The 56,400-nt window shown below is 62.2% G+C and carries 55 protein-coding genes (2 of these 55 running past the window's edge); 20 read left to right on the top strand and 35 right to left on the bottom strand.

Going from position 1 to position 56,400, the window contains the following annotated elements; all coding sequences use genetic code 11:
* The 4 genes from paaZ to ACETPF_RS03440 all read left to right on the top strand — a co-directional run.
* Positions 1-1,175, top strand: the 3' portion of a protein-coding gene (paaZ, locus tag ACETPF_RS03455) for a phenylacetic acid degradation bifunctional protein PaaZ (RefSeq protein WP_373932860.1). Its footprint begins 853 nt before the window's first position; 1,175 of the gene's 2,028 nt are visible here — the last part of the coding sequence; its start codon lies off the left edge, out of view; its stop codon occupies positions 1,173-1,175.
* On the top strand, positions 1,175-2,482 hold the full coding sequence (locus tag ACETPF_RS03450) for an AMP-binding protein (RefSeq protein ID WP_373932858.1): 1,308 nt from the start codon (positions 1,175-1,177) through the stop codon (positions 2,480-2,482). Before paaZ ends, ACETPF_RS03450 begins: the two co-directional genes overlap by 1 nt.
* Positions 2,483-2,533: 51 nt before the next feature.
* The gene (locus ACETPF_RS03445; protein ID WP_373932857.1) at positions 2,534-3,118 is read left to right on the top strand and encodes a TetR/AcrR family transcriptional regulator; all 585 of its coding nucleotides are present in this window, start codon (positions 2,534-2,536) and stop codon (positions 3,116-3,118) included.
* 130 nt (positions 3,119-3,248) lie between these two features.
* Complete coding sequence (locus ACETPF_RS03440; RefSeq protein WP_373932856.1) at positions 3,249-3,617, top strand: hypothetical protein; 369 nt, start codon at positions 3,249-3,251, stop codon at positions 3,615-3,617.
* 60 nt (positions 3,618-3,677) lie between these two features.
* Here the strand turns inward: ACETPF_RS03440 and ACETPF_RS03435 are convergent, their stop codons facing one another.
* Positions 3,678-4,160 (bottom strand): Lrp/AsnC family transcriptional regulator, encoded by a 483-nt coding sequence (locus ACETPF_RS03435; RefSeq protein WP_373932855.1) that lies wholly within the window; start codon positions 4,158-4,160, stop codon positions 3,678-3,680.
* 111 nt (positions 4,161-4,271) lie between these two features.
* On the opposite strand from ACETPF_RS03435, the gene ACETPF_RS03430 reads away from it, so the two are divergent.
* From ACETPF_RS03430 to lpdA, 7 genes are read left to right on the top strand one after another with little or no spacing between them, the layout of a single operon-like run.
* Positions 4,272-5,474: an amino acid aminotransferase gene (locus ACETPF_RS03430; protein WP_373933065.1), complete on the top strand. Its 1,203-nt coding sequence runs from the start codon at positions 4,272-4,274 to the stop codon at positions 5,472-5,474.
* Between the two features lie 15 nt (positions 5,475-5,489).
* Positions 5,490-7,571 (top strand): alpha-ketoacid dehydrogenase subunit alpha/beta, encoded by a 2,082-nt coding sequence (locus ACETPF_RS03425; protein ID WP_373932854.1) that lies wholly within the window; start codon positions 5,490-5,492, stop codon positions 7,569-7,571.
* A gap of 5 nt (positions 7,572-7,576) precedes the next feature.
* A complete protein-coding gene (locus ACETPF_RS03420) occupies positions 7,577-8,827 on the top strand; it encodes a dihydrolipoamide acetyltransferase family protein (RefSeq protein ID WP_373932853.1) in 1,251 nt (416 codons plus the stop codon).
* Positions 8,820-9,146: an EthD family reductase gene (locus ACETPF_RS03415; RefSeq protein WP_373932852.1), complete on the top strand. Its 327-nt coding sequence runs from the start codon at positions 8,820-8,822 to the stop codon at positions 9,144-9,146. Before ACETPF_RS03420 ends, ACETPF_RS03415 begins: the two co-directional genes overlap by 8 nt.
* Positions 9,147-9,196: 50 nt before the next feature.
* Positions 9,197-9,532 (top strand): acyl-CoA thioesterase, encoded by a 336-nt coding sequence (locus ACETPF_RS03410; RefSeq protein ID WP_373933064.1) that lies wholly within the window; start codon positions 9,197-9,199, stop codon positions 9,530-9,532.
* A gap of 3 nt (positions 9,533-9,535) precedes the next feature.
* Entirely contained in the window at positions 9,536-10,180 is a 645-nt protein-coding gene (locus ACETPF_RS03405) for a phenylacetic acid degradation protein PaaY (protein ID WP_373932851.1), read from the top strand.
* Positions 10,173-11,564 carry a dihydrolipoyl dehydrogenase gene (gene lpdA, locus ACETPF_RS03400; RefSeq protein ID WP_373932850.1) on the top strand — a complete coding sequence of 464 codons (1,392 nt, stop codon included), beginning with the start codon at positions 10,173-10,175 and terminating at the stop codon, positions 11,562-11,564. The genes ACETPF_RS03405 and lpdA overlap by 8 nt, the downstream gene beginning before the upstream one ends.
* Positions 11,565-11,584: 20 nt before the next feature.
* Here the strand turns inward: lpdA and ACETPF_RS03395 are convergent, their stop codons facing one another.
* The 3 genes from ACETPF_RS03395 to ACETPF_RS03385 form a co-directional block, all read right to left on the bottom strand.
* A complete protein-coding gene (locus ACETPF_RS03395; RefSeq protein ID WP_373932849.1) occupies positions 11,585-12,082 on the bottom strand; it encodes a hypothetical protein in 498 nt (165 codons plus the stop codon).
* Between the two features lie 44 nt (positions 12,083-12,126).
* Complete coding sequence (locus tag ACETPF_RS03390; RefSeq protein ID WP_373932848.1) at positions 12,127-12,495, bottom strand: RidA family protein; 369 nt, start codon at positions 12,493-12,495, stop codon at positions 12,127-12,129.
* 128 nt (positions 12,496-12,623) lie between these two features.
* A complete protein-coding gene (locus ACETPF_RS03385; RefSeq protein ID WP_373932847.1) occupies positions 12,624-13,613 on the bottom strand; it encodes a LysR substrate-binding domain-containing protein in 990 nt (329 codons plus the stop codon).
* A gap of 284 nt (positions 13,614-13,897) precedes the next feature.
* Between ACETPF_RS03385 and ACETPF_RS03380 the strand changes: the two genes are divergently transcribed.
* The 3 genes from ACETPF_RS03380 to ACETPF_RS03370 are packed head-to-tail and all read left to right on the top strand — an operon-like array spanning position 13,898 to position 16,724.
* Positions 13,898-14,209, top strand: a complete 312-nt coding sequence (locus tag ACETPF_RS03380) for a (2Fe-2S)-binding protein (protein ID WP_373932846.1) — start codon at positions 13,898-13,900, stop codon at positions 14,207-14,209.
* The gene (locus ACETPF_RS03375; RefSeq protein WP_373932845.1) at positions 14,209-15,567 is read left to right on the top strand and encodes an FAD-dependent oxidoreductase; all 1,359 of its coding nucleotides are present in this window, start codon (positions 14,209-14,211) and stop codon (positions 15,565-15,567) included. Before ACETPF_RS03380 ends, ACETPF_RS03375 begins: the two co-directional genes overlap by 1 nt.
* The gene (locus tag ACETPF_RS03370) at positions 15,564-16,724 is read left to right on the top strand and encodes an NAD(P)/FAD-dependent oxidoreductase (RefSeq protein ID WP_373932844.1); all 1,161 of its coding nucleotides are present in this window, start codon (positions 15,564-15,566) and stop codon (positions 16,722-16,724) included. Before ACETPF_RS03375 ends, ACETPF_RS03370 begins: the two co-directional genes overlap by 4 nt.
* Positions 16,725-16,828: 104 nt before the next feature.
* Here the strand turns inward: ACETPF_RS03370 and ACETPF_RS03365 are convergent, their stop codons facing one another.
* From ACETPF_RS03365 to ACETPF_RS03335, 7 genes are all read right to left on the bottom strand, one after another.
* Positions 16,829-18,199, bottom strand: coding sequence for an MFS transporter (locus ACETPF_RS03365; protein ID WP_373932843.1), 1,371 nt, complete (start codon positions 18,197-18,199; stop codon positions 16,829-16,831).
* A gap of 54 nt (positions 18,200-18,253) precedes the next feature.
* Positions 18,254-20,011 (bottom strand): hydantoinase B/oxoprolinase family protein, encoded by a 1,758-nt coding sequence (locus ACETPF_RS03360; RefSeq protein WP_373932842.1) that lies wholly within the window; start codon positions 20,009-20,011, stop codon positions 18,254-18,256.
* Between the two features lie 12 nt (positions 20,012-20,023).
* Positions 20,024-22,063, bottom strand: coding sequence for a hydantoinase/oxoprolinase family protein (locus ACETPF_RS03355; protein ID WP_373932841.1), 2,040 nt, complete (start codon positions 22,061-22,063; stop codon positions 20,024-20,026).
* A gap of 66 nt (positions 22,064-22,129) precedes the next feature.
* Positions 22,130-22,564 carry a hypothetical protein gene (locus ACETPF_RS03350; RefSeq protein WP_373932840.1) on the bottom strand — a complete coding sequence of 145 codons (435 nt, stop codon included), beginning with the start codon at positions 22,562-22,564 and terminating at the stop codon, positions 22,130-22,132.
* A 311-nt stretch (positions 22,565-22,875) separates the two neighbouring features.
* Complete coding sequence (locus tag ACETPF_RS03345; RefSeq protein ID WP_373933063.1) at positions 22,876-23,544, bottom strand: cysteine hydrolase family protein; 669 nt, start codon at positions 23,542-23,544, stop codon at positions 22,876-22,878.
* A 78-nt stretch (positions 23,545-23,622) separates the two neighbouring features.
* The gene (locus tag ACETPF_RS03340) at positions 23,623-24,348 is read right to left on the bottom strand and encodes an alpha/beta fold hydrolase (protein WP_373932839.1); all 726 of its coding nucleotides are present in this window, start codon (positions 24,346-24,348) and stop codon (positions 23,623-23,625) included.
* Positions 24,349-24,419: 71 nt separating this feature from the next.
* Positions 24,420-26,681, bottom strand: a complete 2,262-nt coding sequence (locus tag ACETPF_RS03335; protein ID WP_373932838.1) for a TonB-dependent receptor — start codon at positions 26,679-26,681, stop codon at positions 24,420-24,422.
* Positions 26,682-27,113: 432 nt separating this feature from the next.
* Here ACETPF_RS03335 and ACETPF_RS03330 point away from each other — a divergent pair, with 432 nt between their 5' ends.
* The 4 genes from ACETPF_RS03330 to ACETPF_RS03315 all read left to right on the top strand — a co-directional run bounded on the left by ACETPF_RS03330 (position 27,114) and on the right by ACETPF_RS03315 (position 32,549).
* Complete coding sequence (locus ACETPF_RS03330; protein WP_373932837.1) at positions 27,114-29,015, top strand: CocE/NonD family hydrolase; 1,902 nt, start codon at positions 27,114-27,116, stop codon at positions 29,013-29,015.
* A gap of 202 nt (positions 29,016-29,217) precedes the next feature.
* Complete coding sequence (locus tag ACETPF_RS03325; protein ID WP_373932836.1) at positions 29,218-30,264, top strand: alpha/beta hydrolase; 1,047 nt, start codon at positions 29,218-29,220, stop codon at positions 30,262-30,264.
* A gap of 101 nt (positions 30,265-30,365) precedes the next feature.
* Positions 30,366-31,427 (top strand): alpha/beta hydrolase family protein, encoded by a 1,062-nt coding sequence (locus tag ACETPF_RS03320; protein WP_373932835.1) that lies wholly within the window; start codon positions 30,366-30,368, stop codon positions 31,425-31,427.
* 144 nt (positions 31,428-31,571) lie between these two features.
* The gene (locus ACETPF_RS03315) at positions 31,572-32,549 is read left to right on the top strand and encodes a LysR family transcriptional regulator (RefSeq protein WP_373932834.1); all 978 of its coding nucleotides are present in this window, start codon (positions 31,572-31,574) and stop codon (positions 32,547-32,549) included.
* Here ACETPF_RS03315 and ACETPF_RS03310 read toward each other — a convergent pair.
* The 12 genes from ACETPF_RS03310 to ACETPF_RS03255 form a co-directional block, all read right to left on the bottom strand.
* A complete protein-coding gene (locus tag ACETPF_RS03310; RefSeq protein ID WP_373932833.1) occupies positions 32,524-32,745 on the bottom strand; it encodes a helix-turn-helix domain-containing protein in 222 nt (73 codons plus the stop codon). The genes ACETPF_RS03315 and ACETPF_RS03310 overlap by 26 nt on opposite strands.
* Positions 32,746-33,009: 264 nt before the next feature.
* A complete protein-coding gene (locus ACETPF_RS03305) occupies positions 33,010-34,215 on the bottom strand; it encodes a TraB/TrbI/VirB10 family type IV secretion system protein (protein WP_373932832.1) in 1,206 nt (401 codons plus the stop codon).
* Positions 34,212-35,060, bottom strand: a complete 849-nt coding sequence (gene trbG / locus ACETPF_RS03300) for a P-type conjugative transfer protein TrbG (RefSeq protein WP_373932831.1) — start codon at positions 35,058-35,060, stop codon at positions 34,212-34,214. Before trbG ends, ACETPF_RS03305 begins: the two co-directional genes overlap by 4 nt.
* Positions 35,057-35,746 (bottom strand): conjugal transfer protein TrbF, encoded by a 690-nt coding sequence (trbF, locus tag ACETPF_RS03295; protein ID WP_373932830.1) that lies wholly within the window; start codon positions 35,744-35,746, stop codon positions 35,057-35,059. Before trbF ends, trbG begins: the two co-directional genes overlap by 4 nt.
* The gene (trbL, locus tag ACETPF_RS03290) at positions 35,743-37,044 is read right to left on the bottom strand and encodes a P-type conjugative transfer protein TrbL (RefSeq protein WP_373932829.1); all 1,302 of its coding nucleotides are present in this window, start codon (positions 37,042-37,044) and stop codon (positions 35,743-35,745) included. Before trbL ends, trbF begins: the two co-directional genes overlap by 4 nt.
* Before the next feature lie 3 nt (positions 37,045-37,047).
* The gene (gene trbK-alt / locus ACETPF_RS03285; RefSeq protein WP_373932828.1) at positions 37,048-37,416 is read right to left on the bottom strand and encodes a putative entry exclusion protein TrbK-alt; all 369 of its coding nucleotides are present in this window, start codon (positions 37,414-37,416) and stop codon (positions 37,048-37,050) included.
* Positions 37,409-38,155: a P-type conjugative transfer protein TrbJ gene (gene trbJ, locus ACETPF_RS03280; RefSeq protein WP_373932827.1), complete on the bottom strand. Its 747-nt coding sequence runs from the start codon at positions 38,153-38,155 to the stop codon at positions 37,409-37,411. Before trbJ ends, trbK-alt begins: the two co-directional genes overlap by 8 nt.
* Positions 38,152-40,605, bottom strand: coding sequence for a conjugal transfer protein TrbE (gene trbE, locus ACETPF_RS03275; RefSeq protein WP_373932826.1), 2,454 nt, complete (start codon positions 40,603-40,605; stop codon positions 38,152-38,154). Before trbE ends, trbJ begins: the two co-directional genes overlap by 4 nt.
* A gap of 5 nt (positions 40,606-40,610) precedes the next feature.
* Entirely contained in the window at positions 40,611-40,874 is a 264-nt protein-coding gene (locus ACETPF_RS03270) for a VirB3 family type IV secretion system protein (protein WP_373932825.1), read from the bottom strand.
* On the bottom strand, positions 40,874-41,245 hold the full coding sequence (locus tag ACETPF_RS03265) for a TrbC/VirB2 family type IV secretion system protein (RefSeq protein ID WP_373932824.1): 372 nt from the start codon (positions 41,243-41,245) through the stop codon (positions 40,874-40,876). Before ACETPF_RS03265 ends, ACETPF_RS03270 begins: the two co-directional genes overlap by 1 nt.
* The gene (trbB, locus tag ACETPF_RS03260) at positions 41,242-42,171 is read right to left on the bottom strand and encodes a P-type conjugative transfer ATPase TrbB (protein WP_373933062.1); all 930 of its coding nucleotides are present in this window, start codon (positions 42,169-42,171) and stop codon (positions 41,242-41,244) included. The genes ACETPF_RS03265 and trbB overlap by 4 nt, the downstream gene beginning before the upstream one ends.
* A gap of 302 nt (positions 42,172-42,473) precedes the next feature.
* Entirely contained in the window at positions 42,474-42,932 is a 459-nt protein-coding gene (locus tag ACETPF_RS03255) for an Lrp/AsnC family transcriptional regulator (RefSeq protein ID WP_373932823.1), read from the bottom strand.
* 116 nt (positions 42,933-43,048) lie between these two features.
* Between ACETPF_RS03255 and ACETPF_RS03250 the strand changes: the two genes are divergently transcribed.
* A complete protein-coding gene (locus tag ACETPF_RS03250) occupies positions 43,049-44,326 on the top strand; it encodes a cystathionine gamma-synthase family protein (RefSeq protein ID WP_373932822.1) in 1,278 nt (425 codons plus the stop codon).
* A gap of 317 nt (positions 44,327-44,643) precedes the next feature.
* On the opposite strand, the gene ACETPF_RS03245 is transcribed toward ACETPF_RS03250, so the two are convergent.
* The 9 genes from ACETPF_RS03245 to ACETPF_RS03205 form a co-directional block, all read right to left on the bottom strand.
* Positions 44,644-45,243, bottom strand: a complete 600-nt coding sequence (locus tag ACETPF_RS03245) for an alpha-ketoglutarate-dependent dioxygenase AlkB (RefSeq protein ID WP_373933061.1) — start codon at positions 45,241-45,243, stop codon at positions 44,644-44,646.
* Positions 45,240-45,656: a thermonuclease family protein gene (locus ACETPF_RS03240; RefSeq protein ID WP_373932821.1), complete on the bottom strand. Its 417-nt coding sequence runs from the start codon at positions 45,654-45,656 to the stop codon at positions 45,240-45,242. Before ACETPF_RS03240 ends, ACETPF_RS03245 begins: the two co-directional genes overlap by 4 nt.
* A 10-nt stretch (positions 45,657-45,666) precedes the next feature.
* Positions 45,667-45,930 (bottom strand): DksA/TraR family C4-type zinc finger protein, encoded by a 264-nt coding sequence (locus tag ACETPF_RS03235; RefSeq protein WP_373932820.1) that lies wholly within the window; start codon positions 45,928-45,930, stop codon positions 45,667-45,669.
* 57 nt (positions 45,931-45,987) lie between these two features.
* Complete coding sequence (locus ACETPF_RS03230; RefSeq protein WP_373932819.1) at positions 45,988-46,278, bottom strand: hypothetical protein; 291 nt, start codon at positions 46,276-46,278, stop codon at positions 45,988-45,990.
* Positions 46,265-49,525: an error-prone DNA polymerase gene (locus ACETPF_RS03225; protein WP_373933060.1), complete on the bottom strand. Its 3,261-nt coding sequence runs from the start codon at positions 49,523-49,525 to the stop codon at positions 46,265-46,267. Before ACETPF_RS03225 ends, ACETPF_RS03230 begins: the two co-directional genes overlap by 14 nt.
* Positions 49,522-51,327, bottom strand: a complete 1,806-nt coding sequence (locus tag ACETPF_RS03220; RefSeq protein ID WP_373932818.1) for a DUF6504 family protein — start codon at positions 51,325-51,327, stop codon at positions 49,522-49,524. Before ACETPF_RS03220 ends, ACETPF_RS03225 begins: the two co-directional genes overlap by 4 nt.
* Positions 51,245-52,021 (bottom strand): ImuA family protein, encoded by a 777-nt coding sequence (locus tag ACETPF_RS03215; RefSeq protein WP_373932817.1) that lies wholly within the window; start codon positions 52,019-52,021, stop codon positions 51,245-51,247. The genes ACETPF_RS03220 and ACETPF_RS03215 overlap by 83 nt, the downstream gene beginning before the upstream one ends.
* 88 nt (positions 52,022-52,109) lie before the next feature.
* The gene (locus ACETPF_RS03210; protein WP_373932816.1) at positions 52,110-52,352 is read right to left on the bottom strand and encodes a DUF6582 domain-containing protein; all 243 of its coding nucleotides are present in this window, start codon (positions 52,350-52,352) and stop codon (positions 52,110-52,112) included.
* A gap of 82 nt (positions 52,353-52,434) precedes the next feature.
* Positions 52,435-53,022, bottom strand: coding sequence for an SOS response-associated peptidase family protein (locus tag ACETPF_RS03205; RefSeq protein ID WP_373932815.1), 588 nt, complete (start codon positions 53,020-53,022; stop codon positions 52,435-52,437).
* A gap of 59 nt (positions 53,023-53,081) precedes the next feature.
* Between ACETPF_RS03205 and ACETPF_RS03200 the strand changes: the two genes are divergently transcribed.
* Positions 53,082-53,627 (top strand): SOS response-associated peptidase family protein, encoded by a 546-nt coding sequence (locus ACETPF_RS03200; RefSeq protein WP_373932814.1) that lies wholly within the window; start codon positions 53,082-53,084, stop codon positions 53,625-53,627.
* Here ACETPF_RS03200 and ACETPF_RS03195 read toward each other — a convergent pair.
* The 3 genes in view from ACETPF_RS03195 to ACETPF_RS03185 are tightly spaced (at most 25 nt apart) and all read right to left on the bottom strand, a layout consistent with a single transcriptional unit that may run on beyond the window.
* A complete protein-coding gene (locus tag ACETPF_RS03195) occupies positions 53,624-54,175 on the bottom strand; it encodes a hypothetical protein (protein ID WP_373932813.1) in 552 nt (183 codons plus the stop codon). The two genes, ACETPF_RS03200 and ACETPF_RS03195, sit on opposite strands and share 4 nt — an antisense overlap.
* 25 nt (positions 54,176-54,200) lie before the next feature.
* Positions 54,201-55,277, bottom strand: a complete 1,077-nt coding sequence (locus ACETPF_RS03190; RefSeq protein WP_373932812.1) for a PIN domain-containing protein — start codon at positions 55,275-55,277, stop codon at positions 54,201-54,203.
* Positions 55,274-56,400: the 3' portion of a hypothetical protein gene (locus tag ACETPF_RS03185; protein WP_373932811.1), read on the bottom strand. Its footprint extends 634 nt past the window's final position; 1,127 of the gene's 1,761 nt are visible here — the last part of the coding sequence; its start codon lies off the right edge, out of view; the stop codon is at positions 55,274-55,276. The genes ACETPF_RS03190 and ACETPF_RS03185 overlap by 4 nt, the downstream gene beginning before the upstream one ends.

Below are 56,400 nucleotides of genomic sequence, written 5' to 3'. Positions count from 1 at the left end.
TGCGCGAGATGACGGTTAAGGCCGGCCAGAAATGCACCGCCATCCGCCGTGCATTCGTTCCGGCGGCCTATCTCAATGCCGCAGAGGAGGCACTCAAAGCGCGGCTGGCGAAGGTCGTCGTCGGCGATCCACAGGCTGAGGGCGTAACGATGGGCGCACTCGCCAGTGCAAGCCAATTGGACGATGTTCGCGCAAAGGCGCGCACGCTTGCCACCCAGGCCCAACTTACCTTCGGAGACATCGACACTGTGGCGGTGACCGGAGGATCGTCGGCCGATGGCGCCTTCATCTCGCCTTTGCTGTTCCGCGCCGATGATCCGTGGAGCGCGGACCTCGTTCACGATGTCGAGGCCTTCGGCCCTGTTTCAACGCTGATGCCCTACAAGGATTTGAACGACGCAATAGCGCTCGCCAACCGGGGCAAAGGCAGCCTCGCGCTCTCTTTCTTCACCTATGACCCGCAGGTCGCCCGCGAGTTGGTGCTGGGCGCCGGAGCCTTTCATGGCCGCATTGTCCTCATCGACCGCGATTGCGCAAAGGAGTCGACCGGTCATGGCTCGCCTCTGCCAATGCTGATCCACGGGGGGCCGGGCCGCGCCGGTGGCGGCGAGGAAATGGGAGGCATCCGCGGCGTAAAGCATTATATGCAGCGCTCGGCGCTGCAGGGCAGCCCGCGAACCTTGTCGACGATCGTCGGGCAGTGGCTGCCCGGCGCGCCGCAGCCCGAGGCGACGATCCATCCGTTCCGCCAGCGGTTCGGCGAACTTGCGATCGGCTACACGCTGCGGACCGCGCCCCGGACGGTGACGCTCGAGGAAATCGAGCATTTCGCGCATTTCACCGGCGACACCTTCTATGCGCACATGGACGAAGAAGCGGCTGCGGCGAATCCGTTCTTTCCCGGCAGGGTAGCGCATGGATATTTGTTGCTCTCCTTTGCCGCCGGCTTGTTCGTCGATCCCGCTCCCGGCCCCGTCCTGGCAAATTACGGCCTCGAGGGCTTGCGCTTCGTGAAGCCGGTGTCGCCCGGTGAGTCGATCAAGGTCTCGCTCACCGTTAAGTCGAAGACCCAGCGCAACGACGAATATGGCGAGGTGCGCTGGGCGGTGTCGATCACCGACTCTGCCGACGAACTTTGCGCCACCTACGACCTGCTGACGATGAACGCTCTCTGATGGCAATGCAGGTGTCGGACGTCGATTACGGCCCCCCGACACCCGCCACGCTTCGCGCTGCCCAAATCGATCGTCTGCGCTGGACCGTCGCTCACGCGTACGAGAATTCCGTTCACTATCGCCGCGCCTTCGACGGGCTCGGCCTGAAGCCTGACGATGTGCGCTCACCGGCCGATCTCGCGCGCGTGCCTTTCACGACTAAGGCCGACCTCAGGAATCATTATCCCTTCGGGATGTTCGCCGTTCCTATGGAAAAGGTGGCGCGGGTTCATGCCTCTTCAGGCACCACCGGCAAGCCCACGGTGGTGGGTTACACCGCTGAGGATCTTCGGACCTGGGCCTCGCTCGTTGCCCGTTCGATTCATGCCGGCGGTGGCCGTCCAGGCATGAAGATCCATATCGCCTACGGCTATGGTCTCTTCACCGGCGGGCTCGGTGCCCATTATGGCGCCGAGGCGCTCGGATGTACGGTGATCCCAATGTCGGGCGGCCAGACAGAAAAGCAGGTGCGCCTTATCCAGGATTTCGCACCCGACATCATCATGGTCACGCCGAGCTACATGCTCGCGCTGCTCGACGAATATCGCCGCCAGGGGATCGATCCCCCCACATCCTCGCTCCGCTACGGGATATTCGGAGCCGAGCCGTGGACCGATGCGATGCGCGGCGAGATCGAGCGTGCATTCGCCATCCAGGCCAGCGATATTTACGGTCTTTCCGAGCTGATGGGCCCTGGCGTCGCGGCCGAATTTGCCGGCGGAGGCAGCGGACCGACGATCTGGGAAGATCATTTCTATCCGGAGATCATCGACCCGGAAACCGGCGAGCTGCTCGCCGATGGGGAGGAAGGAGAACTTGTACTGACGTCCCTGACGCGCCGGGCGCTGCCGATTCTGCGCTACCGCACGCGTGATCTGACACGTCTTCTCCCCGGCGACCGGACGCCGATGCGACGAATTGCAAAGATCGCCACCCGATCCGACGACATGCTCATCATTCGTGGCGTCAACGTCTTTCCCAGTCAGATAGAGGAGATCTTGCTGGGATATCCCGCGCTCAGCCCGCACTTCATGGTCAGGGTCTCGCGCCCAAACCGCATGGACGAGGCGGTGATCGAAGTCGAACCCCGCATTGGCGCTCTCCCCGAAGAAGCCGCCCGTCAGGCCCTGCTCCTGGGCGACAGGATCAAGGAACTGATTGGGATCAGTGTCGATGTCTCGATCCTTGAGACAGGATCGCTCTCGCGCTCTTCCGGTAAGGCTGTACGCGTGTCTGACCTGCGCGAGGGCTCAGACCTGTTGATCTGAGGTGAGGGAATGATACTCGAGAGGTAACTGGATCACATTTGAAAGAGCATGATGGCAAGGACGCAGGCCGCCGACTACGAGCAACGCCGCGAAGCGATCGTCGAAAAGGCCGCCGCGCTGTTTGCCAAGAAGGGATTTCTCGGCACGTCGATATCCGAGCTGGCGAAAGCCTGCGCCATGTCGAAGTCGCTCCTCTACCATTATTACGGATCGAAAGAGGAGGTCCTGAACGCCGTTATGCTTTCACACATCGACCAGCTCGTGGCCGATGTTGAAGCTGTCGTCGGCGAGAAACTTGCGCCCAAGGAGAAGCTGGACGCGCTGATCCACGCCTTCATGAAGCATTATGTAGGCGCGGCCGACCGTCAGAAGGTTCTGCTCAACGAATTGGAGAATCTGCCAGCGACAGAGCGCGACGTCGTCGTCGCAAAGCAGAGGATGATCATCGGCACCGTGCAGCGGCTGGTCGGCGAGATTTTCGCGAGCGATAGCGCGGCCGAGGCGCGGGTCAGGACCATGCTCGTTTTCGGCATGATCAACTGGACGCACACCTGGTTCAATGAGAAGGGGCCTGTCTCAGCCGACCGGCTCGCCAGCATGGTCGTTGATATGACCTTCGCCGCGAGCAAATCCTGATCACTTTCGGCATGCCGCACCGACTGGCGGCAAAGCATTTATTGTCTGACCGGACGGTCAGTCTATTCAGCAAGGTTTCTCGGTGCTATTTGCTTAGCCCAAGGGCAAGTGAACCCTGCGAGGGCAAGGGATGGCATTCGAGGTTGAGGCTGATCCGGAAAGGAACCGCATTACCGTCACTTTGACGGGGTTTGCCACTATCGATGACGTGAGGCGCTTCGAACAGGACTTGCAACGCGCGCACGACCTGCTGCCCCAACAGCGCGGCCCTCACCAGCTCCTCTACGATGTCTCCGCCGCAAAGATTCAATCGCAGGACGTGGTGCAGGCCCTTCGTGACCTTGCCGCCCAATCGCCGACGAAGGCCGCATTTGCGCTCGTCAATGCTAGCGCGCTCGCCGGCCGCCAACTGGACCGGATCTTCACTGGGATCGACGTGCGTCGCAGCAAGGATCGGCACGATGCCGAAATCTGGCTTGATGCACAGGTTGCCCACTGAGCGATGGAGCAGGACATAGCTCCCCGTCGGATCGCTGACGCGCCTGCCCCTCGATGGGGATCAGACAGGAACCGCTGTCGTCGACTTTACCCGCTTCAGCGCAAAGTGCGAGGCGGAGGTCGCGACGCTGTCCTGAACAAGCAACTCCCGCATCAGGAACTCTTCATACTCGCGGACATCGCGGACGATAACGCGCACGAGATAATCCCATTCGCCCGACATCGAATAGCATTCCATAACCTTGTCGTGGCCGAGGGCGAACTCCTCGAAATGCGCGCGGGCATCAGTCGCGTGCGACTTCATCCGCACCTGGCAGATCACGTCCAGCCCTTTCCCGACCTTGACCGGGTCGACCAGACGAACCGTTTCGCGGAGCACTCCATCGTCTTCGAGCGCCTTCAAACGGCGCCAGCAGGAGGCTGGTGAGGTGGCCACCCGCTCCGCGAGATCGGCCTGGCTGATGTCACCATGGCGCTGCACCGTCCGCAAGATCCTCCGGTCGAGCTGATCCAGTTTCCGCGTCTGATAATTATCATCCATCATTTGTGCCATCCTCGAGGACTTTCAATCACGTTATAGCAAAATTGCGAGTCAATTGAAAAGCATTTAGCAGAACAATGATATAAATGATTCCCTCGAAAGAGGGTGTTCACCATGCAAGACGATCAAGTCCTCGAACGTGCCGACGGAGAGATATTCGGCGCGCTCGCTCTTCAGCCTGCCGACGCGCTTCTCGCGCTAATCGGCGCGTTCCGGAGCGATCCTCGGGCTGGAAAAATTGACGTTGGTGTCGGCGTCTATCGCGACCTCGCGGGCCACACGCCGGTGTTGCGCGCGGTCAAGGAAGCCGAACGGCGCCTGCTCGAGCAGCAACAAAGCAAGGCTTATCTCGGGCCGGAAGGAGATATCGGTTATTTCGAAGCCTTGAAGCCGATCATCTTCGGGGACCGGGCATTTGATGCTCGCCTATCGGGTCTGCAGACTCCTGGCGGAACTGGAGCGCTGCGCGTTGCCGCCGAACTCCTCGCTCGTGGGCGGCCCGGCGCGCGCATTTGGGTCGGCAATCCCACATGGCCGAACCATCTGCCGATCCTGAAGGCGGCGGGCCTCAAGATCGCCGCCTACGATCACTATGATGTAACCAGTCAACGGTTGACGATCGACCAGACGCTGGACGCCCTAAAGGGCGCGGCTCCGGGCGATGTCGCTTTGCTGCACGGCTGCTGCCACAATCCTACAGGCGCTGACTTCACTGTCGACCAGTGGCGCGCGATCGCGACGCTACTCCGCGACCGCGGCGTCCTTCCTTTGATCGACCTCGCCTACCAAGGTCTTGGCGAGGGACTCGACGAGGATGCCGCAGGCGCCCGTCAGACCCTCGAAATTGTCGGCGAAGGCCTCGTTGCCTATAGCTGCGATAAGAATTTCGGCCTCTATCGTGAGCGCGTCGGCGCCCTCTACACGGTCGCCAAGTCGCCCGAGCAGGCGCGGATCATCCAGTCAAATCTCCTCGCGTTGACGCGCGCCAACTGGTCGATGCCGCCCGACCACGGCGCTGCGATCGTCCGGGTCATTCTCGAAGATCCAGACCTCTCGGCGGACTGGCGGGCGGAACTCGCCGAAATGCGCGAGCGCATTCAGCAAATCCGACATCTACTCGCCAACGCCGATCCCGCGCTCGCTCCCCTCGCGACGCAACAGGGCATGTTCTCAACGCTGCCGCTCAGCGCTGAGGAAGTCGCGCGGTTGAGGGACCAGCACGGCATCTACATGCCCGCGTCGGGGCGCATCAATATCGCCGGCCTCACGCCGGAAACCGTCCCCCCTTTTGTCGCCGCACTCGCGGCCCTTCGCTGATCCAGCAGGAAAATCATGGCACAGACCGCTCTTAAGCCACAGCTGCGCAACGCCCCCGATACATCGGTCGACTGGCCGCGGGTCGCCTACCTTGTCTCCCTCTCCCGGGCGCTCGACAAGATGGAGGAGACGCGCCTCGTTCCCGAAAAGAAGGTTCTCTACCAGTTCTCGGCGCGCGGACACGACCTCGGTCAGGTCCTGCTCGGCTGCCGCTTGGATGACCCGGCGGATGCGACGTGCGGCTACTATCGCTCGCGGCCCATGTTGCTCGCGCTTGGCGTCGACATCGCCGATGCGCTCGGTTCGGCAATGGGTCGCGCCGGCGGCTACTCTGATGGCCGCGATATCGGCGTGGTCTTCAACTATCCCAATCCCCACGGAGCTTCGGCTCTGCCCATGTGCGGCGGGGTAGGTGCGCAATATACGCCGACCGCTGGCTGGGCGCAGGCAATCGAGTATCACCGCACCGTCCTCAAAGACCCAGCCTACGAGAAAGCGCTTGCGGTCGTGCTGGGCGGCGACGGCTCGGTTGCGTCCAACGGCTTCTGGGCGGCGCTGACGGTCGCGACCACCCAGAAGCTGCCGATGCTATTCTATATCGAGGACAATGGCTTTGGCATTTCGGTGCCATCGACCTTCCAGACGCCGGGCGGCAACATTGCCGCCAACCTCGCCAGCTGGAGCGGACTCACGATATTCGCCGGCGACGGTACTGATCCCGCCGAGGCGGCGCAGCTCGTGGACGAGGCGATCACCCATGTGCGCGAGCAGCGAGCACCCGCTCTGCTGCGCCTGACTGTGCCTCGCCTGCAGGGCCACAGCTTTCAGGATACCCAGACGTACAAATCGCAGGAGTTCGTGGCATCAGAATGGGAGCGCGATCCGCTACCGAAGCTCAAATCCTATCTCGTCCCCGCCGTCCTCAGTGACCAGGAGTGGGCGGAGATCGAGCAGCGCGCCGAAAGCGATGCCGAAGCGGCACGCGAGCGCGCCGAAGCACGCGGCATCGCCGAGCCCGAGTCGGTGCTCAACAATGTCTTCTTCGAGGAAGGCGCGCTTCAGATCGAGGGGGGCCAGTGGAATCACGGTTATGTCCCTCCACCGACAACCGACGTTCCGAAGCCCGAGGGCCAGCGGATCAATATGGTGACTGCGATCCGGCGCACGCTCGAGCACGAACTGGAACACAATCCGCGCGTCGTGCTGTTCGGCGAGGATATCGGGCCTAAGGGCGGAGTCCATGCGGTGACCCTAGGCTTGCAGGAAAAGTTCGGCTTCGACCGCGTGTTCGACACGAGCCTTTCCGAGGAAGGTATCGTCGGCCGCGCCGTCGGCATGGCGCTTGCCGGCTTGATGCCGGTGCCGGAAATTCAGTTCCGCAAATATGCCGAGCCGGCGACAGAGCAGATCAACGACTGCGGAACGATGCGCTGGCGGACCAACAACCGCTTCGCGGCCCCAATGGTGCTGCGGGTCCCCGGCGGCTTTTTCAAATGTGGAGACCCCTGGCACAGTCAGACCAACGAAGTCGCCTTCGTCCACAATCCGGGCTGGAAAGTCGCGGTGCCGTCGAATGCGGAAGACGCCGTTGGCCTGCTGCGCACCTCGCTCCGCGGTAACGATCCGGTTCTCTTCTTCGAGCACCGTGCGATGCTCGATTATGCCTGGGCGCGTCGTGCGTATCCGGGTGACGATTTCGCGCTGCCGTTCGGAAAGGCGAAGACCACCGTCGCCGGCGACGACATCACCATCGTCACTTGGGGTGCGATGGTTCCGCGTTGCGAGGAAGCGGCCGAAGGCCGCTCCGCCGACGTGATCGACCTGCGCACGCTGATGCCGTGGGACAAAGATGCGGTGCTCGCCTCCGTCCGGCGCACGCGGCGCTGCCTCATCGTGCACGAGGATCTGAAGACAGCCGGCTTTGGCGCGGAAATCGCCGCGGTTGTTGCCGATGAAGCGTTCATGGACCTCGACGCGCCCGTCGCGCGCCTCACGATGCCGGACATCCCGAGCCCCCATAACCCCGTGCTGCTCGAGTGGGCGGTGCCATCGGTCGAACGCATTCGCGCCAAGATCGACGAACTGACGGGTTTTTGAGGGGGATGGACGTGACCGATATTCTCGTCCCCTTTGAACAAGAAGGGACCAAGGCGATCGTCCGCAGCTGGTTGAAACAGCCAGGTGATCGTGTCTCGCTCAATGATCCGCTTGTCGAGCTGGAAACCGACAAGGTGACTCAGGAGGTGCCATCTCCCGGCGACGGCATCCTCGAGGCAATCCTTCTCGACACCGACGCCGAGGCTCTGCCAGGCGCCATACTGGGCAGGCTTAGGAGCGATGCTGCCAAGACCGCGAAAGAGCCTGACTCGGCCGCTTCGCCTGGGCCGTCGACAATCGCCTCACCGGCGCTGAAGACGAAGGATGCTCCGCATCTCTCACCGGCGGTTCGGCGCGCTGTGCTCCAGCATGACGTGGATGTTGCGGAATTGGCTGGAACTGGTCGCGGCGGTCGCATCACCCGTGCCGACGTTGACCGTCATGTAGCCGAGCGCCAGAGCCCCCGATCCCGGCCGGCCGCAGAAACACCGCTTGTGGCTGTTCCCGGCGTGCCGGTTCCGGAGCCCACTGCATCCTCGCCGACCGCTGCCGGCGGCGTCCGCAGTGTTCCGCATGACCGGATGCGCTTGGCGATCGCCCAAAACATGCTGAATTCGGTGACGGTGGCCCCCCATGTGACGGCTGTGTTTGAGGCCGACTTTAGCCGTATCATGGCGCACAGGGCCAAGCATAAAGCCGAGTTTCAGAAGAGCGGCGTGAACCTCACTTTCACAGCCTATATCCTCGCCGCCGCGGCCCAAGCGATGAAGGTGGCGCCTGCCATCAACAGTCGCTGGTATGATGACCGCCTCGATCTTTATGATGACGTCAACATCGGCGTCGGCACGGCGCTCGGGGACAAGGGGCTGGTGGTACCCGTCGTCAGCCAGGTCCAGGAGCTTTCGCTTCTTGGTCTGGCCAAACGGTTGACCGATCTGACGACCCGAGCGCGCGACGGAAAGCTTACTCCGGCCGACATGCGTGGCGGCACCTTCACCCTGTCGAACCATGGCGTGTCGGGATCGCTCTTCGCCTCCCCGATTATCATCGCCCAACCTCAGTCGGCGATCCTCGGAGTCGGGAAGCTCGAGAAGCGCGTCGTGGTGCGCGAGATTGATGGCGTCGACACCATTCAGGTCCGGCCGCTTTGCTACGTGTCCCTGACAATCGACCACCGCGTTGTCGACGGCCACCAGACCAACCTCTGGCTCTCCAAATTCGTCCAGATCATCGAGGAGTGGCCCAGCCATGATTGAAGTCGATCAGGCCGGAGGCGCGGTTCGCCTTATCGCGCTCTATCGCAAGCCGGCTGATGTAGCGGAATTTTTCGAGCACTACGACAAGATCCACACCCCGCTCGTGAAAGCCATCCCGCATCTGCGTAGCCTCCGTATCTCGCGCGTAACCCAGAGTTTTGTTGGTGAGCCAGGCTACTTTCTCATGGCGGAAATGGGCTTCGAGAACTCGGCGACTTTCGCGCAGGCGATGTCGTCGCGCGAGAACCGCGAAGCGGCTACCGACCTGCAAAGATTTGCGGCTGGCCTAGTGACACTCTTGGTGGTGGCGGATCGGTGAAGCCGGACCTACAGCCACCACACGACGCAGCCGCCGTGCGCGTGATCGCCATGCCGGCCGACACCAATCCACTCGGCGACATCTTTGGCGGTTGGTTGATGTGCCAGATGGACTTGGCGGCCGGAAGCGTAGCGGCTCGTCGGGCGGAGGGGCGCGCTGTGACTATCTCGGCCGAGTCCATGACGTTTCTTCGGCCTGTGAAGGTTGGAGACGAAGTTTCGGTTTACGCGTCGTTGGAGAGCACCGGTCGCACATCGATGCGCATCAACGTGGAGGCGTGGCGCCGCCCGCGGCACACAGCTTTGGCCGAGAAGGTGACCGAAGCCGCGTTCACCTTCGTTGCGGTCGACGACGACGGGCGGCCGCGGCCGCTTCCCAAAGCCTGAACGATGCCGACCTACGCCTTCGAAGGCCTGCGGCCAGTCGTGGCCCCCGATGCCTATGTTCATCCAAGCGCGGTCCTGATCGGCGACGTGAAAATTGCGGAAGGTTGCTATGTCGGACCCAATGCCTCGCTCCGTGGAGATTTCGGTCGGATCGAAATTGGTCCTGGCGCCAATATTCAGGACAATTGCACCGTCCATAGCTTTCCGGGGCGGGTCGTTTCCGTCGAGGCCAATGGTCATGTCGGACACGGGGCGATCCTTCATGGGTGCACCGTGGGGGACAATGCTTTGATCGGAATGAACGCTGTCGTGATGGACAACGCGATCGTCGGGCCCGACTGTATTGTCGCCGCCCACAGCTTCATCAAGGCAGGCACGAAATGCCAACCAGGCACGCTCTGGGCGGGGTCACCTGCCCGGGAGGTTCGCGCTGTCACCGACGACGAGAAGGCCTGGAAGCTTCGCGGGACGCTCGAATATCAAGCGCTCGCAGCACGCAGTCTCAAATCGCTGGTGCTGTGCGAGCCTCTCACGGCGGCCGAACCCGATCGCCCGCGACTGAGCGGCGACTTCCAGCCGCTGGGCGAGTGGCGCGCTCGTTCGCCGACTACCAACGACCAAGAAGAGGCTGAGAGCAAAGATGGCTGACTATGATTTCGACGTCTTGGTAATCGGTGGCGGCCCGGGCGGGTATGTTGCGGCGATCCGTGCATCGCAGCTCGGGCTGAGGACTGCCTGCGTCGAGGGGCGCGAGACGCTCGGCGGAACCTGCCTCAATGTCGGCTGCGTTCCGTCCAAGGCGATGCTTCATGCCTCGGAATATTTCGACGTGGCGGCCAACGGGACGATGTCCAAGCTGGGCATCAAGGTCACCCCCGAGCTCGATCTCGAGGCGATGCACGGCCAGCGTAAGGCGGCCGTCAAGCAGCTCACCAGCGGCATCGAGTTCCTGTTGAAGAAGAACAAGGTTGAATGGCTCAAGGGTTACGCCGCCTTCACCGGCAGGGACTCGGTCAAGGTCGGCGACCGCGAGGTGCGCTCGAAGAACATCGTCATTGCCACCGGCTCGTCGGTCACCCTGCTGCCCGGCGTGACGATCGATCAGAAGGTCGTTGTCGACAGCACCGGCGCGCTCGAGCTGCCCCAGGTGCCGCAGCATCTCGTCGTCATCGGCGGCGGCGTCATCGGGCTCGAGCTCGGCAGCGTGTGGCGCCGGCTCGGCGCCAAGGTCACGTGTGTCGAGTTCCTCGACCAGATCCTGCCCGGCTTCGACGGCGAGGTGCGCAAGGAAGCCAACACGATCTTCAGGAAGCAGGGGATTGAATTCAAGCTGTCGACCAAAATCACCGGCGTGACCGTCGAGGGCGACAAGGCCACGCTCACCGTCGAACCCGCCGAGGGCGGCGCGGCCGAGACGATCGCGGCGGATTGCGTGCTCGTGTCGATTGGCCGTCGGCCGAACACCGAAAGCCTCGCGCTCGATCGGGCGGGTCTGTCGACCAACCAGCGCGGCCAGATCGACATCGACCATGACTTCCGCACCTCGGTGCCCGGCATCTGGGCAATCGGCGACGTCGTCCCCGGGCCGATGCTCGCCCACAAGGCTGAGGACGAGGGCATCGCGGTGGCCGAGAACATTGCTGGCCGGACCGGCATCGTGAACCACGACGTGATCCCGTCGGTAATCTACACTTGGCCCGAGATCGCTGGCGTCGGCCTCACCGAAGAGGCCGCGAAGGAGCGCGGCGAGGTCTCGGTCGGCAAGTTTCCGATGATGGCCAATAGCCGCGCCAAGACCAACCACGAGCCCGACGGCTTCATAAAGGTGATCGCCGATGCGAAGACCGACCGCGTCCTAGGTGTGTGGTGCATCGCCAGCGTCGCCGGCACGATGATCGCCCAGGCCGCGCAGGCGATGGAGTTCGGCGCGACGTCAGAGGACATTGCCTACACCTGCCATGCGCATCCGACGCACAGCGAGGCGATGAAGGAGGCGGCGATGGCGGTGAAGGGCAAGCCAATTCACATCTGACGGACGAACAACTCGCGGCGCTAGTTTGCCTTCCCGAGACTGTCCCGTATCCAGGCAAGAAATTTGCGGTTTGTCTCTCGAAGGGCGAGTAGGGACGCCATATACTCCGGGTCATCACGCCTAATTGCAACGATCGGCCACGAAGCTTGGTGCAACGCAAGCGCTGATCTCGTCTTGGCGATCTCCCGACGAAACTCTCCGAGTTGATGGAATTCAGTGAATGCCCGCTCACCTGCTGCGTTAACAGCAGAAAGTTGTTCGGCGATCAATCGGCGCAGTTTGATGCCGGCGGCGCGATTATCCGCCTGCTCGTTGTCCGCCAGTTCCGCCGATTGTCGGAGTGTGGCCTCAAGCGCACCTAACGCGCGAAGCATATCATCTCTAGAGCTCACTTCGCAGCCCCGTTCAATATTCCTGCCGGCATAAAACTCGCGTCTTACCTGTGCCAGATCATCAGCGCAGTTGGATTGCAGGGCGCCCGCCTTCAAAGACCATACTTCGCGATTCCATTCGCTCAAGTTATAGCGAGGCAGGGAAAGAGCGATGTTAGCCTGTATCAGGCCTAACGGATATCATCCGGTAGTGCCGCAATCGCGATGATCTCCACTAAAACATCCGGTGCGCCCATTTCACACTGGCAAGTTGCACGGGCTGGCGCCGCCTCAGGATCGATCCAAGCATCCCACGCGGTATTCATCGCTGCAAAGTCGCGAGCGATGTCGCGCAGCCAAATCTGGACCGAGATGAGACGGCGCTTGTCGGTGCCGGCCTCCGCAAGAATTTTGTCGATTTTCGCGAGCGCCTGAACAGTCTGCTCGTGAATGCCAACCGTGCGATCGTCTGCCACCTGTCCACCGAGAAATAGCAGCCCGTTGACAGCGACGGCGCGTCCGCGTCTGGGATTCGTCACAATCCGTGTAATCTCGGTCATTCCCCGCGCCCTATCTCTGGGACCGAAAGGCCCCTGCTGACTAGGTGTAACGGTCACAGGAGACGTTAGTCCAAGTCGACTTTAGGGTGATCCCTTTCGCAGGAGTTATAGAAGGTCTGCCTGGAGCCTCAGCTTTTCCTCTTTCGAGTTCCCCGCTTGGTGGGCAAGAGCTTCGGCAGCGCGCTCACGTCCGGCGCGGCTTCATGCTCCACAAGCAACGAATGGGCGGCCTCGTTGGCTCGTTCTCGAAGTTCTTCGACAAAAGCTTCTACGATGTGTGCATTTCGACTGTCCGCGCTGCGACAAAGCTGGAAATTGTAAGGGATCTCCGGCTGGAAGCGGCGAACTGCAACACGGTGTTCGAGCCCGCTGACCATCAGTGGATGGATCAACGAAACGCCAAGCCCGGCGGCTACGAACTCGCAAACAGTGGGCGCCGCATTCGTGACGAGGACGATCTGCGGCTCCACCTTATAGCGCTCAAGTGTCGTCGCAACGAGGTGCGCAACATAGATGTCTGAATCGAAGGCAATAAAAGGAGTCCCGATTAGATCCTGTGGCTCGATATGCGTCTTCGCGGCTAAGGCATGGTCAGGCGGCATGATGCATACCAGGGGCTGCTCGAGGACGGGCTCCATTGTAAGATAAGGATTGTCGACACGCGCACTGACGAGGCCCACGTCGAGTTTACGGGAAACGAGCCACTCCACGATCCATTGCGATCCAACTGCCTGAACCGAGCAAAAGACATTACCGCGCGCCTGCAAGAAGCCGGTGGTCACCTTTTGAATGAACGTGTTCGCCAACGCGGGTAGTACGCCTATCGCAAGGCGCCCTTGCTCCTCTCTTCTTATTGCCTCCACCGCATTTTCAACTTGGCGCACGCCGGAGAAAATCCGGCCCACCTCGTCGTAAAGCCGCATGCCGTGCTCTGTTGGCGCCAGCCGGCCCTTCACGCGATCGAAGAGCCTCAGGGCCGTGTCAAACTCCAGGTGCGCGATAAGCTTGCTCAAGGCCGGCTGTGAGACATTCAGGATTTCTGAAGCGCGGCTTACCGTTCCGTTCTCGATAACGGCTTTGAACGCTTCAATTTGGCGCAAGTTGATGTGCCTGGGCACTCATAACCCCCACAAATAGTGCTGCGGATTCGTAACCGCATTTTGCATATCCTATGACGGCAGGGTGCATGGCGTCTAGATGCGACAACTCAGCAGCCGCGTTCATACACGGTTTTGAGGGTGAGCCCCGCAGGTGCGGCGCGCCCGCACTTGCAGCTCCCCATCCATCGCGTCGCTATGAGGCGGGCCTATAACCCTCGGGAATATCCTCCCCGAAATCCGGCCTTTGACCGATTGGGCCGTTCCGACAATCTTTCAGGCGATCATCCGTCTCAGGGGCATGTATGTTTCGCAAAATCGAACCCAGAGGGTCGGGGGGAAATCAAGTTCGTCTATCGGTCGACGGCGCATTGCTGAACGCGGAGGAGGGCGAGCCGGTGGCTGCCGTCCTGCTGCGGGTTGCCCCCTTTACCTCCCGCAACACGCCGGTGACAGGCGCAGCGCGTGCACCCTACTGCATGATGGGTGCATGCTTTGACTGCTTGGTGGAGATCGACGGCGAGACTTCAATGCGCGCCTGCATGAAGGGCGTGCGAGAGGGAATGGTTGTGCGTCGTCAAACCGAGCGTCCTATTCCAGTGAAAGCAGGGAACTGATGACCACCGTTATGGTAATTGGGGCGGGGCCGGCCGGGATGTCAGCTGCCCTCGAACTCCAAGAACGGGGTTTGGCGGTTATCGTGTTGGATGACCAACCAGCGCCGGGCGGCCGGATCTTTGCCGCCATCGAGAAGCGGGAGCTCCATGGGCGGGAAGATAAATCGGGAGCCGAACTTGTCGCCCGCTTTCGCGCCGTAGGAGGTGAATATCTAAGCGCAACGGAGGTTTGGCAGATCGATTCCGGAACGCGGGTTTTCTTGACCCACGAGGGCCGCGCAAGGATGATCGAGCCTAATTTCGTTCTCCTCGCGACCGGCGCCCAGGAACGCCCCATGCCTTTCTCCGGGTGGCAGCTGCCTGGCGTTATGACAGTAGGCGCCGCCCAGATCCTCTTAAAGACCGCCGCTCAAGTGCCCGACAGACCTGTCTGGCTCGCGGGAACAGGGCCGCTGCTACTTCTCTACGCTCGACAACTCGTCGCCGCTGGAGGGGCAGTGGCTGGCATATTGGACACCGCGCCTCGACACCGCCGCGTCGCCGCGCTCCCCCTTATCCCCCGCGCTCTGCCATATGGCTGGCGAGACTTGGCGAGGGGGATAGGCTGGCTTGCGGCGATGAGCCGGCTGCGCGTCATCCGTAATGTTGGATCGCTCGAGGCATTAGGCACAGACCGGATAGAGGGCATCCGCTTCAGAACGAGAGACGGGACAGAACGCGAGGTCGATACTGACCTTCTCTTCGTGCATGACGGGGTCGTGCCGGCGGTACATACCACCATGGCAGCAGGTTGCGCCCATCGATGGAATTCGATGCAGCAAAGCTTTGAACCTTTACTAGACGACTTCGGGGGTAGCTCCATCCCGAACATCTTTGTTGCCGGTGATGGGGCAACAATTGCGGGCGCGCGCGCCGCTACTATATCGGGCCGGCTAGCCGCAATCGGTATAGCCCGTGCCGCGGGCACCATGTCACACATGGCTGCAGAAACTGCCGCCATTCCGCTGCGTCGCGAACTGGCTGCCGCTAGCGGCTTTCGTCGACTAATCGATACGCTTTATCCGCCCTCCGAACTGGCCCTTTCAGATGACACAATGGTCTGTCGCTGTGAGGAAGTGAGCGCTGGGAAGATCCGTGAAGCTCTTCACGCCCGGCCCCATTTAGGGCCTGACGGCGTGAAGATCGCTACCAGGGCGGGCATGGGACCGTGCCAAGGGCGCCAGTGCGGTCTTAGTCTCGCGAGACTCGTACAAGAAGCTCATGGAGGAAGCCGTTCGGATATCGGTTTCCTGCGCGTCCGCGCCCCCTTGAAGCCCCTCACTCTTGGCGAACTTGCCAGTCTGGAGACTAATTCGTGACCGCAACCGCAGATGTCCTGGTCGTTGGCGGAGGCCTGCATGGCTTGTCGGCTGCGCTCCAAGTCGCTCGCCGCGGCGCCCGCGTCATCCTGCTGGAGCGGTCTCGAATAGGCCGTCACTCCTCTGGTGCCTCTGCAGCGGGTGTGCGGACCCTCAGTCGCGCCCGAGCAGAACTGCCAATCTCCTTGGAAGCTATGGAGATGTGGCACCACATGGTCGATATAGTTGGCGACGACTGTGGATTTCACGCGTACGGGCAACTTCAGGTCGCCGAGACCGATGCCGAGCTCCAATCCTTGCGCGATAGGGTCGGGCGACTGCACCAAGATGGCTTCACCAATGAAGAGATCATAGACGCCGACGCAATTCGTTCGATTGTGCCGTGCCTTGCATCGGTTTACCTGGGAGGCGCTTTTGCACCACGTGACGGCGCAGCCGATCCCCACCGGACATTGTCTGCGTATTTACGAGCCGCAGTCGACGCTGGTGTTGCAGTGCATGAGGGCGTTGGTGTGACCGCACTTGTTCGCAGCCAAAATACCTGGAAGCTCACGGCTGGCCAGCGTCAATGGGAGGCGCCGCTTCTAGTAAATGCAGCAGGCGCATGGGCAGGCGAAATCGCGGCGATGGCAGGAGACGAAATCCCGATCGGGACCAAGGCGTCGATGATGATAGTCACGGAGCGTGTCGCGCCCTTCATCCGGCCCACAGTGATCTCAATGAAGCGTAAGCTCTCATTCAAGCAGAGCAACCAGGGAACTCTTCTGATCGGCGGGGGACAGCAGGGACGGGCTGATCTTACAAAGGAGTCCTCAGCCGTAGATGTACGGTTGCTCGCAAAGTCGGCCGCGGCGGCCACGCAATTGTTCCCTGGGGTAGACCGCTTGCGCATCGTGCGCACGTGGGCGGGGCTTGAAGCCAAGACCAGCGACGATGTGGCCATTGCGGGTCTGTCGCCCTCAGGGCCTGGACTCCTACATCTCTTCGGCTTCAGCGGACACGGGTTTCAGCTGGTACCGGCTTTAGGCGTTGCAGCCGCCGAACTCCTCCTCGAGGGCCGCAGTCGGGTCGATATCGCGGGTCTTGCACCACAGCGGCTAATGGGCGGGATGGCTACTCCTGCCGATGACAGTGTCGGTGCGGCCGACTGCGAATAATTTCGGCCGGACAGTTCAATCCGGGGGGCTGCCCATACGGCGAGTGCCTCGCCGCCCCCTGACATCCAAAGGTGCAGGGAGCGGCGAGGGTGGTACCGAGTAGTCTACTCTTCGCTGACAACAGGCTCGGCGATAGTAGCAAGGAACGCCAAGCAAATAAGCGACGAGAGTGAGAGGAACACGAAGACGTGATCCCAACTCGAAGAGTCGAGGATGACTCCTGCGATAAAGGGGAAGCACGCAGCACCCAGTGCGGCACCAGTGCTGCAGATGCCATAAGCGATGGGGTAGATCTCCCGCGTCGTGAGGCTCATTGGATATGTCGTAAAATGCGGATACCCCAATCCGACCGCGAAGCCCGCAAATAGCAGCAGAGCGCCTGTAAAGGTCACGCTTGGCGGGGAATAGATCAGGCAGATAATGGCGGCGGCGGTGAAGAGTGCCCCGAACATCATGAGAGGCTTACGCCGCAACCCCAGCAAGCTGTCGGAGATCCATCCGCCCGCGAAGTTTCCCGCAACCGCACCGGCGAAGAGCGTCGACGACAGCAAACCAGCCGTGCCAAGCGCGAAATGCTTGGCATTGAGCAGGTACGAAGGGATCCAGGCCAAGAAGACGTTGAAAATGCCGATCATGAAAACCGTGGCAAAGGTATTGCCGATGAGGTTCCACGACCGGAAGACACCTCCGAACGTGTCGATGAGCGGGACCCGCTTGAGGCGGATGACCCTGTCGAGCCAAGCCGGCACCTGCGACCTCTGTTTATGCTTGCCTGGCCTGACCTCCTTGTGAACCTGCGGATCGCGAATAAGCGCAAGTTCAGCAGCCGAAACAAATCTGGAGTCTTCGGGGCGGCTCCGCATGAAAAGATACCAGACGATTGCTGCACCGAGGACGGGGACCGCGAAGATCTGAAATATACCCCGCCATCCGAACGCCTGCATGATGACCACCGCAAGCGGAGGGCAGAGCACAGGGCCGAGCTTTGACGCCCCCCAGTAAAATCCCGTTGCTGTTCCGCGCTCTCGCACCGAAAACCATTGGTTGATGGCAGTCATTGAGCACACCGAAATCATCGCTTCGGCAATGCCCAATAGCGACCGATAGATCTTGACGTCGGACGGGCCGACGCTCGTGCCAATCATGTAGGAGGCAATCGCCGCCACGACGAGCCCTAGCGCCATCAGGTAGCGTGGCTCGAAGCGGCGCACGAGTATGCTGGACGGAATTTGAGACGCAGCGAAACAGATGAACATGAGAGTTGCGAACAGGCCAGCCTCAGCATTGCTGATGTGGAATTCCGCCTTCATAGCCGGGAGTGCTACGCCGAGGTTTGCTCGATCGGCAGCCACCAGCATGTAGATGAAGCATACCAGCGCGAGTATGACCCAGCGGAAACTCGTTCCACGCGGCAATCGGTTCTCTCCTTCAAATTCGGCCTCAAACCTCGCCCGGCGTGATGTTTCAACGGTCATTGCGGCGAACCTTTTTGGGTTGGATTATTGAGATTTCGGCCGTCATGACCCTGCTCAAGGATTGATTGAGCGCTGACCGGATGCTTCGATCGCGGTACGAACACGCTCGACTCCATAGTCACGCTCGGCAGCCGTCAGCGTGACGACGCCATCGCGCAAGTCTGCCGCGATCTGTGCAGGCGAGCGATCTGCGCAAGCACCAAAACCGCCACCACCGGGCGTTTCGATGCGTATGCTCTCCCCGGCATTGAGCACAAAATTGGCGACTTTCGTCGGAAGCGCCTTCTCGTCCTGTCTCCCAGCGTTGAACGTCACGGCGCTGAGCCCGCCCATCAGGCCTCCTGCAATGCCCTCAGCGCCATGGATGTAGCTATCCGAGCGTGCGGAGAAGGTCGTTCCATTCTCGAGAGCACGAATTTGACGGGCGATGCCGAGGCCGCCACGTTGCCGGCCTGCTCCCCCGGAGTCGATGGCAAGGCCATATTCCTCACAAAGTAGCGGAAATTCGTTCTCCAGCGCTTCGGTTGGAAGGTTTAAACTGTTCGTGATGTGAACATGGATAGCGTCCATGCCATCGGCGTCGAAACGCGCACCGCCGCCACCTCCGATCGTCTCGGCGACCACATAAAAGCGCCCAGTTTCGGGCTGCGATCCGGAGAGCATGATCGATGGCAGAAGGTCGTTGCTGGAGGCGAACAGGCGATCTTCGGGAAGAACGCTCCGAAAGGCGCCGAAGACTGCGCCTGCGATCTTCTGGCAGGTGTTGCTTCGCACGCCGCACGCTGCCGGGAACCGCGGGTTCACGATCGAGCCCTCCGGCGCGGCGATCGTCACGGAGGTGAACATTCCGCTGTTGGGCATCAACTCCGGATCAAGCAATGCCTTGACGCAATAATAGACCGTGGCCCGCAGTGCGCTGTGGGGTACATTGAAGGCGCCCTTCGCCTGCGGCCCCGTCCCGTCGAAATCCACATGCAAAGTGTCGCCGCCAAGTGTGACCGTGGCGACGATTGGGACCGGGTCGCTTCCGCTCCCATCGTCGTCCAGCCACGTCGTGAAGCTATGCTTGCCGGCCGGTAACGCTGCAACCCTGCGCCGTAGGCGCTCCGAGGTGTATGCAAAAACGTCGCGAATTGCGGCTTTGGCATGGTCGAGTCCCATCCGCAGGAACAGCGCGCGCGCTTCCTCTCCCCCGCGAGTATTGACCGCGATCTGGACCTTGAGATCCAGGCGCCGCTCTTCAGAAAGGCGTGAATTGCTGGCAATAAGGTTGAGTAGGTCCTCGTCGATTTGGCCGGCGCGAGCTATCCGGATGATGGGAATCCGTAGCCCTTCCTCGAAGATCGAGCCGGCACCCGGCGAAATAGAGCCGGGCACCGCGCCGCCGAGGTCGGAATGATGACCAATGTTTGCCGCGAATGCGACGACCACCCCGTCGATGAAGACAGGGGTGACAATCGAGACGTCTGGAATGTGTGTGCCGCCCGCAAGATATGGATCGTTGCAGATGAAGGCGTCGCCTTCGGCCATGTCGCCGATCTGGTAGCGATCCAGCAGCGCTTCCACCGCGCCCAGCAGCGACCCAAGGTGGATGGGAATGTGCGTGCCTTGTGCGATGAGGCCACCCTGCGCATCAAAGATCCCGACCGAGAAATCCCGGCGCTCCTTGATCTGCGAAGAATAGGAGGAGCGCATCATGTTGAGCGCCATGTTCTCTGTGATGGAGAGCATCCGGTTGCTGAAAATTTCCATCGCAATGGCATCGAAATGCCGCTCTTCCTCGCGGCCCGTCTTGTCATTGATGTCGGCCATGCTGCTTCTCGCTCAATTGGTGATGATGATGTTGCCGAAGGCATCTATCGCGGCGCTCTGGCCCGCCAGGATGACGGTGGTCGAACTCATCTCTTCGATGATCGCGGGGCCAGGCACCGCCTCGCCGATGGGGAGAGCCGACCGGCGGTAGATCGGCGTTGGTAGCCATCCCTCGGCAGCACCATAATAGACGCTGCGCTCGGCCACCATCGCCTCTGAGACGCTGGTTCCGCCAACATGCGACGGTTCGAGCACCTTTGGCACAAGACCCACCGCCCTTAGGCGACAACTGACGATGAAGACCGGCTGATCGGGATGATCGTAGCCGTAGGTGGCCCGATGGACTGCGGCGAAGCTTTCGAGAAATTCTTTCAGCCCCGCCTCATCAATTGCCTCTAGCGGGATCCGGATCTCATGGCTCTGGCCGGCGTAATGGGCGTCGACCGCAAGCTGGAAGCTGCGGAACCCTTGCTCGACATTTTCCGACGCCAGCCAGGCGTCGCCTTCTGCGGCCATCTCGCGGAGTGCGGAACAGGCGACCGCCCAGCTCTCGGCCGTCACCTTCGTCAACTGCATGCGCACGAAGTCCAGGCTGATGTCCGATAATAGCACGCCACGCGCACACATCGTACCTGGCTCCTGTGGGACGACGATGCGCCCGATACCGGACTCGCGTGCCACCTCAGCAGCATGGAGTGGGCCAGCACCACCGAAGGCGAAAAGCGCTAGCTCGCTGACATTATGGCCCTGCTCGGTCGTCACGGCGCGGATCGCCCGGCTCATGTTGGCGGCAGCCACCTGGATCATGCCGAAGGCGGCGTCCTCAACCGAGATGCCGAGCGGCCGCGCGATTTTCTCCTCGAGGCTCGCAACGGCGGCCGCACGATCGACCGGCATCCGACCGTCGAGCAAGGCGACGGGATTGAGGCGATTGAGGCAGATGTTCGCATCGGTCAGCGTCGGCTCCACGCCGCCGCGAGAATAAGCGACAGGACCCGGCGAAGCACCGGCGCTACGCGGTCCAAGCTTCATTGCGTTGGCTTCGTCGACGTGCGCGATGCTCCCGCCGCCGGCCCCAATGACATGGATGTCGATCATTGGCAGCTTGACCGGATAGCCGGCGACATCGCGGCTCGTTGCCAGCTTTGGTTTGCCGCCAACGATCAGCGATACGTCCGTGCTGGTTCCGCCGACGTCGAAGGTGACGAGATCGGGAAAACCCGCTGTGGCGCCAACCACGGCGGCCCCCATGACTCCGGCTGCAGGACCGGAGAGGCAGGTGGTCACCGGAAGGCGCTTGGCACTCTCGATCGACAGCAGGCCGCCATTGGAATGAATGATCATTGGCGCGATGGATATGCCCAGTTCGCTGATCTTGTGGCTCAGGCGATCAAAGTAAGCGGCCATCCTTGGGCCGACATAGGCATTGAGCACCGTCGTGGAGGTGCGCTCATACTCCCGGAACTCGGGCAGCACGCTCGAAGAGGTGCTGATGTAAACGCCGGGCAGCTTGCGCGCCGCGATCCGTGCGGCAGCTTCTTCATGCTCCGGGTTCTTGTAAGAGTGCAAGAACGAGATCGCGATGGCCTCGACGCCGGTTTCCGCCAGCTCATCGAGAACCGCTTCCAGCTCTGTCTCGTCGAGGGGGTGGAGGCATTCGCCCTTAGCGTTGAGCCTCTCATTGACTTCGCGGCGGCGGTAGCGCTCGACCAAGGGATCGGGCTTACGGATCGCCATATCGTAGAGCGCAGGCCGAGTTTGCCGACCGATGGCAAGGACGTCGCGAAAACCCTTTGTCGTGACAAGCCCCGTGGGCACGCCGCGGCGTTCAATGATCATGTTGGTGGCTACGGTGGTGCCATGGCCGATATAGGAGATTGCCGAAGGCTCAATGCCGAACAATTCCAGCGCTTGGGCTATTCCGTCGACGATGGCGTCTGAAGGATCAGCTGGAGTCGATGAGAGCTTGAAGTACAGGTTTTCGCCCGTCGTCGCGTTCGCTATCGTAAAGTCGGTAAAAGTCCCGCCTACATCTACCCCAATGCGATACATTTCTGTTCTATCCTTCTAGGTCGTATGAGCCCGGCACGAAAAATCGTGTTGCGCTATGGTGGATCGTCATTCTCGGCTCGCCCGATCTCGATGGGCGTCGCCTTCGATGTTCTTTGTTGGGACGCCGTCAGCGGAACTCGAATTGCCCAATGTTAACCGACTGCGGACGACCATGGTGGAATCGTTCATGGCCCTCGCTGTTGGCGCTCCGGCCGGATCAAGAAATGCCTGCGCGGCTGCCGCCGAAGCCGCAATGCTGCCGACGGCTGCCGCGACCGGGACAAGCGCACGAATTAAGACTTGGCTACGCTCCATGCGCGACTCCCCGGCACCCGCGGTTCCTTTCACATTTTCCTTCACGCTCCGAGACGGCCGCAAAATCGAAATATGAGGAACGGAGATAATACTTTCAAAGTCCGATTTGCGGGGATTGTATTCTACAGGGTTATATAATCGCGCACCAGCGCCGATCGTGATCGATCGGCCGGATCGCAATTTCATCCTGGTTTGGGAAACGTCGTCGGTGCATCCACCCGACGCTTCCCTTTGGCGCCCCGCCACAGCGGGCGTGTCGGCTCACAGCGGACGGACTGCTCAGGCGGCATCGAGCTTTGTCACCGTGGCTAACACGTTTGGGAAGCGAGCTGCCTTCAAAACCACGGCAGCGGCTGTGTCCGCTCATGAGAGGCAAACGCATTGAGAGTCGCCTCGAGCTGACAGGGAATATGATCAATTAATGGGCGAGGTTCGTAGAATGCGCGCAGCCGAAACAAGAGAGACGGGGCCGACTCGATGCCGGGCTCGGGATTGGGTCAATCGGGGTCGACACCAAGCCCCTGCCAGACATCGATCAACATCTTGCGAGGGATCACGTCAATGCGGGAACGCATGATCTGAAGCGATGCTTCGTGCAGATCCTGGTTGAATCCGCCGACGCAATCCTCAACTTCGATCACGTAGAAGTCCTTATTGAAGGCATCCCGGATCGTGCTTTCGACGCACGCGTAGGTCGCGGCGCCGCACACGATGACCGTCTCCACGCCTGCGCCTCGCAGGATTAGCTCTAAGTTGGTCCCCAAAAAGGCACTCGACCGCCACTTTTGCACGATGATATCGCCCGGCTCCGGAGCCAACGCGGCGATAATCTCAGCGCCCCATGAGCCCAGCTCGCAACCCATCTGATCCGGTGCCAGGCCGGTCTTGGTGGCTATAAATCGAAGGTAGGCGGGCGACAGGCTCGCCGCATTCGGCAGCATCACCATTTGAATGAAGATGATCTTCACGCCCGCATGGCGCGCATGCGCGACGAGGTCGGCAGTATTTGCCACAACGGAGGTGATACCGGTGAGACTATGTCCCCGCTGATGCCAAAGGCCGTTTGCCGCGCAGAAATCATTCTGAAGGTCGACGATGATCAGTGCAGCGGCTCGAGGGTCTGCTAAATCTGCGAGCGTTGAGCGAACCGCCTTTCCCGATATCACTTCCAAGTCGATCTCCCTCGAACGGATGATAGTTCAGTTTCACTCGCCACCGTTCGGCAACAGTCTCTGCGCCGGCCGCTATCTGTCGCCGAAAGCCTCGGCCGCTGCGATCAGATGCGAGGTGAGCAAATCAGGTGCCTGGAGGAACGGCGAATGCCCAGTATCCATTGCAAACACCGGATCGCAGGGCAGGCACTCCTGCTGGAGTCTCTGCATCTCGATTGGCAGGGCGTTGTCGCGAAGGCATTCAACGTACGCACGTGGCAAACTACCGAAGCGATCCTGCGATAAGCTGAGCTTCTCACTCATCGGCCGAGCTGGCTGTGGGGCGAGGCGTGCAAGCGCTATCTCGACATCATCTTCATGGCATCCGCTGTAGTAGCGGTGGCGCGCGTGGATCGGGTCATCCGTTAACGTCAGACCGTCAGCGCTGAGCTTGAGGCCGTCCGGCAACGGCGCGCCCTGGAAAAGATCGGCCGCTGCCGATCCATTCGGCAGAAGCACCGCCGCTACGAATATAAGGCCCTTTATGGCCTCTGGTGCCCGCTCAGCGGCATCACAAATTGTTATACCCCCGAGGCTATGGCCAACCAGTATGGCCTTGTCATCTTGCCGGACCGCCAGGTCCGCGATGAACGTCCCGGTCATCGAGAGGGTGACATCTCCAGCAGGAACCCATCTCTCGCCGGTTCCCGGGAGATCTGGTGCTAACACGCGATGGTTGGCCGCAATCAAACGGCCAACCACCTTTTCCCAGCACCACCCCCCGTGGAGTGCACCATGAACTAGAATGAACGTTGCCAAGCAATGCCCCCTCTCGACCGGGTCCGCCGTACGACAAGCGAACCTAGCCGAGATTTGAAGTACAACCTACTTTAGCGGAATTTCCACCCGATCGTGAAACCTGCATTTCTCGGCTGGATGTAAAATATCTGCTTGGGCAGGAACGTATTGACGCCGCCGCCAATTACACCCTTCGAATCGGTCAGGTTATTCAGGTAAACACTAAGGCTGAACGGTCCGCGGTTCAGGCCCGCATGCAAATCGACCGTCGTATAGTCGGGATAGACTGCTTGCACTGGATTGCTCCCGAACGGCCCCTTCCTTTCGCCTACATAGGTCAAGGAGGCGCCAACAGAGCCGTCTATGTCATTCCCAAGCTCGAAGGCTTGAGAGATCGAAAAGTTGCCCGAGAATTTCGGGGTGAGCGGAATCCTGTCGCCCGGATGAGCGCCCAATGTGCTATTCGAGGGAACCGTCAGGATTTTTGCGTCCGCTACGGAGAACCATCCCGAAAGTGTAAGACCACGGGTCGGCCGCACCGCAAGATTGGCTTCAATGCCCTTGCTCCGCGCCTTGCCGCCGTTCGCCAAATAGCCGAAGCCGTTGGGCGCACTCACATTCTGCTGAATGTCGGTCCATTCAATATCATAGAGGGAGATATCATAGCTAAGGAGCTTGTCGAATAAATCACCTTTCGCACCAACTTCGTAGTTCTTCGTCTTATCACTGGCCACCGTTGGGGGCAGTCCTAGGACGGACGCATTGAAGTTGGGGCCACCCGGTCGATATCCGGTCGCCAGTCGAGCATAGATCATATTGTTTCGGTCGAAATTGAATTGCGGCGTCACGAGATAAGTGAACGCATTTTCGTGGGAAGAGACTGGTGGCGCGATGACCGTCAGACTTGTCTGCCCCCCCAGGAGGGTGTTCTGGATACCCGAGGTAACCTGGCTCAATGTTTGGTCATTGTGACTCTCGCGAGCTCCGACCTGGATCTTGAACCGCTCTCCGAAGTGGGCGGTTACATCGGCGAAAGCAGCATACTCGCGATACTTTGTCGGGATCTGGATAGTAATCCAGTTGCCGATGGGCGCGCCGAAGGCATTGGTTGGATCAGCATCCTGGAAGCGGCCGCCGGTTTCGTGGTCGTAGAACCCGCCGACGAGCCAGTCGATGCTGTCGCCGATCTTACCGTCCAGTCGCAGCTCTTGGCTGAATTTATGTAAGACCCGATGGTTGAACGAAATAACATAGGGCGAGCCGAACCCGGGAAACCCCTTGGACGGTATGCCCGTATTCGTGATGGCGCCGTAAAAGGGGGAGTAGTCGGCGGAATGATCGTTCACACTGGAAATGTAGCCGGTAACCGAAGTGATATTAATGCCGCCTAGCTTCCCTTTGATAGTGCCGCTGTAGACCTGATGCAGGTCATCGAACGAACCGCCCTTTGGAGCATTGTTCTGCTGAAGGCGGTCGAGGCCCGCATTGGAATTCGCCGACCCGTTCGACCGAGTGTGATCGACGAGAGCGCTCAACTGCACGGAGAAGGCGTCCGACGGCCTCCACAGGATCGCCGCTCGCCCCCCGTCTGCCCGCGTCAGGTTGACACCCTTTTCCCCAGTCACGACGTTGTCGATATATCCTGGGTCTTCCCGCGAAAATCCGCTGAAGCGGATCGCCAACTGGTCGGATAGCGGGACGTTGGCGCCCGCCCGAAACGTGTAACCGGCGGATTTGGCGTTCTTCGTGGTCGTTAGCCCAGCCTCCATGTGAGCACTCAACGCGCTCGTAGATGGTTGGTTGGTCGTGAACTTGACAAGACCGCCCATGCTGCTGGCGCCATAGAGCGTGCCCTGAGGTCCGCGCAGAACTTCGACGCTCTGCAGGTCACTCGGATCGATGTTCGGGATAATCGTTCCATAAAGGCCGGCACCGCCCGAGGCATTGAATGGCACGTCGTCAACGATAACGCCAACCAGCGGATTGCCGCCGATCTGTCCAATGCCACGAATTGCGATGCCGGGCGTCTGCTGATACGTCTGCGTGAGGCTTACGCTCGGCAACTGAGCAAAATAGTCTTGGAACCGTGTCTTGTTCGACTCGGTGAGCGACTGAGCGGAAATCACCGAAACCGCCGCAGGCACGTCTTGCAGACGCTCCGTCTTCTTCTGCGCCGTGACGACAATCTCGCCGGTCGTAGTTTCATCAGCTGAACTTGACGTCGTACCGGCAGCTTGAGCCGACTGCGCCTGAGCCGAAGCCGACAGCGAAGTTGCAATAATTGCGGCAAGGACCGAGACGCTGGAGAAAAGCCCCCCGTTGCGGCTGCTTATTAACTGCTTTGACATGCTCATTGCCCCCCTTTTCCAGGTTCCGAGACGCATTTGGCGCCCTCCAACCTGAAACATAATGGACCAAAATATGTCACACCAAGGCCGAAATCCGAGGATCCTATTCTATAGGGTTATATATTGCATCTTCGTCGAACTCGACTTCGCGGGGGGCACATAGCCGCGCCTCCTCACGTGAGAGTGGAATGGGCCGGCATGCCGCCGCCTCCGGGATTGTGGCTTGAAAGTGGCTGCGTCAATCATCTCTCGCGGCGATGCCTGGCAAGCCGTCGTTCCCGCCCGCCGAATCGATAGACAACCTTCAAGCCTATAACTCAGGAGAATAGCCGCTCTGGATTTCTGTCTTGGAACGAAGGCCTGCAGTCCATCATAGTTCCGGTTTCCAAAGTAGGCATTGCGCGTCTTGCGAACGCCAAACAATAGGGGAACTGGAGCATGCCAGGAGCTAAAAGGCGCAATCAAAGCGGGCGCAAGTTTGCAGAGCTTACCGCGATTTTCGCAACGATTTTTGGAGCATGTTCGGGTGGTTTCGCCTCTGCGCAAACTGCCGACGATGAACGGCCTGCCGTCCTCAAGCCCGTGACAGAGGGTTGGAACTACGAGCGTCGCGTGGTCGACATCCCAATGCGCGACGGCGTGAAACTTCATACGATAATTCTAATTCCCAAAGGCGCAAAAGATGCGCCAATTCTGCTTACTCGCTCGCCCTACAACGCTGAAGCATCTACTAGGTATGCCAATAGCGGAAATTTGGCGATGGTTCTCGACGGCTATCGCAACATGCCGGACCTCATCGTTTCTCAGGGATATATTCGCGTCATCCAAGATATTCGCGGAATGAACGGCTCGGGTGGCGCTTTTGTGCTGCATAATAATGCTGCTGACGCTTCCGACGCCTACGAAACAATCGACTGGTTGTCGAAGAACGTGCCCGAAAGCAATGGGCGCATCGGTATGATCGGGGTCTCTTACGATGGGCACGGGACACTGGTTGCTTTGGACCATCCGCACCCGGCGCTTAAAGTCGTAGTTGATATTGACGGGACGGCGGACACTTGGCGCGCAAGCGGGCTGTTCAACAATGGCGCCTTCCGTCAAATGATAATGCCGCTAACGTGGAATCTGGAAGCCACGCGGAATGGGTCGTCGCAATTTAACTGGAATCAGGAAGACCTCTACGACGCCTATCTACGCGCGGGCTCAGTGGGCGAATGGGGCCGGCAGCATGGCATGGACCAGATCGGACTGTGGCGAAAACTTAGCCAGCATCCCGCATACGATAGCGTTTGGCAGTCTCAGAACCTTGTTAAGGTCTTAGCCGATCAACCTTTGACCGTGCCGATGATGGTCGTCCACGGCCTATGGGATGGGGACGATGCCTATGGCGCGATGACCGTCTACAACGCGCTAAAGCCGAAGGATACAGCCGGCAACATGGTCTACCTGACGCTCGGCCCATGGACCCATGGACAAGAGAGCGGTGATGGTAGCCACACCGGCAATATCGTTTGGGACCACGACACGGCCAAGTGGTGGCGCTTCCATGTCCTGGCGCCGTTTCTCAACCACTATCTCAAGGATGAACCGATGGACGTGGCGCCAGTCACAGCCTTTCAATCCGGGACCAACGAGTGGCAACGACTACCCTCTTGGCCTGCGGCACCGGCAACGACAAAGCTCTTTTTGCAGCCGGGTTTGAAGCTGGGCTTTTCGGCAACAGACGGCGGCGCAAAAACGGAGGATTACATCTCCGATCCCGCTCACCCCGTGAATTTCCTTCCGCGACCCGTCCACGATGAGTTCCACGAGTCCTGGAAGCCTTGGCTCACCTCTGACCAACGCAACTCCGCGGCCCGTCCAGACGTCCTCACCTTCACCACCGACGTCCTCACTAAGCCTGTAACTATCGCGGGCGAACCCGTCGTGCATCTGACGGCCTCGACGAGCGGCACGGACAGCGACTGGGTGGTCAAGCTGATCGATGTCTATCCTGATCAGACTCCGCTCAATCGGGCCATGGGAGGCTACCAGCTAGGCATAGCGATGGAGATTTTCCGCGGTCGATATCGAGAGTCGGTCAGCGAGCCCAAACCGCTCAAGGCAAACGCCCCTCTAGCCTATCGCTTCGCTCTCCCACACGCCAATCATGTCTTTCTGCCGGGACATCGTATCATGGTTCAAGTGCAATCAAGCTGGTTTCCTGTGTTCGATCGGAACCCGCAGACGTTCGTGCCCAACATATTTTTCGCCAAGCCGGCGGACTATGTGAAGGCGACCCAGAAAGTCGTAGTGTCAGGTCCGGGCCAGAGCTACATCGACCTGCCGTTGGCGCGATGATAGTTGCTTCTGCCTCGCCGTTCCCGCTGAGCGGGCAAAGGGTTTTCGCGCGCTTCCTTCGCAATGATCCAGATGCTCCAAGTGCCGGGAAATCGACCCATAGGTCTGCCATAGGCCTGCCTCGGCAGGCCGCGCCATGGTCGGCGTCGACATTCGCCATGCGCGATGGCGAAGGCGGATCCCGCACCGAAAGGCGGACCGAATGAATACGAAACCTTTCTCCGCACACCGAGCCGGGATTTGCGCGCTGATAGTCAGTATCTATGGCGGTGCGATGAGCGCGGCTCATGCGCGGGTTCTAACAACTGACCAAACGGTCCAGGCCGCCGCGCCCTCGCTGGTTCGAAGCTCCGACTCGGATGCCGAGATCGAGCCCCCATTTCTATTACGTCCCACCAACAGCTCTTGGGACTACGAAATCCGCGTGGCTCTCCCGCCATCTTATGCGACATCCAAGAAGTCTTATCCCGTGCTATGGGTAACCGACGGGAGCGTCCAGTTTGATGAAGCGGTACAAACCCTAAACTCTGCCTCGGGACAAATTCCAGAGTTTATCATCGTGGGCGTCGGAGTGCCAAGAACATACCAAGCGCAATTTCTTTCCAGACGCTCTTATGATTTTACCGACTCTGGTCCCTCTGCGTACAGGTATACTGGTCCTGGAGGCGCGCTATACACGACGACGTCGGGCGCTAAGTTCACTCAGCAGTTTAGCCAGATCAAGAATCCAGGCCTAGGGGGGGCATGGAATGCCGATCGGTTCCTAGAGTTTCTCAGCGGCAATATACGCAGTGTGATTGCCGCCCGATATCGCGTTGGGGACACGAACGTTCTATTTGGATTTTCACTCGGCGGAACGTTTTGTTTGCACGCGTTGTTTGCAACTCCCTCCGCCTTCTCCCACTACATCTGCGCAAGTCCTGGAGTAAATGCCGACGACGGCGCTCTTTTCATCAGCGAAGATCGTTATGCTACCTCCCACAAGGATCTTGTGGCTGGGCTATTCTTGAGTGCGGGAGAAGGAGAAATCACCCAAGGCGGATCAATATCTGGTCTTGGTGCGGCAAGCAGTATGGCGCGCATGGCCGAAATACTGACACTTCGCCGCTACCCCTCACTGGATCTGCACGCACGTATTCTGCCGGAGCGGATCCATAATGGACCGGGTCGTGCGGCTGCGTTGTACACCGCCATGCTGACCTTCTTCGGGCCGGAATCTATCGCTCGGCGACAGGGCAAGCTCAAATGATGAGATATCGATCTTCCCAATCTTGGACTCAAGCTATCAGCACTGCTCGCCGCTGACTTCGGATTTTTCGTACCTTCTCCAGGCGCCCTATGGAGTCCAAGATGTCGCGCGACGATTTCCGCTTCATCATGCTGTATGTGATGATTTTCGTAGGGGTGTTTTCCGTGACCGAGGCCACCAAAGCGCAAAATGACACCGATGCGCATGCAACCAACCCACTTATTTTAGATGCGACCGGCAGTTTCTTTGTCGGCGGACGAACGATCGTGCAAACCACTACCCAGGTAGGCCTCTACGACGGCGGCCCGATCGCGATCGATCAAATGTACGTGCAGTACATGGTGCCGCATGGCGACACGAAGCCACCTATCGTCATGGTGCACGGAGCCACTCTAACCGGTGCGAGCTTCGAGACGACGCCAGATGGACGCATGGGTTGGTACGAGTATTTTGCTCGTAAGGGTTATCCCAGCTACCTCGTTGATCAGGTCGGGCGAGGACGCTCGGGCTTCAATCAGGCGCCTTTCAACGATGTTCGCGCAGGCTTGTCACAGCCCGGGTCGCAGCCATTGCTACGACGCGTAGCGACCGACATTGCTTGGGTTCGCTTCCGCGCTGGACCAAAGGCAGGCGTCAAGTTCGACGACACGCAATTTCCCGTGGAGGCCGCAGAATCGTTCGCGATGCAGGCGGTTCCTGACCTTGCGCAAAGTTTCCCATTCGACGATCCGAACTACACGGCGCTATCGAAGCTCTCCCGCAAGTTGGAGAACGTGATCTTGCTTGGCCACTCGCAGGCAGGGCGGTTTCCCTTCGAAACTGCGCTCCTTGACCCGCGGGGAATTAGGAGCCTGATCGCCGTGGAGCCGCCAGGATGCAATTCGTCCGGCTATTCCGACGAGCAAATCCGCCGACTTGCAAAATTGCCAATCTTGGTTGTGTTCGGCGATCATCTGGAAGTGCCGCAGAGCGTCGGTCCGAATTGGCTCCCCTTTTTCAAGGATTGCGAGACTTTCATTGCCCGAGTCAACGCCGTGGGCGGGAACGCTAAAATGCTTCACCCGCCTGCTATAGGTATAAACGGCAACAGTCACATGCTCATGCAGGATAAAAACAATCTCCAAATCGCCGACCTGATATCGGAATGGATCAATCAGAATTAGGCACTCGCTAAAGATGCTCCCAACCGCGTCCGTCTCATCGCAAGCAATGAAGCCGAGAATCGGCTAAGCGCGGGCATGCGGCGAGCCGGCGCTCTTTACAAAGGGACGGATGACGCGTGATCGAGCTTAAGAGTTAGTCCGAAAGTGGCAAATGCTCATCTGCACATCGATGGCAAAGCTCCCCGGCGAAATAGTTCCACTCGGCCGGACTTCAATCAGCTTGAGGTATTCTTAAAGGTTGCAGAAACCCGCAGTTTTGCTGAGGCTGCGCGCCACTTGGGCGTCTCGCAACCTGCGGTCAGTCAGACCATCGCGCGCCTAGAAGAAATCTATGGCGGCGATCTATTTGAGAGGCGCCGCGGCTCTCCTGTTTCGCTTACGCCGGTCGGCCGCGCAATCCTGCCCAAAGCTAAGCTGTTGCTCTTTACCGTCGATCAACAGATCGAGCGCGCAATCGCAACGTCTCGCAGCCAGAGCGGGTCGCTCAACATCGGTTTTCATCCCGCGCTCGCGTATGGCCCTGTAGGTGACGCCATCGCCGAGATGAGCCAAGCCAAGCCGGGCGTGGCGCTCCGCTTTGTGGAAGGTACACCGGGCGAACTCTACCGCCAGCTGAATGAGCGCAGTCTGGATATCATTTTTTCGCCCCTCCACCCGGAGATAGGCGCAAGCGCAAACGTCCAGGAGAGGCTTTGGCAAGAACCACTCGTGGTCGCCCTACCGGAACAACATGTCCTCTCTGCTGCGGCGAATGTCCGGTGGTCCGATCTCTCTCTTGTGCCTCTTATGCTCAAATCCAATCAAGGTGACCTTACCGACTATCGAGCGCTCGCGGCACGAATGGGTGACCTGCCCTTCGATTGCGATCTTCATGATGTCTCGCGAGGTACACTCGTGGAGTTTGTCCGGCGCGGGTTACGCGCGACGCTTCTGCTCGCGTCAGCCACACTGCCTCACCCCGGCGTGCGCCATCTCCCAATCGAAGAAGAAAATGCGGCGCTTTGGATCGAGGCACTTTGGCCACACCAAGACCGCAATCCGTTGCGCCACCATCTCCTCGCTTCTGTGCGCCGCAACGCGCAACGCCGGGGATTTGTCAGCGCTTCACGTGCTTCGGACTGATCAGGCTGCAGGGGTCCACGTTGAGCGACTGGGCAAACGTGCCTAGCAACGTGACGCTCGGCGATACCTTATTCCTCTCTATCGATCCCAAATAGCGCGCGGAGATGCCCAAAAGATGGGCCATTTCTTCCTGAGTACGCCCGGTCTCGTTACGAATCCTGCGCAAATTGGTCGAAAGGACGTCCTTGAGATCCATTGTTCAGTGAATCACACCGTCGGAACGATCGTTCTAGGAACGATCGTTCCGATTCGTTATGGTGTGACACTCAGAGCAGATGAACGAGACCGACCATGTCCATACCACCACGTGCACAGTGCCGCCGCCACGCTGAGGTGGAGCGCCTGATCAGTCTGGCACGAGGGCTCCTGAATTGGCCGACGGAAGAAATGGTCGTTATCTACCTCGACCACGCGATCGAAGCCTTGCACATGGCGGCAGAAGAAAATTCCAAATTGGGAATTATAGCCGCGACCCAGGCTCATTGAGCACGGGCAAAATCAAATCTCGACTGATCAATAGCCGAACTCTCGCGCCCGGCCGGATCGTGATTGTGGGCTGCACATCAAGCTGACGGCTGATGATCTTGTCTCCCGCGCTCTCAACGGACCGACCGGCGCTCTCACGTATCGCGAACGCGATATCGGCATTGTCCCCGCCGGCGGTCGCGGCGTTGGCGCCCACACCGAACAGGGTCGACAGTAAGCCCGCCATCAGAAGCTTGCCCGTGTGCTTATTCACACGATCGGTAAAGCCCGACTGGCCGCCAGCGTCCGTGCCGATCATTCGGTCGAGATCGATCGAGCGGCCATCCGGAAAGATCATCCTCGTCCATACGACAAGCGCCCGCGACTGTCCGTAGGAGACACGCGCGTCATACGCGCCGATCAGCCTTGTACCCTGCGGGATAAGCCGAGTCTGACCGCTTGCGCTGTCGAACACATCCTCCGTCACCTGCGCCACGACCTGGCCGGGAAGATCGGAGGAAAGCCCCGTGATCAGTGCGGCGGCGATCGTAGAGCCGGCCGAGACGACAAATCGTCCAGCGGGGGCAGTCAGCCTTCCACTGTTCACGGTCGGCTCGCGCTTGCTGTTCGTCACGAATGCCGCCTTCCGCTCTTGGGCGTCCCCGCCCGTCGGTGTCGCTGGCGCTGTCCCTGGTATTTGTCCGGAAAGAGCGGGTGATGTCTCAGCCGTCGATGTCGCGGTTGCGTTTCGCGCGCCTTCTGCCATCGGAGCAAACAGCTTGCTCCCACGCGCGCTCTCCTGGCTCTGACGGCGCCGCTGCCGTTCGGCTGCAAGGTCATTATTCGTGGCACTCGATACACCGCTAACGGAGCCGCCCGCAGGCGGCGTCATCGGCTGCGACGGAACGGGCGGCGCGCCAATGCCCGCCGCTGCGGTACGCGACAGATCGCTATAATTCTTCGGAGCGTCCGCCAGCGCACCGGTGTTGCGGCGCTCGATGGAGAATGTCTCCTGCGGTGCGTCGGTTCGATGGCTACGGGTCAAACTGTAGCCGAGCGCGGCGGCCACTCCGAGCGCGCTGACCCCAGTCATCGTCACCAGCGCCTTGCGCGACAGTCGCCGTGGCGTCGGAGCCGGCGCCCGCGTCGCGATCGGCTGCCGGGCAGCTGGATCCCTGGCAAGATCGTCAGCGGTGCTCATAGCCGCTGCCCCCGGCGGCCCGTCCGCTCGATGCGGACGATCTGCTGGCGCTTCGTGCCGAGCCGGAGCTCTGCCACCGAGAACAGACGGTCGACCACGATATAGCGGCCGGACACGCGGTAATTGACGAGCTCCGCCTTGTTCTTCTCCCCGATCAGGAACAACGGCGGGAGCTCGGTCTGCGCGATCCTCTCGGGGAACAGCAGATAGGTTTTGGCCCCGTCATCGAACACCTCGACCGGTTTCCACGGCGGGTTTGCGCCAGACAATCGGTACGCGAAATCGAGCTTCGCTGGATCGATCCCCGTCTGGACCTGCGTATTGGCAACCGCCGCTGCTGCTTCGATCCTTGCCCGCACTGCGATGAGTTCATCCTGAGGATAGGACCAGCCAACACTCGCCATATAGGTCGCCGACGTGGAACGCAGCTCGACATGGTACGTCCGCTTGTCGGTGTTGATGACAAGGTTGGTCCTGAGGCCGGGGTCGGTCGGCTTCACGAGAATATGCGTGCGCCGGCCCGTCCCGCTGCCGCTCGCCGCCTCGCCAATCACCCAGCGCACGGTGTCGCCGGCCGCGACGGCGCCCGTGTCGGACAGGGTCTCGCCCTCCTGGAGGACGATATCGGTGACCTGGCCGACCGCGGCGTAGACCTGATAGAGCCCGCCCGGCGCATAGACGAACAGCTGCGTCGCGCCTTGCCATCCTGCGGCACGCGGGCTGACCCGCGCCGCTTCGGTCGCAGCGGCGACCGGCCGAGCCGATGACGGTGCAGCCTGAGCGAATGCTGGTGCCGTCGTGAGCAGAAGAAGCGGCATCACGATGGGAACGGTGCGCATGGTCATTCTCCGAGATCTTGCGACCAGCTGATCGCGTGGACGTAGAGGCCGAGCGGATTGCGGCTGAGCGTCGCCGCGTCGCTCGGGGTGCGGATCACAACGGTCAGGATCGCCGACCAATGGACGGTCGCGGCGAGCTGGCCGTGCTCGTAGCGACGTTCGTCCCAGGCGACGCGGAAGCTGTCGCCGGAGGCGCGCACGACATTCTTCACGTCGACAGAGATTTGACGGTCGGCCAAATCGGCGAACGGGTCATCCGCGCGGGCGTAGTCGTTGAGTGCCGCGGCACCCTGTTCGGTCGTGAAGTCGTAGGCGGCAGCAAGGTTCTGGCGCAGCACGATCGGATCGGCAGGCCGGGACCGGACATTCTCGATAAAGCGCGCGAGATGCCATGCGATCTGCGGATCGGTCGGGCGGTAGTCCGCCGTCGCCGGCGAAACGGCACGTGCTGCTCCTAGGCGATCGACCTCGACCACATACGGGACGATATGCGAGCCGAAGCGCAGGCGCAGATTGTCGACGACCGACAGCGACAGCAGTGCGGTCGCGCCAAACGCCATCAACCGCCAGCTGTTCGCCTGCACGCGAGCCGAGCCGATACGGTCGTCCCATGCCTGACCAGCACGCTGATAAGGAGTCTCGGGCACGGGCTCGCGCCCGAAGCGCGATGAGGGGCGACGAAACGGGTTCATGAGCGATCCTCCAGCGAGATGTGAGCAGATCCGCCGTGATGGTCAGCGGACCGCAGGGTGCGGGCGGCGAGCGTTGCGCCCTGGACCATTGCTTGCCGGCGACGCAGCTGCTTGGCCCAGGCGGGAGCCGCTGCCTGCGCCGCGGCAGGAGAGCTGGCCGTCTGCGCCGAGCTGCTCTCGCGGCCGCCAGATGCCGGTTCGGCATCCGAGTCGGTGGTATTCGAACCACCGCTGCTGGTGCCGCCAGCGCTGCCGCCACCTCCCGGCGCTCCGGACGGCGGGGGAACCGTCGGAGCGCCGCCCGTTGGCGCCGGGGGAGCGGGTGGCGCCGACGAGGATCCGCCAGCGGGGGGCGAGCCAGCGGACCGGGAGAGGGTTGAGGCGGCGGCAGAGCCCGCCCGGCCAGCGAGGCCAGCAGCGCCTGCCACGCCCATGGTCGCGGCCGCGCCGATCCCGGCGACGGTCGCGCCGGTGGCGACCGCAGCGCCCGCACCGAGCTGCGGGCCACCCGAGATCAGGCCGGAGGCGATGCCGGGGCCGAAGATGGCGAGGCCGAGAAGAGTAAGCGCGGCGAGCGCGAGGCTGGCGACCTGTTCGAGCGTCGGCGGCGTTCCGCCAAAGTCGAGCACGAACTCGTGGAAGATGGTCGAGCCGATGCCGATGATGACGGCGAGCACGAGCACTTTGACGCCGGTCGCCATGACGTTGCCGAGCACGCGTTCGGCGAGGAAGGCCGTGCGCCCGAACAGACCGAACGGCACCAGCACGAAGCCGGCGAGCGTCGTCAGCTTGAACTCGATCAGCGTCACGAACAGCTGGATCGCGATGATGAAGAACGCGAGCAGCACGATTGCGAAGGCGAGCAGCAGAACCGCAATCTGCGCAAAATTTGTAAAGATGCCGACCGGGCCGGCCAGCGCTGTCGCCTGATCGTAGAGTGGTCGCGCCGCATCGATGCCGGTCGCGGCGATCTTACCAGGGTGCAGAAGATCGTCGGCGCTGCCAGACCCGGCCGCTTTCAAACCGATGCCGGAGAAGCTCAGAAAAACGATTTTGGCGAGACTGTTCCAGTTGGAGATCAGGAAGGCAAAGAAGCCGACCTGCAGCGTCTTTCTTACCAGCCGGGCGGCGATGTCGTCGCCTTCGCCCCACGTCCAGAACAGGAAAGCCAGCGTCACGTCGATCACGATCAGCGAACTCGCCAGAAAGGCGACGTCGCCGTGGATCAGACCGAACCCACTATCGATGTAGCGCGCGAAGGTATCGAGAAACCGATCGATGACGCCGGTGCTTTCCATCGCTCAGCGCTCCACGATTGGAGTGGCGGGCGCCGGCGACGGGGCAGCTGCGCGCGGGGGCACATAGCTGCGGGTCTCGCCGAGAAAGCGCCGCCGGTTGACCTCCCAGGCCTGCTCGCACGCCGCATCGGTGCTGCCGGCCGGCAGCGGCCGGCAGCGCAATAGCTCCGCCATCAGTGGATCGCCGCTCGCAGACTGTGCGGGTGGCGCGTCCTCCGCGACTACGGCGAAACGCGGTGCCGACGGCGCGGGATCGCGCAGCGCGATCAGCCCGATCATGCCGGCGATCGTGCCGACGCCGACCGCGCCGAGCGCCCATGCTGGCCAACCCGGCAGCCGCGACTCGTGGCGTGGTGCCTCCTCCTCAGTCATGGAAGAGCGCCACGCTCTGGGCGACATAGCCGGTGCCCGGCTGCGAGAATCGCCGCGCCTCCTCACGGCCCTGCGCCTCGTCGGCAGCCGCGCGCGCGGACTGGATCGCGTTTGCGCGGGCCTGCGCCGCCAGCATCGCCGTCAGGTCGGCCAGCTGACGCGTTTGCAGCGCGATCAGCTGATTGCCGGCTTGCGCCGCCTGGAGCGCGCCAGTCGCACCCTGGCTCGCCGTCACCAGCGTGTTCGTCTGCGAGGCCGTCCCGTCGAGATTGCCGGTAACGGTGGCGCCGGTGCGCAGTGAATCCTGATACGCCGCCAGCGCATCGGTCCAGCGCGTCTGCGCGTTGGTCACCATCGTGCCCGATGGCGTCCCGGCGAGCGATCCTGACGGATAGCGCTGGCTGAACACCTGATCGATATTCTCGACGCGATAGGCGATCTGCTGGGCCTGGGTGATCAGCGCCCGCGTCCGACCGATATCCTGTTGGATCGTCGACAACACCGACGTCGGCAGGCTGGTAAGGTTGCGCGCCTGGTTGATCAGGCTCTGCGCCTGATTCTGGATCTGGGTGATCTGGTTGTTGATCTGCTGGAGGCTGCGCGCCGCCGTCAGCACGTTCTGCGCGTAGTTGGTGGGATCGTAGACGATCCCGCCGAACTGGGCGCGGGCTGGCGTGGCGACGGCCAGCGCGAGCGCGGCCGCACCCAGCGCCAGATGAGTGATATGAGAACGGGTCATGCGAACGCCTCCTGCGGTTCGAGGGTGGGAGCGGTGAGAAGGTCGGCGGCCCAGGACAGGCCGCGGTGCCGCAGCCAGGCAGCGGCGAAGCCGTGCGCGCCATGGCGCTCGACTAGCGCGCCGATCGCGTTCAGGTCTGACCGGGACGAGGCGGCGGCGAAGGCCAATGCGATGGGGCCTAGCCCGAGATCGAACAGCCGGTTGCCGAGCGAGGACTGGCAGTAGTAATCGCGCTTAGGCGTCGCCGAGGCGATAATCTCGATCTGGCGATCGTTGAGCCCGAACCGGCGATAGACGCCGGCGATCTGCGGCTCGAGCGCCCGCTCGTTTGCAAGGAACAGCCGCGTCGGGCAGCTCTCGATGATGGCGGGCGCGATCGCCGAGCCCTCGATGTCGGCCAGGCTCTGCGTCGCGAACACGACGCTCGCATTCTTCTTGCGGAGCGTCTTCAGCCATTCCTTGAGCTGGCGGCCGAACAACGGATCGTCGAGTGCGAGCCAGCCCTCGTCGATCAGGATCAGCGTCGGCCGGCCATCGAGGCGGCGGCTGATGCGGTGGAAGAGATAGGCGAGCACCGCCGGGGCCGCAGTCGTTCCGACCAGACCTTCGGTTTCGAACGCCTGAGCATCACTCTCGCCGAAATGCTCGACATCGCCATCGAGCAACCGGCCATAGGGTCCGGCGAGCGTGTAGGGCGCGAGTGCCCGCTTCAGGCCCGACGCCTGGATCAGCACGGCAAGGCCGGTGAGCGTCCGCTGCTCGACGGGCGCGTCCGCGAGGCTGCCCAGCGCCGTCCAGAGATGATCCTTCACCTCGGGCGTGATCGCGAACTCTTCGCGGGCGAGGATCGCCGCCAGCCAGTCGGCCGCCCAGGCACGCTCGTCGAGCTCGTCGATCCGCGCGAGCGGCTGCAGCGAAACCGGCGCGGCCGTGCCGCCAAGTGCGCCGCCAAGATCGTGCCACTCGCCGCCGACACCGAGCGTCGCCGCACGGATCGAGCCGCCATGATCGAAGGCGAAGACCTGCGATTCCCGGTAGCGGCGGAACTGCAGCGCTATGAAGGCCAGCAGCACGCTCTTACCCGATCCGGTCGGGCCGACGACGAGCGTGTGGCCGACGTCGCCGACATGCAGCGACAGGCGGAACGGCGTCGATCCTTGCGTCCGCGCATGGAACAGCGGCGGCGCGTTGAAATGGTCATCGCGATCCGGGCCGGCCCAGACGGCGGACACCGGCATGATGTGGGCGAGGTTCAGCGTCGAAACCGGCGGCTGGCGGACATTCGCATAAGGGTTGCCCGGTAGAGATCCGAGCCACGCCTCGATCGCGTTCAGCCCCTCGGCGATGCAGGCGAAGTCGCGACCGCGCACGATCTTCTCGATCGCCTGGAGCCGCAGATCAGCATCGCGTGGACTGTCACCGAGCACGGTTATAGTGGTCGTGACGTAAGCATAGCCCGCTATGTCGGCGCCAAGATCCTGCAGGGCCGCGTCGGCTTCGGCCGACTTGTTGGCGGCGTCGGTATCGACCAGCACGCTCGCCTCGTTGGTCAGCACCTCCTTGATGATCGCGCCCAAGCTCTTGCGTTTGGAGAACCACAACCGGCGAATGCGGCCGAGCATCCGTTGGGCCGACACCTTGTCGAGGCAGATCGCGCGGGTGGTCCAGCGATAGGCGAAGCCGAGCCGGTTGAGCTCGTCGAGCATGCCCGGCACCGTCACAGCCGGAAAGCCGGTGACCGAAAGGGTCCGCAGATGCTTGGGCCCAAGCTGAGGTGCGAGTCCCCCGACCAGCACTTCATCCGAGAGCAGAGCGTCTAAGTGCATCGGCGTCTCGGGTACGGCAATGCGCTGATCGTGCGTCGAGATCGTCGAATGAAGGTAGGTCAGCGTTTCGGCGTCCGAGAGCCAGGCGGCTTCGGGCATCACGCCCTCGATCATGTCGAGGAGGCGGCCGGTATCGCACTCGAAGTCGTCGAGATGATCGGCGGCGGTGGCGACACCAGCTGCGCCGCCCTCATAGAACAGCGCCGACGCCTTCGACGTGTCGTCGGCCGGGGGTAGCCACTGCAGGGTCAGGTAATAGGCGCTGGTGAAGTTTGGCTGAGTGACGTCCCCGCCTTCGAACTGGTCGCGCCGTTCCTCGTCGATCAGCGCCGAGACCGGGTCCACGAAACCGTCCGAACCGGGATAGCCCGGCGACTCCTTGCGTTGCGCCTCGACATAGATCGCCCAGCCGGTGCCGAGCCGCTTGAGCGCGCTGTTGAGCCGGGCCGAGGTGGCGATCAGCTCGGCCTGGGTGGCGCTGTCGAGATCGGGACCGCGAAAGCGGGCGATCCGCATGAAGCTGCCATCCTTGTTGAGGATGATGCCGGGCGCGATCAACGCCGCCCAAGGCAGGAAGTCCGAGAGCCGCGAGGCGCGGCGGGCATGTTCGCGCAGAAACATCATGGAGCTTAGCTTTCGAAAAGGGTGGGAAGCGCGATGTGGCGGCGCGCGACGGGGAGGATCTGCGGGTCGCGGCGGGCGCTGAAAACCGCGAGGCCGTGACCGACCACCGCCATCACGATGCCAGCGATCCAGAGCCGCAGGCCAATGCCGATCGCGGCGGCGAGCGTGCCGTTGACGATCGCGAGGGCGCGCGGCGCGCCAGCGAGCAGGATCGGCTCGGCCAGCGCCCGATGTACGGGCGCCGCGAAGCCGGGCAGATCCTCCTGCATCAGACGAGCGCCCCGCCGCCGAAGCTGAAGAAGCTCAGGAAGAAGGATGAGGCGGCGAAGGCGACCGACAGGCCGAACACGATCTGGATCAGCTTGCGGAAGCCGCCCGACGTGTCGCCGAACGCCAGGGTCAGGCCAGTGATCACGATGATGATCACGCCGATCACCTTGGCGACCGGACCCTGCACCGAGTCGACGATCGACTGGAGCGGGGTTTCCCACGGCATGCCCGATCCGCCCGCCCAGGCGGGAGGAGCGGTGGTAAGCGCGAGCGCCAGAGTTAGGCTGACGAGCGCCTTGCGGGCCAAATCGAGGAGGCGCGCCCGCGCATTGCCGATCCGAGCGGACAACGAAGGACGAGTGACGATCATGATGGATCTCCGGCTTTTGTGAGGAGGGGAAGGAGGCGGTAGGTGCCTTCAGGCGCGAGGCCCTCGACGCGGACGAGCTCGGACAGCCGGCGTTCGGCGCCGCGGCCGGTGAGCACCGCGATCACGTCGATCGTCTCCGCGATCAGCGCGCGCGGGACATGGGCAATGGCTTCGAGGATTAGCTGTTCGAGGCGGTGGAGCGCGGCCGTCGCGGTACCGGCGTGGATGGTGCCGATCCCGCCGGGATGGCCGGTGCCCCAGGCTTTCAGAAGATCGAGCGCCTCGGGCCCGCGCACCTCGCCGATTGGGATTCGATCAGGGCGGAGGCGAAGACTGGAGCGCACCAGGTCGGTCATGGTGACGCCGGGCGCGGTGCGGAGCGCCACGACATTGGCCGCGTCGCAGCGCAATTCGCGCGTGTCTTCGATCAGGATGATCCGATCGCTCCCGCCCGATGCGACGCCGAGCAGCGCGTTGGTGAGCGTCGTCTTGCCGGTCGAGGTGCCGCCGGCCACCAGAATGTTAGCGCGCGTCTGGACCGCCTGCGCGAGGTACGCCGCCGCGGTCGCCGTCATCGTGCCGGCCGCGACATAGTCGGCGAGCGCCAACGGCAGGCTTGCCGGCCGGCGGATCGAGAACACCGGCTCGGTCACGACCGGTGGCAGCAGCCCCTCGAACCGCTCGCCGCCTTCCGGCAACTCGGCCGAGACACGCGGAGCGCCCCTGTGGACCTCAGCACCGACATGGTGGGCGACAAGCCGGATGATGCGCTCAGCCTGGAGCGGGCTCAGTCTCTCATCGGTCGCCGTGATGCCGCTGTCGAGGTGATCAACCCACAGCCGCCCATCGGCATTGAGCATGATCTCGGCGACATTTGCGTCATCGAGCCAGGCCGCGATCGCCGGGCCGAGCGCGCTCTGCAGCATCGCGGTGCCGCGTGCGTGAACGATGGCCGATGGCTGGGTCACTTGAGCCTGTCTCCGTGGATCGAGAGCCGCACAAGCGGCGTCGGAGACAGGTAAAGAATGCCAAATTCGGCGGCTTACAACAGCCTTCTACAGCGTTCGTAAGATCGGCGAGGGCTGGATATCTTTAGGATGGTGAGCATGTTCAGGGACGCCCAACTCCGTTCAGCGGTTGACCTTCTGCCTCGACGGACACTTCGATGAGAACGGTGACCTGGCCGCTTAGCGAAGGCGAGTCGCCCCTCGCGTGAGCGTCCGCGCAATCAGGTGCGCTGATCCTTGATGGTCTTCATAATGAAGCACGTCTCGATTGTGGCGACGCATTTGAGCCCCGCCATCTTTTCGTTGAGGAAGCGCTGGTAGGTGTCGAGACTCGCGCTCATCACCTTCAGAATATAGTCAGGCGAGCCAGCCACGAGATGGCATTCGGATACTTCGGTCCAAGACCGTACAGCATCCTCGAACATCGCGATCTCATCGGCATGCTGGCGATTGAGCCGCACGATGACCATCGCCGCCATGGTCCAGCCGTCAACAGCCGGATCGATGCGTGCCGTGTAGCCCCGGATAAAGCCGAGCTCTTCCAAACGTCGCACGCGCCTGAGGCAGGGCGACGGGGTGATTCCCACGCGTTCGGCAAGGTCGTTGTTGCTGATCCTTGCGTCAGCCACGAGTGCAGCCAAGATCCGACGATCAACAGCATCGGCAATTTTAGAAGCCATTTTAAGCCAATCAAGCTATGATGTTGCTACTCCATCGTCAAATTTGCCGAAATTCGCAAGCACGTGGCGGCTGTATTGCGCTAAAAATTGCCGAAGCCCGGCAGCAGGAGCAGCCCATGCCAAATCATTATAAAACGCACCTTGATGAGCATGAGCTCAGTCCCGAAACTCAGATGCTGAACTATGGCTTCGACCCAGCCATGTCTGAGGGCGCGGTCAAGCCGCCGGTATTCTTGACGTCTACCTTCGTTTTTAAGACGGCCGAGGACGGCCGCGACTTCTTCGACTTCGCCTTTGGCCGCCGCGCGCCGCCTGATGGGCAGGCCGCAGGCCTTGTCTATTCGCGCTTTAATCATCCCAACAGCGAGATCGTCGAGGACCGGCTGGCGCTCTACGAGCGAGCCCAGGCGTGTGCTCTCTTCTCCTCGGGCATGTCGGCGATCGCGACGACGATCCTGGCGTTCGCGCGACCCGGCGACGTCATCGTCCATTCGCAGCCGCTTTACGGGGGTACCGAAACCTTGCTGTCAAAAACGCTGGCTGCGTTCGGGATCGAGGCTGTAGGCTTCGCCAGCGGCGTTGATGAAGCCGCCGTCGCGTCCGCCATGGATGCAGCGATGAGCAAAGGGCGTGTCGCCATAGTGCTCATCGAGAGCCCCGCCAACCCGACCAACAGCCTTGTTGATATCGCGCTGATCGCCGCGCAAGCCGAACGGATTGCGGCCGATCAGGGTTATCGTCCCATCATTGCGTGTGACAATACGCTGCTGGGGCCCATTTTCCAAAAGCCGCTTCAGCACGGCGCCGACATCGTTCTTTACTCGCTCACCAAATACGTAGGTGGGCATTCGGACCTCATCGCCGGCGCCGCTATTGGCTCGGCTGATCACATCCGGCTGGTGCGAGCCCTCCGCAGTTCCATTGGTACGCAGCTTGATCCGCACAGTTGCTGGATGCTTGGGCGGTCGCTCGAAACACTGTCGATCCGAATGGAGAAGTCCAATAACAACGCGGCGATTGTCGCGAAATTCCTGAGCGATCATCCCAAGGTCGCGCGCCTGCACTATTTGCCGCATCTGGCGGAAGACACGCCTGAGGCAAGAGTGTTCGCACGCCAGTGCTCCGGAGCAGGATCGACGTTCTCCTTCGACATCATCGGCGGGCAGCAAGCGGCTTATCGCTTCTTGAACGCACTCGAGATTATGAAGCTCGCAGTCAGTCTCGGCGGCACGGAGTCGCTGGCCAGCCACCCAGCGAGTATGACCCATTCCGGTGTTCCCGCTGACCTTCGCAGACGCATCGGCGTGCTCGACAGCACCATCCGGCTCTCGATTGGTATCGAGCACCCCGATGATCTTGTCGCGGATGTAAAGAGAGCCCTTGCAAGGGCTTAGTGGTTAGTCAGCCACTCACTGTCCGTGGCCGTGGCGACGCCAGGATGGAGCGGGCTGCTGAACGGTTGGCGGAGTCGGTCATCCTGATCTGGATAGAAGGTGCGCCGTATGGCCACCAACCCAAAAGCGAAGGGCCGCCCCTCGCGGGACGGCCCTTCCATTGTCTTGCCTTCGCGGCCAGCTCAGAAGAGCCGGACCCCCGCGCTGGAGGCCATGCTCACTTCAGTCGCCGCAGTCGGCGTGGGACAATGAGACATTCGACCACCTCCTTTCCATTGTTGAACGATAATGCGGATGTGGGATCCCAGCCGTGAAATTCAATCCGACAAGTCGCTGTGATACAACGATTTCGACGCGCCGCGATCGCTGAGGCTGCGGAACGTAATCGACCAGCGCGGCACCTCCATCGGGGCGATGCTGTGCTCCCATTGGTGACGAACCTCGCCGGCCAGATGATAGATTGACCGTGGTGCGAGCTCGGCTTTCGCGCGCGCGAACCTGCCGGCAGTCCGCTGGCGCAAGCGCAGCGTCGCGGCGTTACCGAGTGAGATGCCGACGACATGTTCGAACACCGGCCGGTCCTTGTGCCAGCCGATCCCGGCGCCGGGATCGTAGCGGATCAACAAGGCCTGGACGAGCTGATCGGGCGCGAGACCCGCGAAAGCGGCGGCCCGCACTTTCACCGCCTCGAGCCAGTCCGGGAGCGGATCGGTTGGCGCGAACCGGCCGCTCTCGAAATCATAGCTCCAGCCGAATGACCGCGTCAGCCGCTTTCCGGTCCATTGTTGAAACCGGAACGGGCTGAGGGCCTCGGCATCGATCTCGGCGATGAGGGAGGCCTCTTCCTCGGCGGAGATGATCTCCGGCCGCATGGCCAGGCCCGGAACGAGCGGGGCATCGAACAGGTCAGCCATCATGATCGTGGCCGCCAAGCCCGTCCGCCTTCGATCCCGCCGGCTTGGCGCAACAGCATGCCAAGCGGGCGACCGCCCAGCTTGCAGGCGGCGACCACCCGGTCATAGCTGCGCCGCCCCGCGCGGCAGACCAGGGGCTTGCCCATGGCCAGTCGTTCCAGCCGCCGCTTGGCTTCGCGGCCGCCGGCTTCGTGCAGTTCAGGCGCATAGAAGTCCGCGAGCCGGACTTCGATCCAGCGATCGGGCCGTCCGGCAGGACCCACGCAAAGGCCGTCGCCATCGCCAACATAGCGGACGACCCCGGCGAAGGTGGTGCCCTTGGCGGGCAAGGCGCCCTCGCACGGATCGGCGAGCGCAGGAGCGGACCAGCCGCAGGCGAGGACGCTCGCCGCGGCGATAAGGTGCAAGCGGTTCATGGACGTGGGCTCAGCGCAGCTGGCTGTCCTTGCTGCCGCGCCGGTTGATCCCGGAATAGGTCGGGCGCTTGTCGCGCGCCGACTGGCAGGCCACGCAGGTGCGCGCGCCGGGCAGCGCGCGCCGGCGTGCTTCCAGGATCGGCTCGCCGCACTCTTCGCACTCGGCCAGGCCGTCGCCGGACGGCATGCGCGCACGCGCGCTGGCCAGCGCGTCCTTCACGCTGTCTTCGATCTGTTCCTGAACGGCGCCGTCGGGCGCCCAGCCATTGGCCATGCGTGCTCGTTCCCGCGGAAGTGCTTGTTAAGGTGCTGACATAGGAAGTCGGTGGGGTCATTTCATCCTCGCGGGCTCTTCTGCGAGAGCGCCGTTGGTGCGGAGCTGGCGCACGATGCCGTTATAGGCGGCGTGCAGGCCCTGGCTTCGGCCGATCTCGTGATCCGACCCGGCCGCCTCCCAGAAGGCGACCAGCCATTCGTCGGGACAGCGGCCGCGCAGTACCCAGAGCGCCAGTGCGACACCGCGGGTCTGCACCTTGCCCTTGATGGCCGTAGCCTCGCGCAGGACACTGACCGCGCGTTCGATGGTCCCGGTCACACGGGCGCTCGCCTCAATGGAAGTCATGGCTGCGGATGCGGAGGATTTCCTCTTGTTCCTGGACCGTGCCGAATGGAGGCGACGCCAGCGTGCGTCCGCGCGGGAAGCTCGGATCTCGCGGGTCGGGTCCGCCGCCATTGTGGGCGCCATCGCCGCGCCCCGGTGCGACAGCGAAGTTCGTCCGACCAATCGAGCGGAGCATGTCGTCATGATCGGTGATGCGGTCGCAAATGATGTGGATCACCTCACCTTCCTTCTGCAGCCGGCCCCGCATCGCGATCATCGATGCGGACATGACCTGACGCCGGTAGATCTCGAAGCTGTCGGGCCAGAGGATGCCGTTGGCGATCCCGGTCTCATCCTCGATCGTGATGAACAGCACGCCCTTGGCCGAGCCGGGGCGCTGGCGAACAAGGATGACGCCCGCGACCTCGACATTGCGCCCGTCGCGGATGGTCGCGAGATCGGCGCAGCGGACAATCCGCATCGCGTCGAGCTCGCCACGCAGGAAGCTTATCGGATGGCCGCGGAGCGACAGCTGCAGCGAGCGATAATCCTCGACGACCTCGCGCCCGGCAGTCAACGGCGCCAGCGTCACCGTCGGTTCCATGCCCTCCGGTGAGAAGCTCGCCTCGCGCGCATCCGCGGCGGCGAACAAGGGAAGCGGGGCCTCGCCGAGCCCCTTTACCTTCCACAGGCCCTGGCGACGGTCTTCTGCGATGCAGTGGAATGCGTCGGCTTCGGCCAGTCGCTCGATCGCCACGCGCGGCACGTCGGCGCGGCGCCACACTTCCTCGACGCTGGCATAAGGCGTGCCACCCCGCGCCACCGCGATCTGCGCCCCGTGGATATTGGCGAGCCCGCGCACCTGCCGGAAGCCGAGGCGGACAGCCATGAAGCGCCCCTCTGTCGGCTCCAGCGTGCAATCCCAATGGCTGTGGTTGATCGAGACCGGCCGCACCTCGACACCATGCTTGCGGGCATCCTGAACGATCTGCGCGGGGGCATAGAAGCCCATCGGCTGGGCATTGAGCAGCGCGGCGCAGAAGACGTCGGGATGATGATGCTTCACCCAGCAGCTCGCATAAGCGATCTTGGCGAAGCTCGCGGCATGGCTTTCCGGGAAGCCGTAGCTCCCGAAGCCCTCGATCTGCTTGAAGGTTCGTTCGGCAAAATCCTTGGGATAGCCGCGGTCGATCATGCCATTGACCAGCTTGTCGTAGAAATGGCTGACGCCGCCGGTCAGCTTGAACGTCGCCATCGCGCGGCGGAGCTGATCGGCCTCGACCGGGGTGAACCCGGCTCCGACGATCGCCACCTTCATCGCCTGTTCCTGAAAGAGCGGCACGCCCAGTGTGTTCTCCAGCACCGCACGGAGTTCGGGCTTGGGATATTCGGGCTTCTCCTTGCCCTCGCGGCGGCGGAGATAGGGATGGACCATGTCGCCCTGGATCGGTCCGGGGCGCACGATCGCCACCTCAATCACCAGATCGTAGAATTCCTTGGGTTTCATGCGCGGGAGCATCGACATCTGCGCGCGGCTCTCGATCTGGAAGACGCCGAGCGTGTCGGCGCGCTGGATCATCTTGTAGACCTCGGGATCATCGTCCTGCAGGTCGGCCATGCCAACATGCAAGCCCTTCTCTTGGCGTAGCAGGTTGAAGGCGCGGTTCATGCAGCCGAGCATGCCCAAGCCCAGCACGTCGACCTTCATGAACTTGAGCGCGTCGATATCGTCTTTATCCCATTCGATGATCTGCCGATCTTCCATGCGCGCGGGCTCGATTGGCACGAGATCGTCGAGCCGGTCCTGGGTCAGCACGAACCCGCCGGGATGCTGCGACAGGTGGCGGGGCGTGCCGATCAGCTGGCGCGCGAGGCGGAGCGTCAGCTTGAGCCGGTGATCCTGGGCATTGAGATTGAGGCTCTCGATCTGCTCGTCGCTGATCCCGTCCATCGACCAGCCCCACACCAGGCCGGTCAGCATCTTGGTGAGATCGCGCGGTAGGCCGAGCGCCTTGCCGACTTCGGCCACCGCACCGCGCGTGCGGTAGCGCGTGACGACGGCGGTCAGCGCCGATCGATCACGCCCATAGGTCTCGTAGATCCACTGGATGATCTCCTCGCGTCGCTCATGCTCGAAATCGACGTCGATGTCGGGCGGCTCCTTGCGCTCGCCCGAGACGAAGCGCTCGAACAGCAGCTCATGCTGGATCGGATCGATCGACGTTATGCCGAGCAGATAACAGACGCAGCTATTCGCAGCGGAGCCGCGGCCCTGGCAAAGAATCCCTCGCCGGCGGCTCTCGGCGACGATCGCATTCACCGTCAGAAAATAGGGGGCGTAGCCGAGCTGCTCGATCAGCCGCAGCTCATGCCCAATCTGGTCGCGATAGCGCTGCGGCACCCCGTCCGGGAATTTTGCCACCGCCGCCGCTTCGGTCATTTCCGCCAGCGCTTCCTGCGCCGTGCGGCCGACCATCACCTGCTCGTACGGGTATTGGTACTGGATCTCCCCCAGGTCGAAGGTGCAGGCGCGCGCGATGTCGACGCTGGCCTGGATCGCGTCGGGAAATGCCCGGAAGCGCCGCTCCATCTCCGCAGGTGCCTTCAGATGACGGTCCATGAAGCGCTCGCGCCGATAGCCAAGCGCATCCACGGTGGTTTTCTCGCGGATCGCCGTCACCACGTCCTGAAGCGGTCGCACCTCCGGGCTGTGGTAGAGCACGTCACCCGTCGCGACGGCCCGCACGCCATGCCGGCCAGCCAGTGTGGCAAGTTGATGGAGCCGGATCGCATCGTCGGGCCGGCGTCGGAACGACAGCGCGCAATATCCGCGTGCGCCAAAAGCCGCCGCCACGTCGGTGAGCTGGCGCTCGGTCGTTTCGTTCGGAAGATCGGGGAGCAGGATGCCGACCATCCCTTCAGCATGATGGACGATGTCGGCCCAATCGAGGATACAGAATCCCTTGCCGCCGCGCGCCTTGCCGATCGACAGCAGCCGGGTCAGTCGGCTCCAGGCGGCACGGTCCTGCGGATAGAGAAGCAGGTCATGGCCGTCGGTCGCATGGACGCGGGCACCGGGGATCATGCGCACGCCTGTGGTCTTCTGGCCGTCCCAGCCGCGCACCACGCCGGCAACGCTGCCCCGGTCGGCGAGCCCCAGCGCGCCGTGACCTTGGAGCGCTGCCGCCGCGAACAGCTCCTCGGGCGAGCTCGCGCCGCGCAGGAACGAGAAATGGCTCATAACCTGAAGTTCGACATAGGCCATCAGCCGAACATCCCATGGATGTACCAGCTGAGATCGCCGGTCTCGGGCTCGACGCCATCGCCGCGCCGGAACAGCCAGAACCGCTCGCCGCTTTCCACCTCGACGCGGAAATAGTCCCGCACAGCCCATAGCTCGCTGTCGGTCCGCCACCATTCGCCGTGGATGCGCTCGGGACCATCACCGGCGGTCACCCGATACGCCTGCCCGCGCCAGGTGAAGCGCCGTGGGGGATGGTCGGGAAGCAGCGCCACGACATGGGTCAGATGCTCAGGCCGGCGCAGCATGCGGACCGGGCGCTTCCATCTCGGCCAGCAAGCCGGTTCGTCCAATGGGCCGACACGGCGGATCGCGCGCTCTGGAACGTCACTTTCGTTGGGAGCGACCCGGAACACGGCGTCCTCGCCCGCACGGCCGACAAGCTGGTCGATCGCCGGCGCGAGGTCCATGGCTGCTTCGTCGGACCTTACAAGCGATCCCGCCGTGCTGGCGCCGAGCGGCTCGCTGTGCGGCACGGTGAGGTGCATCGCCTCGATGCCAAGGCCTGGCTCGATCCGATCGAGTTTCAGGCCGAACATGCGCTTCAGGTGCTTGGCGTCGCGCGTTGCCCGCGACGCTCCAATCCCGATCCGCTGCGCCTCGCCGTCGACCCTGTCGGCCACGAGCAGCGCGGTGCGAACACCAAGGCCACGCTGCCGAAGCACGCCGATCAGGTCATCGACGAGATCCGAGATCACCTGTGTGATGCTCTCGGGCGTGCCGATCGGCTCGAGGAGACGACGCGTCACCTCAGGTGCCTCGAACGGCACGACCGGTGTGATCGGCTCGGCAACATGGCCAAGCGCCTGGTCGAGACGGGTTACCGCGTTGAGCCCGAGCCGCTTTGCCATCGGCCCGCGCGGGAGGCGGACAAGATCGGCCACCCTTTCCAGACCGAAGCGTGCTGCCGCCGTTAGCGCCGAGGGCTCGAGCCGAAGCGCGGCAACCGGCAGCTCGGCAAGGGCCGTCGCCTCGGTTCCGGATTCGAGAATGAGGATGTCCCGGCCGCTATAGCGGGCGAGCGCATGCGCTGCGCCGGGCGTGCCCGCGATCGCGACGCGGGCCGTAAAGCCCAGCCGCTGGAGGAAGCGGAGCAGTCGGCGGCAGAAGCGCTCCTCGCCGCCGAACAGATGGGTCGTGCCGGAAAGGTCGAGCCACAGGCCATCGCCTCCCGACACGCTCGCGGTCGGCGTCCAATGGGTCACGCCATGGAGCGCCAAGCGATCAAGCCACTCCTGGTCGCCGGCCGGATCGGCGTCCCGTACGTCGAGATCGGAAACCAGCGCCCGCGCATGGGCTGCCACCATCCCCGGCGTCAGGCCCAGCGACAGCGCGACCGGACAGGCGGAGCGGATCAGGTCGCGCTGCCCGATCCGTTCGATCAGGACCGTCGGCCGGTCATGTCGGAAAGCCATGACAGGTATCGGCGCCGCCGAGCGCGCGCCTTCGTCGGGCGGCATCGCCTTGAAGGGGTGTTCGACGGGTTCGGAGCGGCGCCCGAGCATACGCATCGGCGGCCGCTGATGGGCCGGCAGCTGCGCTATCTGGCCGATGACCTGCGCCTTGGTCAGCCCGGCGTCACGGGCCCAGCGCGCGCCCGGTCGCCAGCCGCCACCGCGCGGAACGGAGCAGGCACCGGGGTCATCGTCGAGAGGCGAAGGGAGCGGCGCTGCAGGAGCGCGCGGTTCAAGCGGCCTGGCTGGCCGCTCCGACCGCCGTAGCCGCTCGATGGCGAGCTGGGGCAGGTAGAGCGAGGCGACCCGTATCATCGCAAGCCTCGACCATGAGAGAGAATGGATTGCCGTTCCGCTGCCGCACCAGCTCGACCGACCAGCAGGCGCGGCCGACCCCCGGCGCAGGCAAAGGCACGGACGGCGCGCAGGCGATCCGCCAGCGGGTCATCGCCGCGGACGGACGCTCCAGCGGATCGCGATTGGACCTCGCCCAGCGCCGGAGCAGCAGCATTGGCGTTCGGCCATCGGCCGCCGCCAGCTGCAGCCGCCGCGTTGCGGTCTGGTCGGCGACCTTCACCTCGGCAACCACGGCGGCGAAGCTACCGTCGCGAAGCGAGTCCTCGGCGAGCGCCAGCGCCATCGTCTCGTTCTTGCCCTGGAGGTAGAGCAGCTTCGCGGCCGGAAGGCCGGCCTGCTCGAGACCCGGCGCATAGAGATCGAAGCGGGTGAGTGCCCAGGCGACATTGGCGCCGGACACCGTGGCGAACCGGGCGGCAAGGCCTGCTACGAACAGGGTCGCGGCGGCATCGTCACCGAGCGTCGGCGAGGCAGCGGTGATTTCGTGAAGGCCGGCGCCGTCTATGCCGCCGGACCCAAGCCGATCATCGAGCGCCTCAATCCCGAACGCCAGCACCGGCCCGCGCTGGCTTTGGGCCTGCGCGAGCTGCGCGCGAAGCGCGGCTAGCCGATCGGCGGACGGCCGATCGAAGGACGAGGGTTGGGCGGACATCGGGCAACATCGACTCATTCGTTCGCGTTATGTTCCGATGAGTCTGGAGATTCGTCAAGGCTTGTGAATCCCTTATGGGGCTACTGAGCTAGCTCTTGCCGACCTCGCGCCAGGATTTCTCGCTAATTTCGACGCCGTGTTTTTTTGCCGCCGCCTTGATCCGCTTCCAGGCTTCGTCGCGTTCATCGTCGCTCACATCCTTCACCTGGTTGAAGCGTGCGACCGCGTTGCGGACGTGGCTCGCATTTTCGAGCGGCTCCTTGCGCTGCTTTGGAAATGCGAATGAGCCCATGGACAGGTCGTCGCGGGCTTCGGTGCTGAGCTTGGCCATTATCGCCTCCTGATATCTGCGCTCAACGGATGTAGGAGGGCTAAGGGTTCTGCTCAGGCGGCGGCCGGCTTTTCCTCTGCGATTATCCGACCTGCTCGACGGCGAGGCTGCCCGCCGGGAGGGCCTTGAGAACGTCCTTGGCCGAAACCGACGGGTCCAGCCAATCGGCCCAGTCAGCACGATCAAGGATCGCGATCTGGCGATCATGGAATGGTGCGATGTCGGGCCCTGGGTCCATCGTCAGCATGGTGAAGGCTTCGCCGACATCCGGGTTGCTGCGCCAGATGCCGGCAATGCAGAACCAGGGCTCACCCATTTTCGTGAACAGCCATTTGTCCTTGCGCTTCTTTTTCGGATCGTCGGGGATCGTAAATTCGTAGAAGCCGTCGGCGATGATCAAGCAGCGGCCACTGGTGAACTCGCGGCCCTCGGATCGGAAATTGTAGACCGGTTTTTTGTTCGGCGCGGGCCAACTCCATCGACGCTGCACAAGCTCGCCTCTCAGGCGGCCCGCACCGCTGCGCACGATCGGAGCCGTGTCGGTGATCTTGATGTCCGCCCGCGGAGCAAGGTTAGGGATGCCCTCGGGCGTCTCGATCGCAATCTCCAAATCATTGAAATCTTCCATGATCGAGGCGATCTCAACTTCGAGGCGGTAGTCGTTGCACATGTCGCACACCAAACTCCTCAGACTTGCGACTCATCTTCGTTCTTATTATGTTCCAAACAATGGACGCAACCGCGACCCCGTTTGAAGCCGACGCGCCGGAAGACAATCTCCGGCCGATCGTGCGGTACAAACCGGATGAACCGGGACGACCCCAACTGATTAAAGCGCGCTGGGGATCCAATCCACGGTTCAGCGATGGCGTCCAGTTTAGGTTCGTGCGCTCCGAGGGCAAGACGTTCCCGAGCCATCGTTGTCTGATCCCAGCATCGGAATTTCAGATGAAGGTCGGGGAAAAGCGCTACCGCGTGAAGCTCGACGATGGGAATTTCTTCTATCTCGCTGGCGTCTGGGAACAAGCGATGGGCGATTGGCCGCTGTCCTTCCGGATCATCACCGTCGCCGCAAATCCTGAGGTGTCGAACTATCAGGAGCGGCACGGTGCGCTCATTCTGCGAAGGCAGGTGAAGGATTGGCTCGACGCAAAAATTCCCGAGATCGATTTGTTGGCCACGCCCCCGGCGCGCACCTTCACGGTCGAGGAGATTGGCGGGAAAACGCGCGGTGCAGACGGCCATGGCGCTTTAGCGCACCTGGCGCTCGGTTAGGCCCTCGGCGCGGCCTCGGCCGCCGCGATGGCAGCGGCCATGTGCCCCTCGATCCACTCAGCGGTGATGCCATAGCGCTCGCGCAGTGGCTGCATGAGGGCCTCAAGCTCCGTGTCGATGACCGACAGCCGTTCGATGATCGCCTCGCATTCGGCGATCATGCGTGTCCGGCCGGCCTTGCCTAGAAAATCCTCGTCATGCTCGCGAAAAAAACGATGCGCGAGGTGGTCGCGCTCGATCTTTGCCGCTCGTAGCCGAACCATCAGATCATCGGGGAGGGCAAGTGGCTCCAAGGCCCGCAGCATGTTGCCGAACGTCTTGGCCAGCTCCACATCATAAGCGCGGTCGAAAGCATCCTCCCAAGCCGATCGATCGCTATGCTCGCGCATCGTGGGGAGCATCCGCGCGACGATGACCGCGTTGACCATACCATGCTCCAGCACCTGCGCTTGATACATCGCCAAGCCGTAGCGCGAGTAGACTTCGCGGATCTGGATCGAGTCCTCATCTTCGGCGGGCCAGATCGCGCCAGGAGGAAAGCCGTACATCCGTCTCAATCCTCCGCCACGCAGATCATGTGTCGAGCATGTCCCATTCGTCTCCGAGGACCCAGCGCAGCGCGCTCAGCTTCCCGTTGAGCATGCCCCATTCGAAATCGGACCAGGGACCCAAATTATCGAGGCCGACTTCATCCTCGGTCCGCTTCGCAGCTTCCAGCGCGCGTGCCCATACGCTGTCGAGGATTTCGCCGGGCTTATAGGGAGATCGAGAATAATCCTTCTCGGCGACGACCTTCTCGCGCCCCTCCTCGATCGCGATCCGCGTATTCCAGTGCCGGTTGTACCAGATCTGGCGAAAAAGCAGATGCTCGGCCTCGAGAATTTCCGAAAGCCGGCGCGGCTCCTGCTGCCATTCATAGTCAAACTTGAGATCCTCCATCCACTCTGGTGCGAAATCGTTGAGAAGCTCAGCCAGGTTCAGCGCGTAGATTGACCTGGTGCAGTCGAACAGACCGGCCAGATCCGGATGGGGGCGGCGCTCATCCACCCCCATGTCGCTGAAGTCCTGCTTATTATGCGTGACGAAAGCGAGGGCCTCACTGTCCTGCCTCCCGGCGAGCGCCTCCGCATATAGCTCAACGAGAATCGCGTCCCCCATGCTGTTCTTGGTCTTATGGAAAGGCGCCTGCTTCTTCAGGGCGCGTTCCGCCGCGAGAAGCTTCGCGGTGTCCGAAGTTTCGATGATCTTCGCCGAGGCGAAGAGCGCTTCGACCTTTCCGATCGAGTCGTTCACGGCGCTGCCCAGCGTCGTGATCTGGTGGTCGGCATCATCCAGTTGAGCCAGCGTTGCCTTGCGATCCTCGCCGCCAAGCGCCGTCAGCGCGTCTTTGACGCGACGGATCGTCGAAGACAGGCTTCGGCGCGCCTCGCCGACAATCCGGTCTTTGTTCCGTGCAAATTCCTCGACGACCTGCCTGGGAAGGATCAACTCAACCGCGTCGCTCTCCACCATCTGCTGAAGCGCGGCGATCGTCGCTCGCTGGCGATAGTCCTTTGCGACATCGAGCCAGACGCACGTGTCGACGAGGATGCGCAGCTTGATGCCTGTCTCGGCATCAGGAGTCGTCTCGGGAATGTTTGGCGTTGTCATGCCCTCTCGTCTTTCGCCTCGCCACCACTCCTGCGGTGATCGACCACCACCATGTCTGGTGGCCGTAGCTCGAGTACGTCATGCGGATGCAGGCCCTCGTCGACATAGGCATCGATCTTCGATTCCAGTTCGGGGTCGCTACGCCAATGGCCTTGGGGGAATTCGAGCAAGGGACCGTGTGTCACGCCTTCGTAGGCGACGGTCAGCGGCCCAAGCGGGAACTCGACCATGGTGGTCACCAGCGCGGCGTCGGCATGTTCGGCATAGGTTGCCAGGACATGCTGGATCAAAGCCATATCGCCGTCCGATCGCCGGAGTAATCGCTCAAGGGTGCGGAAATTGATCACCTTGGTGCTTTCCGCGCCGAAGAACATGCCCGCATTGTCCGAGGTGATCACCAAATGATCGAGCGCGACGACAAAACTATCGAAGCGTGGATGGCCTTCCTTGGGCAGCATCCGCGACAGAAAGCGAACGCCGTCTTCGGTCCGGATGAAGCGCTGGAGCGCCTCGACCTGCCGAAAGGCCTTCGACACACTGTCCTTGTTGAGCACTTTCAGCTGATCTTTCGCCCAGCGCGGCGGGACCGGGCATTTCAGCTCGCAGACAAAGATGACATAGCCAAGCGTCGGCTCAACCGAGATCACCATGAGATCGACGTCCGGCAGCGTCGCGTCGAACTCCCGGAGAGACACCTCACTGTGGCAGATGAATCCTTGCGCCTCCCAGCTTGCCTGCACGCGCCGGACGAAGGCGCTGCCGATCTCGTTGCTGACCTGCTCTAGGAAGGTGTTCGGGCGTCGCTGGGCGATTACCCGGAGAATGTTCACCAGGCCCTCCGCTATTGCGAAATGGTGAGGCCGCATGACGACACGCCCATCTCCATCGCCTTCGCGCATGAGTGAGAAATAGGTCGCATCGACACGATCCACCGTGGCATCCCGGTCGAAGACCATATCCTTTAGAATGCGCCGCCCGATGTCTGGCGACACGCCCAGCTCCTCGTTTATGCCCTCAAGCAAATCTTGTTCGGGCATGTAGATCGCGCCGGCCGCGTCCTGGGCGCGCGCAAGGTAGCGATGGTACAGCGCCTTCTTAAGTAGCAGCCGGTAAACGCTCATAA

The sequence above is a fragment of the Sphingobium agrisoli genome (genome assembly GCF_041877245.1).
Taxonomy (GTDB): Bacteria; Pseudomonadota; Alphaproteobacteria; order Sphingomonadales; family Sphingomonadaceae; genus Sphingobium.
The sequence above is the reverse complement of the archived record's forward strand: the minus strand, read 5'-3'. Positions and strand labels throughout refer to the sequence as shown.

Bases quoted from the DNA above. Each gene is read 5' to 3' on its own strand.
- ACETPF_RS03450 (WP_373932858.1), top strand. From the start codon at position 1,175: ATGGCAATGCAGGTGTCGGACGTCGATTACGGCCCCCCGACACCCGCC.
- ACETPF_RS03445 (WP_373932857.1), top strand. From the start codon at position 2,534: ATGGCAAGGACGCAGGCCGCCGACTACGAGCAACGCCGCGAAGCGATC.
- ACETPF_RS03440 (WP_373932856.1), top strand. From the start codon at position 3,249: ATGGCATTCGAGGTTGAGGCTGATCCGGAAAGGAACCGCATTACCGTC.
- ACETPF_RS03435 (WP_373932855.1), bottom strand. From the start codon at position 4,160: ATGATGGATGATAATTATCAGACGCGGAAACTGGATCAGCTCGACCGG.
- ACETPF_RS03430 (WP_373933065.1), top strand. From the start codon at position 4,272: ATGCAAGACGATCAAGTCCTCGAACGTGCCGACGGAGAGATATTCGGC.
- ACETPF_RS03425 (WP_373932854.1), top strand. From the start codon at position 5,490: ATGGCACAGACCGCTCTTAAGCCACAGCTGCGCAACGCCCCCGATACA.
- ACETPF_RS03420 (WP_373932853.1), top strand. From the start codon at position 7,577: ATGGACGTGACCGATATTCTCGTCCCCTTTGAACAAGAAGGGACCAAG.
- ACETPF_RS03415 (WP_373932852.1), top strand. From the start codon at position 8,820: ATGATTGAAGTCGATCAGGCCGGAGGCGCGGTTCGCCTTATCGCGCTC.
- ACETPF_RS03410 (WP_373933064.1), top strand. From the start codon at position 9,197: ATGCCGGCCGACACCAATCCACTCGGCGACATCTTTGGCGGTTGGTTG.
- ACETPF_RS03405 (WP_373932851.1), top strand. From the start codon at position 9,536: ATGCCGACCTACGCCTTCGAAGGCCTGCGGCCAGTCGTGGCCCCCGAT.
- lpdA (WP_373932850.1), top strand. From the start codon at position 10,173: ATGGCTGACTATGATTTCGACGTCTTGGTAATCGGTGGCGGCCCGGGC.
- ACETPF_RS03390 (WP_373932848.1), bottom strand. From the start codon at position 12,495: ATGACCGAGATTACACGGATTGTGACGAATCCCAGACGCGGACGCGCC.
- ACETPF_RS03380 (WP_373932846.1), top strand. From the start codon at position 13,898: ATGTTTCGCAAAATCGAACCCAGAGGGTCGGGGGGAAATCAAGTTCGT.
- ACETPF_RS03375 (WP_373932845.1), top strand. From the start codon at position 14,209: ATGACCACCGTTATGGTAATTGGGGCGGGGCCGGCCGGGATGTCAGCT.
- ACETPF_RS03365 (WP_373932843.1), bottom strand. From the start codon at position 18,199: ATGACCGTTGAAACATCACGCCGGGCGAGGTTTGAGGCCGAATTTGAA.
- ACETPF_RS03360 (WP_373932842.1), bottom strand. From the start codon at position 20,011: ATGGCCGACATCAATGACAAGACGGGCCGCGAGGAAGAGCGGCATTTC.
- ACETPF_RS03355 (WP_373932841.1), bottom strand. From the start codon at position 22,063: ATGTATCGCATTGGGGTAGATGTAGGCGGGACTTTTACCGACTTTACG.
- ACETPF_RS03350 (WP_373932840.1), bottom strand. From the start codon at position 22,564: ATGAAATTGCGATCCGGCCGATCGATCACGATCGGCGCTGGTGCGCGA.
- ACETPF_RS03335 (WP_373932838.1), bottom strand. From the start codon at position 26,681: ATGAGCATGTCAAAGCAGTTAATAAGCAGCCGCAACGGGGGGCTTTTC.
- ACETPF_RS03330 (WP_373932837.1), top strand. From the start codon at position 27,114: ATGCCAGGAGCTAAAAGGCGCAATCAAAGCGGGCGCAAGTTTGCAGAG.
- ACETPF_RS03325 (WP_373932836.1), top strand. From the start codon at position 29,218: ATGAATACGAAACCTTTCTCCGCACACCGAGCCGGGATTTGCGCGCTG.
- ACETPF_RS03320 (WP_373932835.1), top strand. From the start codon at position 30,366: ATGTCGCGCGACGATTTCCGCTTCATCATGCTGTATGTGATGATTTTC.
- ACETPF_RS03310 (WP_373932833.1), bottom strand. From the start codon at position 32,745: ATGGATCTCAAGGACGTCCTTTCGACCAATTTGCGCAGGATTCGTAAC.
- ACETPF_RS03305 (WP_373932832.1), bottom strand. From the start codon at position 34,215: ATGAGCACCGCTGACGATCTTGCCAGGGATCCAGCTGCCCGGCAGCCG.
- trbG (WP_373932831.1), bottom strand. From the start codon at position 35,060: ATGACCATGCGCACCGTTCCCATCGTGATGCCGCTTCTTCTGCTCACG.
- trbF (WP_373932830.1), bottom strand. From the start codon at position 35,746: ATGAACCCGTTTCGTCGCCCCTCATCGCGCTTCGGGCGCGAGCCCGTG.
- trbL (WP_373932829.1), bottom strand. From the start codon at position 37,044: ATGGAAAGCACCGGCGTCATCGATCGGTTTCTCGATACCTTCGCGCGC.
- trbK-alt (WP_373932828.1), bottom strand. From the start codon at position 37,416: ATGACTGAGGAGGAGGCACCACGCCACGAGTCGCGGCTGCCGGGTTGG.
- trbJ (WP_373932827.1), bottom strand. From the start codon at position 38,155: ATGACCCGTTCTCATATCACTCATCTGGCGCTGGGTGCGGCCGCGCTC.
- trbE (WP_373932826.1), bottom strand. From the start codon at position 40,605: ATGATGTTTCTGCGCGAACATGCCCGCCGCGCCTCGCGGCTCTCGGAC.
- ACETPF_RS03270 (WP_373932825.1), bottom strand. From the start codon at position 40,874: ATGCAGGAGGATCTGCCCGGCTTCGCGGCGCCCGTACATCGGGCGCTG.
- ACETPF_RS03265 (WP_373932824.1), bottom strand. From the start codon at position 41,245: ATGATCGTCACTCGTCCTTCGTTGTCCGCTCGGATCGGCAATGCGCGG.
- trbB (WP_373933062.1), bottom strand. From the start codon at position 42,171: ATGCTGCAGAGCGCGCTCGGCCCGGCGATCGCGGCCTGGCTCGATGAC.
- ACETPF_RS03255 (WP_373932823.1), bottom strand. From the start codon at position 42,932: ATGGCTTCTAAAATTGCCGATGCTGTTGATCGTCGGATCTTGGCTGCA.
- ACETPF_RS03250 (WP_373932822.1), top strand. From the start codon at position 43,049: ATGCCAAATCATTATAAAACGCACCTTGATGAGCATGAGCTCAGTCCC.
- ACETPF_RS03245 (WP_373933061.1), bottom strand. From the start codon at position 45,243: ATGATGGCTGACCTGTTCGATGCCCCGCTCGTTCCGGGCCTGGCCATG.
- ACETPF_RS03240 (WP_373932821.1), bottom strand. From the start codon at position 45,656: ATGAACCGCTTGCACCTTATCGCCGCGGCGAGCGTCCTCGCCTGCGGC.
- ACETPF_RS03235 (WP_373932820.1), bottom strand. From the start codon at position 45,930: ATGGCCAATGGCTGGGCGCCCGACGGCGCCGTTCAGGAACAGATCGAA.
- ACETPF_RS03230 (WP_373932819.1), bottom strand. From the start codon at position 46,278: ATGACTTCCATTGAGGCGAGCGCCCGTGTGACCGGGACCATCGAACGC.
- ACETPF_RS03220 (WP_373932818.1), bottom strand. From the start codon at position 51,327: ATGATACGGGTCGCCTCGCTCTACCTGCCCCAGCTCGCCATCGAGCGG.
- ACETPF_RS03215 (WP_373932817.1), bottom strand. From the start codon at position 52,021: ATGTCCGCCCAACCCTCGTCCTTCGATCGGCCGTCCGCCGATCGGCTA.
- ACETPF_RS03210 (WP_373932816.1), bottom strand. From the start codon at position 52,352: ATGGCCAAGCTCAGCACCGAAGCCCGCGACGACCTGTCCATGGGCTCA.
- ACETPF_RS03205 (WP_373932815.1), bottom strand. From the start codon at position 53,022: ATGTGCAACGACTACCGCCTCGAAGTTGAGATCGCCTCGATCATGGAA.
- ACETPF_RS03200 (WP_373932814.1), top strand. From the start codon at position 53,082: ATGGACGCAACCGCGACCCCGTTTGAAGCCGACGCGCCGGAAGACAAT.
- ACETPF_RS03195 (WP_373932813.1), bottom strand. From the start codon at position 54,175: ATGTACGGCTTTCCTCCTGGCGCGATCTGGCCCGCCGAAGATGAGGAC.
- ACETPF_RS03190 (WP_373932812.1), bottom strand. From the start codon at position 55,277: ATGACAACGCCAAACATTCCCGAGACGACTCCTGATGCCGAGACAGGC.